The 57,671-nt window shown below is 50.4% G+C and carries 52 protein-coding genes (2 of these 52 running past the window's edge); 26 read left to right on the plus strand and 26 right to left on the minus strand.

The features are described 5' to 3' along the window. On the minus strand, positions 1 to 791 hold the 5' portion of the coding sequence (locus tag BDT_RS09030; RefSeq protein WP_015090932.1) for an HD-GYP domain-containing protein. Its footprint begins 136 nt before the window's first position; 791 of the gene's 927 nt are visible here — the first part of the coding sequence; it begins with the start codon at positions 789 to 791; its stop codon lies off the left edge, out of view. A gap of 68 nt (positions 792 to 859) precedes the next feature. Between BDT_RS09030 and BDT_RS09035 the strand changes: the two genes are divergently transcribed. Next, a complete protein-coding gene (locus tag BDT_RS09035; protein ID WP_235046324.1) occupies positions 860 to 1,342 on the plus strand; it encodes a hypothetical protein in 483 nt (160 codons plus the stop codon). Here the strand turns inward: BDT_RS09035 and queG are convergent. Next, complete coding sequence (queG, locus tag BDT_RS09040; protein WP_235046325.1) at positions 1,339 to 2,373, minus strand: tRNA epoxyqueuosine(34) reductase QueG; 1,035 nt, start codon at positions 2,371 to 2,373, stop codon at positions 1,339 to 1,341. The genes BDT_RS09035 and queG overlap by 4 nt on opposite strands. A gap of 72 nt (positions 2,374 to 2,445) precedes the next feature. On the opposite strand from queG, the gene BDT_RS09045 reads away from it, so the two are divergent. Together BDT_RS09045 and BDT_RS09050 are read left to right on the plus strand one after the other, a co-directional pair. Then, entirely contained in the window at positions 2,446 to 3,639 is a 1,194-nt protein-coding gene (locus BDT_RS09045) for a CCA tRNA nucleotidyltransferase (protein WP_148278947.1), read from the plus strand. After that, complete coding sequence (locus BDT_RS09050; protein ID WP_015090936.1) at positions 3,640 to 4,242, plus strand: RDD family protein; 603 nt, start codon at positions 3,640 to 3,642, stop codon at positions 4,240 to 4,242. A gap of 8 nt (positions 4,243 to 4,250) precedes the next feature. Here the strand turns inward: BDT_RS09050 and BDT_RS09055 are convergent, their stop codons facing one another. The 3 genes from BDT_RS09055 to BDT_RS09065 are packed head-to-tail and all read right to left on the minus strand — an operon-like array spanning position 4,251 to position 6,586. Further along, a complete protein-coding gene (locus BDT_RS09055) occupies positions 4,251 to 5,642 on the minus strand; it encodes an HD-GYP domain-containing protein (protein WP_015090937.1) in 1,392 nt (463 codons plus the stop codon). Continuing rightward, positions 5,639 to 6,139: a chemotaxis protein CheX gene (locus BDT_RS09060; protein ID WP_015090938.1), complete on the minus strand. Its 501-nt coding sequence runs from the start codon at positions 6,137 to 6,139 to the stop codon at positions 5,639 to 5,641. The genes BDT_RS09055 and BDT_RS09060 overlap by 4 nt, the downstream gene beginning before the upstream one ends. Positions 6,140 to 6,160: 21 nt before the next feature. Continuing rightward, on the minus strand, positions 6,161 to 6,586 hold the full coding sequence (locus BDT_RS09065; protein ID WP_041577503.1) for a response regulator: 426 nt from the start codon (positions 6,584 to 6,586) through the stop codon (positions 6,161 to 6,163). Between the two features lie 209 nt (positions 6,587 to 6,795). Between BDT_RS09065 and BDT_RS09070 the strand changes: the two genes are divergently transcribed. From BDT_RS09070 to BDT_RS09080, 3 genes are all read left to right on the plus strand, one after another. Beyond that, complete coding sequence (locus BDT_RS09070) at positions 6,796 to 7,185, plus strand: helix-turn-helix domain-containing protein (protein ID WP_011164286.1); 390 nt, start codon at positions 6,796 to 6,798, stop codon at positions 7,183 to 7,185. 121 nt (positions 7,186 to 7,306) lie between these two features. Beyond that, the gene (locus BDT_RS09075; protein ID WP_015090940.1) at positions 7,307 to 7,738 is read left to right on the plus strand and encodes an acyl-CoA thioesterase; all 432 of its coding nucleotides are present in this window, start codon (positions 7,307 to 7,309) and stop codon (positions 7,736 to 7,738) included. 130 nt (positions 7,739 to 7,868) lie between these two features. Then, positions 7,869 to 9,950 (plus strand): response regulator, encoded by a 2,082-nt coding sequence (locus tag BDT_RS09080; protein WP_235046326.1) that lies wholly within the window; start codon positions 7,869 to 7,871, stop codon positions 9,948 to 9,950. Between the two features lie 2 nt (positions 9,951 to 9,952). On the opposite strand, the gene BDT_RS09085 is transcribed toward BDT_RS09080, so the two are convergent. The 5 genes from BDT_RS09085 to BDT_RS19510 all read right to left on the minus strand — a co-directional run bounded on the left by BDT_RS09085 (position 9,953) and on the right by BDT_RS19510 (position 16,383). Continuing rightward, the gene (locus BDT_RS09085) at positions 9,953 to 10,363 is read right to left on the minus strand and encodes a hypothetical protein (protein WP_041577509.1); all 411 of its coding nucleotides are present in this window, start codon (positions 10,361 to 10,363) and stop codon (positions 9,953 to 9,955) included. Continuing rightward, entirely contained in the window at positions 10,351 to 11,418 is a 1,068-nt protein-coding gene (locus BDT_RS09090; RefSeq protein WP_015090943.1) for a hypothetical protein, read from the minus strand. The genes BDT_RS09085 and BDT_RS09090 overlap by 13 nt, the downstream gene beginning before the upstream one ends. Before the next feature lie 190 nt (positions 11,419 to 11,608). Beyond that, positions 11,609 to 12,874 carry a GTPase HflX gene (gene hflX, locus BDT_RS09095; RefSeq protein ID WP_011164291.1) on the minus strand — a complete coding sequence of 422 codons (1,266 nt, stop codon included), beginning with the start codon at positions 12,872 to 12,874 and terminating at the stop codon, positions 11,609 to 11,611. 61 nt (positions 12,875 to 12,935) lie between these two features. Beyond that, positions 12,936 to 14,054, minus strand: a complete 1,119-nt coding sequence (gene chrA / locus BDT_RS09100) for a chromate efflux transporter (RefSeq protein ID WP_041577511.1) — start codon at positions 14,052 to 14,054, stop codon at positions 12,936 to 12,938. Further along, on the minus strand, positions 14,041 to 16,383 hold the full coding sequence (locus BDT_RS19510) for an NADP-dependent malic enzyme (RefSeq protein WP_015090945.1): 2,343 nt from the start codon (positions 16,381 to 16,383) through the stop codon (positions 14,041 to 14,043). The genes chrA and BDT_RS19510 overlap by 14 nt, the downstream gene beginning before the upstream one ends. Before the next feature lie 376 nt (positions 16,384 to 16,759). Between BDT_RS19510 and BDT_RS09110 the strand changes: the two genes are divergently transcribed. Both BDT_RS09110 and BDT_RS09115 read left to right on the plus strand, forming a co-directional pair. Then, entirely contained in the window at positions 16,760 to 18,103 is a 1,344-nt protein-coding gene (locus BDT_RS09110) for a thiolase family protein (protein WP_015090946.1), read from the plus strand. 148 nt (positions 18,104 to 18,251) lie between these two features. Beyond that, positions 18,252 to 20,405, plus strand: coding sequence for a 3-hydroxyacyl-CoA dehydrogenase NAD-binding domain-containing protein (locus tag BDT_RS09115; protein ID WP_015090947.1), 2,154 nt, complete (start codon positions 18,252 to 18,254; stop codon positions 20,403 to 20,405). 153 nt (positions 20,406 to 20,558) lie between these two features. Here BDT_RS09115 and BDT_RS09120 read toward each other — a convergent pair whose 3' ends face one another. From BDT_RS09120 to BDT_RS09135, 4 genes are all read right to left on the minus strand, one after another. Continuing rightward, complete coding sequence (locus BDT_RS09120) at positions 20,559 to 21,743, minus strand: NAD(P)/FAD-dependent oxidoreductase (RefSeq protein WP_015090948.1); 1,185 nt, start codon at positions 21,741 to 21,743, stop codon at positions 20,559 to 20,561. Between the two features lie 8 nt (positions 21,744 to 21,751). Beyond that, positions 21,752 to 22,303 carry a GNAT family N-acetyltransferase gene (locus tag BDT_RS09125; RefSeq protein ID WP_015090949.1) on the minus strand — a complete coding sequence of 184 codons (552 nt, stop codon included), beginning with the start codon at positions 22,301 to 22,303 and terminating at the stop codon, positions 21,752 to 21,754. Between the two features lie 36 nt (positions 22,304 to 22,339). Further along, positions 22,340 to 22,543, minus strand: a complete 204-nt coding sequence (locus tag BDT_RS09130; protein ID WP_015090950.1) for a CPXCG motif-containing cysteine-rich protein — start codon at positions 22,541 to 22,543, stop codon at positions 22,340 to 22,342. A gap of 72 nt (positions 22,544 to 22,615) precedes the next feature. Further along, positions 22,616 to 23,974 (minus strand): peptide MFS transporter, encoded by a 1,359-nt coding sequence (locus BDT_RS09135; protein WP_015090951.1) that lies wholly within the window; start codon positions 23,972 to 23,974, stop codon positions 22,616 to 22,618. Positions 23,975 to 24,098: 124 nt separating this feature from the next. Between BDT_RS09135 and BDT_RS09140 the strand changes: the two genes are divergently transcribed. The 6 genes from BDT_RS09140 to BDT_RS09165 all read left to right on the plus strand — a co-directional run bounded on the left by BDT_RS09140 (position 24,099) and on the right by BDT_RS09165 (position 30,292). Beyond that, positions 24,099 to 26,789, plus strand: coding sequence for a zinc-dependent metalloprotease (locus BDT_RS09140; protein ID WP_015090952.1), 2,691 nt, complete (start codon positions 24,099 to 24,101; stop codon positions 26,787 to 26,789). A gap of 232 nt (positions 26,790 to 27,021) precedes the next feature. Next, positions 27,022 to 27,696 carry a hypothetical protein gene (locus tag BDT_RS09145; protein WP_148278785.1) on the plus strand — a complete coding sequence of 225 codons (675 nt, stop codon included), beginning with the start codon at positions 27,022 to 27,024 and terminating at the stop codon, positions 27,694 to 27,696. A gap of 45 nt (positions 27,697 to 27,741) precedes the next feature. Further along, the gene (locus tag BDT_RS09150; RefSeq protein ID WP_015090954.1) at positions 27,742 to 28,839 is read left to right on the plus strand and encodes a TIGR04552 family protein; all 1,098 of its coding nucleotides are present in this window, start codon (positions 27,742 to 27,744) and stop codon (positions 28,837 to 28,839) included. Positions 28,840 to 28,841: 2 nt separating this feature from the next. Further along, positions 28,842 to 29,579: a lysophospholipid acyltransferase family protein gene (locus BDT_RS09155; RefSeq protein ID WP_015090955.1), complete on the plus strand. Its 738-nt coding sequence runs from the start codon at positions 28,842 to 28,844 to the stop codon at positions 29,577 to 29,579. A 39-nt stretch (positions 29,580 to 29,618) separates the two neighbouring features. Next, on the plus strand, positions 29,619 to 29,912 hold the full coding sequence (locus BDT_RS09160) for a DUF962 domain-containing protein (protein ID WP_015090956.1): 294 nt from the start codon (positions 29,619 to 29,621) through the stop codon (positions 29,910 to 29,912). Further along, positions 29,909 to 30,292 carry a hypothetical protein gene (locus BDT_RS09165; protein ID WP_015090957.1) on the plus strand — a complete coding sequence of 128 codons (384 nt, stop codon included), beginning with the start codon at positions 29,909 to 29,911 and terminating at the stop codon, positions 30,290 to 30,292. The genes BDT_RS09160 and BDT_RS09165 overlap by 4 nt, the downstream gene beginning before the upstream one ends. 9 nt (positions 30,293 to 30,301) lie before the next feature. Here BDT_RS09165 and BDT_RS09170 read toward each other — a convergent pair whose 3' ends face one another. Further along, on the minus strand, positions 30,302 to 31,678 hold the full coding sequence (locus BDT_RS09170; RefSeq protein ID WP_235046327.1) for an SH3 domain-containing protein: 1,377 nt from the start codon (positions 31,676 to 31,678) through the stop codon (positions 30,302 to 30,304). A gap of 116 nt (positions 31,679 to 31,794) precedes the next feature. Here BDT_RS09170 and BDT_RS09175 point away from each other — a divergent pair, with 116 nt between their 5' ends. From BDT_RS09175 to icmF, 3 genes are read left to right on the plus strand one after another with little or no spacing between them, the layout of a single operon-like run. Beyond that, on the plus strand, positions 31,795 to 32,655 hold the full coding sequence (locus BDT_RS09175) for a 3-hydroxybutyryl-CoA dehydrogenase (protein ID WP_041577516.1): 861 nt from the start codon (positions 31,795 to 31,797) through the stop codon (positions 32,653 to 32,655). 13 nt (positions 32,656 to 32,668) lie between these two features. Beyond that, positions 32,669 to 33,466: an enoyl-CoA hydratase/isomerase family protein gene (locus BDT_RS09180; RefSeq protein WP_015090960.1), complete on the plus strand. Its 798-nt coding sequence runs from the start codon at positions 32,669 to 32,671 to the stop codon at positions 33,464 to 33,466. Positions 33,467 to 33,471: 5 nt separating this feature from the next. Next, the gene (icmF, locus tag BDT_RS09185) at positions 33,472 to 36,711 is read left to right on the plus strand and encodes a fused isobutyryl-CoA mutase/GTPase IcmF (protein ID WP_015090961.1); all 3,240 of its coding nucleotides are present in this window, start codon (positions 33,472 to 33,474) and stop codon (positions 36,709 to 36,711) included. 148 nt (positions 36,712 to 36,859) lie between these two features. On the opposite strand, the gene BDT_RS09190 is transcribed toward icmF, so the two are convergent. The 3 genes from BDT_RS09190 to BDT_RS09200 form a co-directional block, all read right to left on the minus strand. Continuing rightward, a complete protein-coding gene (locus BDT_RS09190; RefSeq protein WP_041577518.1) occupies positions 36,860 to 38,431 on the minus strand; it encodes a HAMP domain-containing sensor histidine kinase in 1,572 nt (523 codons plus the stop codon). A gap of 222 nt (positions 38,432 to 38,653) precedes the next feature. After that, the gene (locus BDT_RS09195) at positions 38,654 to 40,267 is read right to left on the minus strand and encodes a hypothetical protein (protein ID WP_041577520.1); all 1,614 of its coding nucleotides are present in this window, start codon (positions 40,265 to 40,267) and stop codon (positions 38,654 to 38,656) included. A gap of 90 nt (positions 40,268 to 40,357) precedes the next feature. Beyond that, a complete protein-coding gene (locus BDT_RS09200; protein WP_015090964.1) occupies positions 40,358 to 41,902 on the minus strand; it encodes an NAD(P)/FAD-dependent oxidoreductase in 1,545 nt (514 codons plus the stop codon). A gap of 108 nt (positions 41,903 to 42,010) precedes the next feature. Here BDT_RS09200 and asd point away from each other — a divergent pair, with 108 nt between their 5' ends. Next, positions 42,011 to 42,844: an archaetidylserine decarboxylase gene (gene asd, locus BDT_RS09205; protein WP_041577522.1), complete on the plus strand. Its 834-nt coding sequence runs from the start codon at positions 42,011 to 42,013 to the stop codon at positions 42,842 to 42,844. A 26-nt stretch (positions 42,845 to 42,870) separates the two neighbouring features. Continuing rightward, positions 42,871 to 43,653: an alpha/beta fold hydrolase gene (locus BDT_RS09210; RefSeq protein ID WP_015090966.1), complete on the plus strand. Its 783-nt coding sequence runs from the start codon at positions 42,871 to 42,873 to the stop codon at positions 43,651 to 43,653. Here BDT_RS09210 and BDT_RS09215 read toward each other — a convergent pair whose 3' ends face one another. Beyond that, the gene (locus BDT_RS09215; protein WP_235046328.1) at positions 43,654 to 44,583 is read right to left on the minus strand and encodes a hypothetical protein; all 930 of its coding nucleotides are present in this window, start codon (positions 44,581 to 44,583) and stop codon (positions 43,654 to 43,656) included. A 64-nt stretch (positions 44,584 to 44,647) separates the two neighbouring features. Next, the gene (gene queD, locus BDT_RS09220) at positions 44,648 to 45,010 is read right to left on the minus strand and encodes a 6-carboxytetrahydropterin synthase QueD (protein WP_015090968.1); all 363 of its coding nucleotides are present in this window, start codon (positions 45,008 to 45,010) and stop codon (positions 44,648 to 44,650) included. A 29-nt stretch (positions 45,011 to 45,039) separates the two neighbouring features. Here queD and BDT_RS09225 point away from each other — a divergent pair, with 29 nt between their 5' ends. After that, positions 45,040 to 45,534 (plus strand): 6-pyruvoyl trahydropterin synthase family protein, encoded by a 495-nt coding sequence (locus BDT_RS09225; protein ID WP_015090969.1) that lies wholly within the window; start codon positions 45,040 to 45,042, stop codon positions 45,532 to 45,534. Here the strand turns inward: BDT_RS09225 and BDT_RS09230 are convergent. Further along, a complete protein-coding gene (locus tag BDT_RS09230; RefSeq protein WP_015090970.1) occupies positions 45,509 to 46,582 on the minus strand; it encodes a BP74-related protein in 1,074 nt (357 codons plus the stop codon). The genes BDT_RS09225 and BDT_RS09230 overlap by 26 nt on opposite strands. Positions 46,583 to 46,767: 185 nt before the next feature. On the opposite strand from BDT_RS09230, the gene BDT_RS09235 reads away from it, so the two are divergent. Together BDT_RS09235 and feoB are read left to right on the plus strand one after the other, a co-directional pair. Next, positions 46,768 to 46,998 carry a FeoA family protein gene (locus BDT_RS09235; protein ID WP_041577526.1) on the plus strand — a complete coding sequence of 77 codons (231 nt, stop codon included), beginning with the start codon at positions 46,768 to 46,770 and terminating at the stop codon, positions 46,996 to 46,998. Beyond that, positions 46,974 to 48,890: a ferrous iron transporter B gene (feoB, locus tag BDT_RS09240; RefSeq protein ID WP_051026292.1), complete on the plus strand. Its 1,917-nt coding sequence runs from the start codon at positions 46,974 to 46,976 to the stop codon at positions 48,888 to 48,890. Before BDT_RS09235 ends, feoB begins: the two co-directional genes overlap by 25 nt. A 6-nt stretch (positions 48,891 to 48,896) precedes the next feature. Here the strand turns inward: feoB and BDT_RS09245 are convergent, their stop codons facing one another. From BDT_RS09245 to BDT_RS09265, 5 genes are read right to left on the minus strand one after another with little or no spacing between them, the layout of a single operon-like run. After that, entirely contained in the window at positions 48,897 to 50,063 is a 1,167-nt protein-coding gene (locus BDT_RS09245; protein ID WP_015090973.1) for a glycosyltransferase family 4 protein, read from the minus strand. Continuing rightward, complete coding sequence (gene rfbB / locus BDT_RS09250; protein ID WP_015090974.1) at positions 50,051 to 51,037, minus strand: dTDP-glucose 4,6-dehydratase; 987 nt, start codon at positions 51,035 to 51,037, stop codon at positions 50,051 to 50,053. Before rfbB ends, BDT_RS09245 begins: the two co-directional genes overlap by 13 nt. Before the next feature lie 3 nt (positions 51,038 to 51,040). Further along, a complete protein-coding gene (gene rfbA / locus BDT_RS09255; protein ID WP_015090975.1) occupies positions 51,041 to 51,928 on the minus strand; it encodes a glucose-1-phosphate thymidylyltransferase RfbA in 888 nt (295 codons plus the stop codon). Then, entirely contained in the window at positions 51,929 to 53,065 is a 1,137-nt protein-coding gene (gene rffA, locus BDT_RS09260) for a dTDP-4-amino-4,6-dideoxygalactose transaminase (RefSeq protein WP_015090976.1), read from the minus strand. A gap of 41 nt (positions 53,066 to 53,106) precedes the next feature. Continuing rightward, positions 53,107 to 54,759, minus strand: a complete 1,653-nt coding sequence (locus tag BDT_RS09265) for a methyl-accepting chemotaxis protein (protein ID WP_041577528.1) — start codon at positions 54,757 to 54,759, stop codon at positions 53,107 to 53,109. A gap of 191 nt (positions 54,760 to 54,950) precedes the next feature. Here BDT_RS09265 and BDT_RS09270 point away from each other — a divergent pair, with 191 nt between their 5' ends. The 4 genes from BDT_RS09270 to BDT_RS09285 form a co-directional block, all read left to right on the plus strand. After that, the gene (locus tag BDT_RS09270; RefSeq protein ID WP_080602372.1) at positions 54,951 to 55,847 is read left to right on the plus strand and encodes a hypothetical protein; all 897 of its coding nucleotides are present in this window, start codon (positions 54,951 to 54,953) and stop codon (positions 55,845 to 55,847) included. A gap of 112 nt (positions 55,848 to 55,959) precedes the next feature. Further along, on the plus strand, positions 55,960 to 56,694 hold the full coding sequence (locus tag BDT_RS09275) for an efflux RND transporter periplasmic adaptor subunit (RefSeq protein ID WP_015090979.1): 735 nt from the start codon (positions 55,960 to 55,962) through the stop codon (positions 56,692 to 56,694). Further along, positions 56,694 to 57,437 carry an ABC transporter ATP-binding protein gene (locus BDT_RS09280; RefSeq protein ID WP_041577530.1) on the plus strand — a complete coding sequence of 248 codons (744 nt, stop codon included), beginning with the start codon at positions 56,694 to 56,696 and terminating at the stop codon, positions 57,435 to 57,437. Before BDT_RS09275 ends, BDT_RS09280 begins: the two co-directional genes overlap by 1 nt. Continuing rightward, a protein-coding gene (locus BDT_RS09285; RefSeq protein WP_015090981.1) for an ABC transporter ATP-binding protein crosses the window boundary here: on the plus strand, positions 57,434 to 57,671 show its start. Its footprint extends 503 nt past the window's final position; 238 of the gene's 741 nt are visible here — the first part of the coding sequence; it begins with the start codon at positions 57,434 to 57,436; its stop codon lies beyond the right edge, outside the window. Before BDT_RS09280 ends, BDT_RS09285 begins: the two co-directional genes overlap by 4 nt.

Consider the following 57,671-nt stretch of genomic DNA (forward strand, 5'->3'; position numbering starts at 1 on the left):
GCTGATGAAACCAGAACCGCCAAAGGATCCATATCCTTTTCGCGCATTCCTTTCGGGCCCGTGCCGTTGATGGTTTCTTCGTGCTGACCGATGATATTGATGACCGTCTGGTCAAAGTGCTTTTTATCCTGCACTTTTTGCGCGCCTTCAATGGGGTGCTTTTTCCACAATGCCAGATCTTCCGGGCTCATGGTGGCTAGCGGCTGTGACAGGTTCAAAGTGCTGTGGTGGTGACCATAGTCATGCAGCAAAGCGCCCAAAGTCAGAAGCTGCGTTTTCTTCGGATCATTAAGACCCAGTTTCTGCGCCAGTGCAATCGACAGGGTCGCCACAGTCACGCCGTGGTGGGACACCGTCTTGTCCGTGTTCTCGATGTTCATCACCGCCGACATCGCCTGGGCGTTGCTCATGATAAAGTTCACATACTTGCCTGCGGCATCTTTGCAATAGTTGTAGCTTTCAACGTTCTCGGGATTTTCAAAAACCTCTTCCGCGTTGTTTTGTTGCGAACCCTGAATGATGTCGGCGCGGGTTTGGATGTCCTTCCCGGTGGTGTCGTCATAGGCCGTTTCAATATTCTTTTGCAGGTAACTGCGGTAGCTGACCTCTTCGTCGGTAAGGATGTACATTTTGCGCAGTTTTTTGTCCTTAAGGCGCTTCAGGCGTTCCCCCTCAAAGCTGTCGCCGCGACGAAGGTAGAGTATCATCTTGTCGTTGATTTTAACGTAAGCGTTGAAGTCGATCTTTTGATCGCCGCGCAGGGTGCTTACACGTATAGAAACATAATCCATTGCCTCTGTATCCTTCGATTGCTATCTTTGAGTGGATGTCGATTGATAAAGAAATTGTAGAAGATTTTGTGAACGAGTCAAAGTCCTTGATTGAAGAGTTGTTGGACCTTCTCGAAGGTATTGAAGGCGACTTTTCTCAAGTTCGTAAACTTGCGGATTATGGCAATAACGTCGATCGAATTATGGGTGGCGCCAAGAGTCTTGCCCTGATGGCACCACCTGAACATGCATTGCACATGATTTCGGACTATGCGGCTCTGTGTAAAGCTGTCGGTTACAAGGCGTCCCAGATCACTGGCAATGAACAGTTCTTTCATGTTTGTGTGGGTCTTTTGCTGGACGCCACAGAGACTTTGGAAACCCTGCTTGAAAATATCCACAAAGATTCAAGCTTCCTGCGGGAAACGATCCCTCAGGCCTTTATCGAAAGACTTCGCTGGGTTTCAAATCAGTTCAATGAATCCTACAGTGCCAGCGTTGATACCGGTATGGCGCCGTCGAAGATGAATCAGTTTGAAATTGATGACCTGTTGAAAAAACTGGGACTTTAGTTTCCCAGTTTCTCAAGGCTCCACAAAGCCAGTTCCCCTAGCTTTTCATGTTCGCTCAGTGCTTGGATTTCCGGGCGCAGCTCTTTCAAACCCCGGTTGACGGCAACAATCATGGCATTGCGTTTTAAACCGAATGATCCCGCCCGGGCCAGCGGTGTTCCCAGAAAATCCCGACTGATTTTTTTGCCGGAAGCCGACAGAATATAGCGCAGGTCCTCGATAAGCAGAGCTTCTTCCGATTCATTTAAGCTAAGACTTGTTTCGATGGAAAGCTGGCCTTTAAAGGCCTTCTGATTCCACGGGCACACGGTTTGGCACAGATCACAGCCAAAGAACCAATCGCCAATTTGCGAGCGCAGGCTTTCTTCCGGGATCTGGCGGGATTCAATAGTCAGATACGAGATGCATTTGCGTGCATCCATCTTGCGCGGCTCAATCAGCGCGCCGGTCGGGCAGATATCCAGACAGCGGGTGCAGGTGCCGCAGAAATCCGGCAAGGGTGCAAACTCGGTGTGAATTTTCAGGGATGTGTAGATCTCGCCAATGAAAAACAGGCTGCCTTCTTTCGGGTGGATCAGGCAGGTGTTCTTTCCCACCCAGCCAAGGCCGGCTTGTTTGGCAAGGTCCCGCTCCAGCACCGGGCTGCTGTCGGTGAAGGCCAGGAATTCTTCCTCGGGGAAAAGCTTTTGTAAATCTGTGCACAAAGACTTCATGCGATCCTTGAACCAGAAATGATAATCCATGCCTTGCGCATACAGGCTGACGCGGGCTTGTTTCAGCGGGAATTCAGATTTTTTCTCGGGATGGGGAAAGTAAGGCATGGCAAACACCAAAGCGCTCTGGGCCCGGGGCCATTTGCTTTGGGGGTTTTCCTTGATCTGGGCGTGCTCGGCCAGATAGGTCATGTCTCCGTGCAGTCCCTGGTCAATCCATTCCCGGTAGAAATCAAAGCTTAAGGGTTTGCTCAATGGCGCAAAACCGAAGTGGGAAAATCCCAGATCGGTCAAGGTTCCATCGATAAGAGATTTCATCTCCTGTGGCGTCACGCGAACAAACTCTTTCTTTCAGGCCTGTCTTTTTCTACACTCTAGGATGTGAATCAGGTGCAAAGTCTTATCGAATCTCATCCTCACTGGCCGGCTGTGGAGTCAATTTACCACAAGCTGCAGGCTCATGGCTATAAGGCCTTTTTGGCTGGCGGCTGCGTGCGCGACGCCCTGTTGGGCATTACCGCCAATGATTTGGATCTGGCGACGGATGCGACCCCCGAAAATGTTGAATCCCTGTTTAGTAAAACCGTCAATGTCGGCAAAAGTTTCGGGGTTATGCGCGTGATCGTGGAAGGCGCGGATATCGAGGTCGCCACCTTCCGCAATGACGGCACCTACAGTGACGGGCGCCGCCCGGAAAATGTGGTTTTCTCAAGTCCTGAAGAGGATGCCGAGCGCCGGGATTTCACGGTGAATGCTCTTTTTTATGATTTGACCACGCACCAGGTGCTGGATTTTGTCGAGGGCCAGAAAGATCTTAAAGCGCGCATCCTGCGCACCGTAGGGCAGGCCGAGCGTCGTTTTGAAGAGGACAATCTGCGCCTGCTGCGAGCAGCCCGTTTTTCCGCCCAGCTGAATTTTGAACTGGAACCGGCCAGCTTTGCCGCCGTGAAAAAAATGGCCCCTAAAGTGAAGTCTGTCAGTGGTGAACGCATTCGCGATGAAATGACCAAGCTGCTGAAAACAGAACACGCCAGTCGCGGTCTGCAGGTCATGAAAGACTCAGGCCTGATGAATGTGTTGTTCCCGTTTCGTCTGCGCAAAAATGAATGGGTGAAGAACCCGCTGGCCACCGAATCCTGGCAGCGTCTGGCGCTGTTTGTGCGCGGGGCTCAGGGGACGGAGCTTTCCCCGGTTTTGGATATGCTGAAGCTTTCCAGCCGGGATCGCCGGGCGATTGAGGATGCCTGGAAAATCTGGCAGGATCCGCAACTGGTGTTGAAGAACTCTTTGGGAAAACAGCTGCAGATGCTGGCCAAAGAGGGTGTTGTTTTTGCTTTAAGAATCTTACTGTCCGAAGCGGTTGAAAAAGCTGCCATTGAACTTTTGCTGGCGGAATGGAAAAGCTGGCAGGAAATGCTGCCTCGGCCGTTTTTAAACGGCGAGGACCTGAAGGGGCGTCTCAGTGGGCCGGCCATTGGGGTGTGCCTGGACAAGGCCTTTGAACAGCAGCTGGAACGCCAGCTGCAAAGCCGCGATGAAGCGCTGTTGTGGCTGAAAAAATATCTGGAAAGAGAGTCATCTTAAATGGAATCCGCATTTGTTCCCAGCACCTGGAGACGTTTTTTCGCCTATGGCATTGATCAGATTATCAGTCTGCCGTTTTACCTGCCATTTGCCGGGGTGTTTTTAAGACTGATCTTTACTGAAGATGACGTCATCGTGACGTTGTTGCAGCTGTTTTTGCTGTTTTTGATTCCTGCAGTGTATGAATTCGTCTTTCTGGTGATGATGCAGGCCACGCCAGGCAAATGGTTTATGGGGCTTAAAGTGGTTCCGGCCACAAACTATACCGAAAAGCTGCACTGGTCGCAGTGTCTGTTGCGCCCATTGACGGGGCGTTTGAGTTTCTTTTTCTCATGGGGAATTTATGCCCTGGCGTTTTTCCGCTATGATCGCACGCATCTGTGTGATTGGGCGGCGGAAACCCGTGTGGTGCAGGATAAGCCTCGCGCGACTCAAGCACGCATGCGCTGGGTGTTGGGACTGGTATTTGTGTGTCTTTATTCCTATGAAGGACTGGCTTCCGCCAAAATGATTCTGAAGTCCATTGACTGGTCCGAGCGTCAAGCCAACCTGCGTGAGGTGTTTGATCTTCAGGATTATATGGATGTGACGTTCGAAGATTAGATCGCTGATTAAGCGGCCGGTTTCCATTTCTTGAAAATGGTCGTGGTCATCAACAGATCGACGTTGCCGGATCCAGACAGGGCCTCGTCGCGCAGATCCTGAATCGCCTGGGTCGCTGTGCGGGCTTGCTTTCCACCTTCAGTCAAAGCGGTCATTTCATGGAAACGATAAGCAAACCCCAATAGTTTGCCAAACTCAGAAATATCCGCATTAATAAGCTTCTTAGGGAAGCCTGTGCCGGCGCCATTTTCACGGTGCTGGCCGATGGCATCGGAAATCTCCTGCGGCAGCGGTACTTTTTTAGCTTTCACCATGACCACCGAGCGCTCGGGGTACAGCTGATACTGGCTGATCTCTTCCGGGGTGTAGTCATTCACGGGTTTCGAACCCACGGTGACGGGCATCTGGGACAAGCCAATATTGTGCAGAAGGCCTGCGATGGCGGCAGTTTCGCGTTTGTCGGTACTCCAGCCCAGCAATTGGGCGAAATAAGCGGCGTATGCCGACAGACAGATGCAGTCATGGTAAAGGGTTCGCACATTGCCTGAGAAACGGAAGACCTCATCAAAGATCTCCTGCGGGGGAAGATCTTTGGTCAGTTCAAAGTCGGCAACGATGGATTTGCATTTATCAAGGATCACTTTGCCTTCGGAATAGTCCGTGGAAGCACCATTCAGGAACTGCGCCATGATTTCATAGATGACTTTTTTCGAGCGGTGGAATTTTTCTGTCATCGAGATCGGCAGGGGCATGTTGCGCATGCTCATCACCGTGCGGGCGTATTCAAAGAACGGTTTCATCTGGGTCTTTTTGATGTACATCTGCTGTTTTAAGGCATTGAACTTGTCCAGATGCTTTTGGTCGACGATGTCGCCGGATTTACGCATCATCACGGATCTGTGATTGGCGGGCAGGTGGACAAAGACATCAAAGTTGATGTTGGTTCCGGCGTCCATATCGCGCAGATCCACGGGCATTAGCGCTGTGATCGGGATCTGGTCGCCTTCCATTTCAATCGGGGCCAGTTGCAGAACCATGTCGGAAATGAATTCACGGTCGAAATTGATGTGCATGATTTCATTCGCACCGTTTTTCTTCACGACGGAGAAATCCAAAGGGGCGGCGGAGGAATGCAGAACGATGACCGGGCAGTCGGGATAGTTCATTTTGGTGGACTGCACCCATTCATTGGTCAGATTGGTGCCGTCCTGTCCGTCGACAAGGGCTAAAATAGGTTTGAAGTTTTCGGAAGTGCCGTGATCCAGGGCTTCGTCGATGGATTTGAAGTGCTTGAGCTGGTACGGATAGTAACCCTTCAGGATAGAGGTGATGGCTTCCCAGAAGGAGTCACGGGGACTCCCGATGAGAACATCAACCGTCTTTCCTGAAGTGGAACTCATTGCTGCACCGAAATCTCCACATAGAAAGTGGAGCCGTTCGTCAGGTTGAAGGGGATGACGAGTGTGGCACTTTTATCAGCGTGGGTGATCTTGAAATCACCGGAAATCACGGTTGGAATTGCCATCTCGAAGTTGTAACCCAGTTGATTCAGAGTTGTCTTGGCAGAACCGTAAATCATGTTGGTCATTTCACCAACGGCGTCCGACACATCACCATTGATGGAGGTGTGCTTTTCGCCCAGCATGTTCTCAAGAATGTGGAAGATACTGTCTTTGCCATAAGAGATCAGCAAAGTGCCTTTCAAAGGAGGCGCAACCATACCGACCATGCCGGCGATTTCCCCTTTAAGCACGAATTGCGGCTCAATGAAGGGCTTGCCAGGTGTTGCATCGGTCTGAGCGATGGTTTTCAGGGTCTTGATAACGCCTTCGACGAAAGCATTGATCAAGCGCTTGTCAAACAGGGGATTGATAGCTTCTTTTGGTGCTGCAGACATTTATTTCTCCAGATCCAGATCTTAGGAAGCTTTTGCTTGCGCAGAAGGGTTGTGTTTGGCCCAAACGCGTTCCATCTTGCCCTTCAGAGTGGCAGAGTTGAACGGTTTAACCACGTAGTCAGAAACGCCGGCTTTAGCGGCTTCCAGGATGTGCTTTTGCTCGGACTCTGCAGTCACCAGCATGAATGGCACAGACTTAGTGCGGGGATCGGCTTTGCAGGCCTTCAAAAGGTCGATACCCTGCATTCCGGGCATATTCCAGTCCGAAATGACAAAGCCGTAAGGCTGGCCTGCATCATGAGCGGCCTGGATCATCGGCAGGGCCGTTTTACCGTCATCAGCTTCCTCTACGTTGGTGTAGCCAAGCTCATTTAGCACTTTTTTAATGATTTTTCGCATAGTTGCGAAGTCATCAACGACCAAAAACTTCGTATTTGTGGGAAACATAATATCTCCTGAATGTTGGAAACTGTGTAAAATCCTCATGCTTATCGGTCTAGTTTTTTAAAACTAGAGTCCAAAGCTATTGCGAATTTCAGTTTTTGTTGTCAGACTTTATTACAGGTGGTCGAGGCTACTTTTGGACATGAGTCCTGGGTGGCGTTGAAGGTTTAGACGGATTTAAAAACAAAAACAATTAGCGGGAGGGAGCAAGGATGCTCAGAGATGTCCTGATTCAAAAAGGTCTTTCAAATAGAGAGGCAGAAGTTGCTGAACTTGTGTCTAAAGGCTTGTCCAACAAGGAAGTTGCGAACCAGCTTTTTGTAACTGAGAAAACAGTTAAATTTCACCTCACAAACATCTACAAAAAAATGAATGTGAAGTCTCGTGCACAGTTGATCGTATGGTGCTTGCCTCACCTGGGCTTCGTTGAAACTGAAGTTCGCGCTGAGAACAACAACCAAGCAGCTGCTGCAACTGCATTCAATAACAATGCAACACAAACGATCCCAGCTGGATCTGCGACTGTTGCAGGTACTACAACTCTACCAGGTAGCGGTTTGAACCGTGGCGGTAACTCCGATATTGGTATGGGCGGCATCTAATCTTTATTGATTAGATTGGTTCTAAGGCGCAGGATGTGGAGACACAGACCTGCGCTTTGTTTTTTCAGAAAGGGGCTGCATCTTGGCTGCTTCAAAACCCGTCTCATCATCTCAAGTGGTAATGACTCAATTGGTTCTTCCTTCCCATACCAACTCTTTGGGAAGTGTCTTTGGCGGAACGATCATGTCCTGGATCGATATCTGCGCCGCGATCTGCTCACAACGACATTGTAACAAGGAAACCGTCACGGCCAGTATTGACCGTTTGGATTTCGTGGCACCTGTTTACAAGGGCTGGGTGGTAAATCTGAAGGCCAGCGTGAACTACACTTCCAGAACGTCAATGGAAGTCGGGGTTCGTGTGGATGCAGAAAATCCAAAAACCGGAGAGTCCTTCCATACGGCTTCTGCGTATCTGACTTTTGTGGCTTTGGGCTCTATGGGAAAACCAACAGAAGTTCCGGGCTTGGTGCTGGAATCCGACGAAGACAAACGCCGTTTCGAACAGGCGAAAAAACGTCGCGAGATTCGCCTGCAGAATAAAACCAGATAATTTTTGTTTTTCATTTTCTATTATTGCTCATGTTCGTTGTTAGATTACATTTGCTAATCAACAGCGAACTGCCGAGTGCGTCTGCTTAAAAATCTCTTTGAAATGTTCGGGCCCTGGGTTAGAAAATACTGTGGGGTCAGAATATCCGGTTAATCCATTTGGCGAATACGCAAACATCAGTTTCATGGTTAAGGCCACGTTGGGCTTCGATTGGTCCAAAACTGAACTTGGCCCCATTGAAAATTGGGATTCCGGCCTTATCAATTCTTTGCGCATAGTATTTAGTTGTCCCGTGGGGATGTACTGCACTTGGGGACCCGAGCGTCGGGTCTTTTACAACGATGCCTATGCTCCGATTTTAAAACATCGTCATCCGCGGGCATTGGGGTCGCCTCTTCGTGAAGTGTGGCCTGAGGTTTGGGATCAGGTGGATGCCATTGCCAGCACTGTTGAATCCGGCGGTGTCGTCCTTGAGTCTGACGTGCAGTTCGACATCGAAGTCGATGGCAAGCCTCAGGGCAATTACTACACCTACGGAAATTCGCCACTGTTTGATTCCGCAGGAAAAATTTCAGGAATGTTGTGCACAATTCTGGATACGACAGTTTCCGTAACAAGAAATCAAGCAGCCGAAGAAAGTCTGGCCAGATCCAATCAAGAGGTCCGCGCTGAGCGCCGAAAACTGCGTTCTATCCTGGAAAAAGCCCCGATTGCCATGGCGGTTCTGGACGGGCCCGAGCACCGTTTTGCAATGGTGAATGATTCTTACCGGGAACTTTTTCTGGGGGACTGTGATGTGTCCGGGCAAAGAATGAAAGATGTTTTTCCAAAAACGGAAGATATCGGATTGATTGCGCAACTGGATGACATTTATCGAACAGGAAAGGTTTTCGAAGCCAGAAATTTTGAAGTTCGTGATCGCCGGGCCGACGGAGTGGAATTTTCTGTCTTTGTTGATGTGGTCTATCAGCCGATTTATGATTTTAACGACGAAATCGAAGGTCTTGTTCTTGCCGCCAATAACGTCACTGAACAGGTGATGGCAGAGCGTGCTTTGCAGTCAGCCAAAGAGGCCGCTGAAAATGCCAATCAGGCGAAATCAGCGTTTCTGGCCAATATGTCTCATGAAATCCGCACTCCTTTGGGGGTTATTCTGGGCTTCTCGGAAATCATCGGCACACAGGATCTGGATGAAGAGGATCGTAAAAAATACTTCGAAATCATTCATCGCAATGGCATGTCGCTGACTCGAATCATTGATGACATTCTGGATCTTTCCAAAATCGAAGCGGGCAAGTTTGAAATCGAAAACAAACCGGTCCGACTGAAAAAACTTCTTCAGGAAGTTCTGACCATGTTCTTTGATCAGGCTTCGCGAAAAAGTATTTATCTGAATTATGATTTGGCCGAGATCGGCAATCTGGTGATTTTGTCGGATGTCGTTCGCATTCGTCAGGTGCTGGTGAATCTTATCGGGAATGCGATCAAATTCACGCTGAAGGGTTCGGTAAAGGTTTCCTGCCGGGCTGAGCAGGTGAATGGTGTGCGCAAAAGAATAACCTTCAGTATCGAAGACACCGGTATCGGTATGACGACAGAGCAGGCGGATCGTCTGTTCCAGCCGTTCACTCAAGCTGACGCCACCTCAACCCGCCGCTTTGGCGGGACCGGATTGGGACTGGCGCTTTCCCGAAATCTGGCCCGAGCCCTCGGGGGGGATGTCAGAATTGCTCACTGCGAACCTCATAGGGGATGCACGTTTGAGTTTTCCTTTGAGGCCGAGGACGCCAGTCCCGGTGCCGCCACGGTTTTGGAAGGTGTCGAGGTCGAGACTGAAAATCCTTTGGCGGGTGTGCGAGTTCTGGCTGTGGATGATTCGGCGGACAACCGCGAGCTTATCAGTAAAATCCTCAGCAATGCGGGGCTGGATGTGACTGAAGCTGAAAGCGGTGAAGAAGCTTTGAATCAGGCCTTTAAGTCGCGTTATGATCTGGTTCTGATGGACATTCAGATGCCGGGATTGGATGGGTTTAGCACGCTGTCCGGGCTTCGCAAGCAGGGTTTTCAGGGGCCGATTATCGCCCTGACTGCACACGCAATGCGGGAAGATCGTGATCGGGCCTTTGCGGCTGGATTTGCAGATCACCTGACAAAGCCGATCAATTCAAAGCTTTTGCTTCAATCGATTCAGTCGCACCTGCGTTTGGCTTAAAGTTATTTACAAAGAAGTTCAATCCAGCGAAGGGCTTCCTTCGCGTTCGGACTGGTCGGGGCCTCGTCGGGCTGATTGTCGCCAGACAGGACATCCTGCTTTTTTCGAGCACAGTCCTTCTTGGTTTTTTCTTTTAATTTCGCCAGTTCAAATGCGGGTTCTAAAGTATAGAACAGACGCGCGACGTCCTGCTCTTTTTCGTCGCCTTCAGCGGGGTTGGACTTTTCATACTGATCCAAAGTGGCTTCAAATGATTTTTCCAAGGTCTTTAAAACAGAACTTTTTTTCTGAAAAGTGGTTTCCTTCGAGGCTTTTTCAAATGCAGTCTGTGACTCTTTGAAAAAGTCTTCGGTGTTTTTAAGTGTTGCTGCCTGGGCGGTCAGCAGGGTTAGGGCCAATGCTATTTTAAACATGTGTCGCCCTTTTTGTCGGCCGGGGTGTGAGGCACGCCGGGTTTGTATTCATCCAGCAGCTCATTCATTTTTACTTCGGTCTGACGAACATAGGAATTGTTTTTGATGATTTTGGAAACGGCCTCACCCGGAGCTGTCGTGTTGGACAGGCGCAGCTTTCGGATCAATGCTTTGGCTTCGGCAGGGCCTTGCGGTCCATAGGCCACCAGGGTCAGATAGTTCAGCACGTCCTGATTCGCGGCCAGTTTCCCTGCGCGGGAGGCAAGGGCGGGTTTCACAATGCTGTCGCGCACATGCACGTAATATCCGAGGGAATAAATCAGGTTGCGAGCGACACCTTTGCCGGGACTGACCCAGGTGCAATAGTTCTTGGGATTGCCGGGGCGGGGTGGTGGATTCACCAGATCATCTTTCATGATTTCACGGAAGGGTTTGCAGGCCGGGTTCTGGCTCTTCATCAAAGTTTCCAGAATGTTGCGACCATTGCCTTCAATGAATTCTCCGTCTTCTTTCCAGCCCGCCAGTTCTTTCACCGGATTGGAGGTCAGCTGGCCCATGCCGACGCCGCCGTTATAGGCGATGTAAAAGTTAAAGGCGGTTTCGTTGTTGATTTTTTTAAGAATGAAACGGGGGTCGATCGGCATGCGATCGGAAGACATGCAGTTCAGGGCCTGATTCAAAGAATACTCGATAAAGTCCACGGTGGAAGAATTCAGGCAAGGCGCTGATTTTCCGGCGTTTTCAAACTTCTTCGGAGTGTCTTTCAAGCAGCTGTAGCCCTGATTGCCGACCTCGCGTTGCAGGGAAGCTTCGATGCATTCGCGGCGGATGGCTTTGACATTGCTTTGGGCTTTGGTGACCTTGGCGATGTCCTTGGTGGTTTTCTTCAGGGATTTAAAGCGGTCTTCCAGTTCGCAGGCCACGACGTAGCCGGCTTTTTGGGACGCTTCAAAGTTGCTATAGGCAAAAGCCTGAGTCAGCGGATCCGTGGCCTGAACCAGAGACTGATTGACCTCGAGGTTTGAGACCCCTTTTTTGCCGGACTTGTCGTTCACACATTGAGGGCCATCGGCCGCAGCATGGAACGCAACAACGCATGAAAAGGCGACTATAAATAGTTGAATGCAAAGGTGTCTCACCAAAGGCTTATCGGACAGATTGTGGAAGAGATGAGCTTAAAAGACAAAACATCAGGACGATGGTCCTGAGGTTTTCTGAGGTCATTCCATTTTTGTGTTCCGGAAGCTATTTAACAAGATAGTCCTTCCAGCGATTGATCAGGGTCGGAGTCAGCTGCGTATAACAAACGGTGCCTTCGGTGGCGGTTTCTTTGCGCAGGATCTGTGCTTCGCGGCCCAAATCAAAGATCTTGTATTCTTCAGCGCGTGGGAAGTACAGCTGCACATCCTGCTGCATTTCGCTCACAGTCTGGGCCATCAGTTTTTTAAGTTGTTCCATGCCCTGGCCAGTCAGTGCGCTGACGAACACGCGAGGATAAGCCTTCACTCGGAATTGTCGCTCCAAAGGTGCGACATCACACTTGTTAAAGACGTGGATGATCTTTTTATCCTGCCAGTTGAACTCTTTAATCAAAGCTTCAACCACCTCGATTTGTCTTTCCATGTTTGGGGAAGACAGATCCACCACGTGCAAAAGCACGTCGGCTTCAGAAGATTCTTCAAGTGTTGCTTTAAAGGCCTCAATCAATTGAGTGGGCAATTTACGGATGAATCCCACGGTGTCAGTCACGACAGCAGGGGGTGCATCCGGCAGGAAGATCTTGCGGGTTGTAGGATCCAGAGTCGCAAAGACCTGGTTTTTCGTCATCACCTGAGCGCCGGTCAGGCGGTTTAGAATCGAGCTTTTTCCGGAGTTGGTGTAGCCCACCAACGCGAAAGAAGGGATTTCGTGACGACGACGGGATTGTCTGTGCTGCGCACGGTTTTGGCGCACACTTTCAAGTTTTTTCTTAATAAGGGCCACACGCTCACGGATGCGACGACGGTCGTTTTCCAAAGCGGTTTCACCCGGGCCTCGGGTTCCGATACCACCACCCTGACGGGAAAGTGAATCAAGCCAGGCGCCGACGTTCCGGGGCATTTGATCCAGAAGTTGTGCAAGTTCCACTTGAAGTTTTCCTTCAAAGGTCTGCGCACGCTGGGCAAAGATATCCAGAATCAGCTGATTGCGATCGATCACGCGGGCTTTCACGATCTGCTGCAAGTTTCGTTGCTGCACTCCGGAAAGCTGGTGGTCCATCACTACAATCGTGGCTCCGCTGTCGCGAACCATCTCAGCCACTTCCTCAACTTTACCGGTGCCGATCAAGGTCGCCGGGTTCCATTGCGGAAGAACCTGAATGATAGAGCCTACGACTTCGCCGCCAGCGGCAGAAACCAGCTCTTCAAGTTCCAACAGATTTTCTTTGATTTCAGTAAGGGGCTCGGTCTTAAGGCCGACACCAATGACGATCGCTCTATCCTGGTCTTTGACTTGGGCTTGATTATTCAATCAGGAAAACCCTCCCTTAGTCTTAATTTTAGCACGGTCAGGGGTGGGCACAAAGTTAAATTTACAGAAGCAAAGTCAGGATTCCGCCAGCAAGAATCAAGGCCGCGCTGGGCAGGCGTCGGCGCAGCAAAACCAGACTAACCAAAAAGAGTCCCCATGACAGGGGGGTGATTAATGAGTCCCGCCCCAGTTGTACCAGGGTTGAAAACAGCAATCCCACGGAAACCGCCACAACTCCTTGCAGGAATTGTTTCAGAGTTTCGGAATTCTTCATCCATTGATAGGCCGGAATGCTAAGCGCGACAAAGATGAAAGCCGGCAGAAATATCCCGATGGTCGCAATCAGGGCGCCAGTGGGGCCCTGTAACAGATAGCCAATGAAGCTTGCTGTGGTAAAAACGGGGCCGGGGGTGAACTGGCCAACGGCAATGGCGTCCATCAGTTGGGTTTCGGTAAGCCAGCTGCGTTTTTCAATCAATTCACTTTTCAGAAAACTAAGCAGAACATAACCACTGCCGAATAAGACGGAGCCCACTTTGAAAAACACCCAGAAAAGGGCGCCCGCATTCCAAAGGCGGGTGTTGGTTTTTAAAAGAGGCAACGCCAGAATTCCCCCTGCCAGCAGCAAAGGAATTTCTGCCATCCCTGATGAATGCAGCAAGGCTGAGGTCACTACCAGCAACAACAGAAACAGGGCAGACGGGGATCTTAGTGAACGAAGGCTTTCCGCATTGAGCGAACTGACTTTTAAAAGACTCAGCAGAAATCTTGAAGCGGCCTGAAGAATCACCGCCAGCACTACGGCTTTGACTCCCATTAGAAAGCTTTCCATTTGCGGAAGTTTTGCATAATGCACATAAAAGGCGGCAATCAGAGTGACGATCAGGAACGCGGGCAGAATAAAGCAGATACCCGCCACACCCAGGCCTTTCCAGCCGGCACGGCGATAGCCAATGTGAATCGCAAGTTCTGTAGAATTGGGACCGGGGATCAGATTGGACAAAGCCAGAAGTTCCAGAAACTCAGGACCGGTAATCCACCGGCGGCGATGGACAAATTCATCTTCCATCAGTGAAATGTGTGCGGCGGGGCCACCAAAAGAGGTGGCTCCCAGTTTAAGAAAAATCCAGGCAAGCTCCCAAAGGGACCCTTGAAAGCGTTCCGGATTACTTTTTGCCACGGGCTTTCAAAGCATCCTTGATGAACTGTGCTTCTAAAGCCGTGAACACCACGGAATTCACGATGCCATCGACAGTCGTGGTTCTTTGCAGAACGTTGGCAGAACGGCGTATGCCCGTCAGGAATGGCCCGATCACTTCCGCTTTGCCGATTTGTTGAATCAGCTTGTAAGCGATGTTGGAGGATTCCAGATTTGGGAAGACCAGCACGTTTGCGCCACCCTTAAGGCCCGAGAACGGGAACAGGCGTTCCATGATCTCTGGATTCACAGCCGTATCGGCCTGCATGTCACCTTCGATCATCAGATCCGGGCGCAAAGAGCGGGCGATTTCGGCCGCTTTTTTCATCTTGCGAGGAGTGCCGTCGGCACCGCTGAAGTTGGAATAGCTCAGCATCGCCACGCGAGGCTCGATACCGAAGTACTCAACAATCTTTGCTGCTTGCAGGGCGATTTGCGCGCACTGTTCAGCCGTCGGGTTGAAGTTTACGGTCGTGTCAGCCAATACCAGGAATTTATCCTCAAGCAGGACAAAGTTCAGACCCGCAGGAATGCCTTCTTTGTAAGTGCCGATAGTTTGCAGGATCGGTCGAACCGCATCCGCATAGTTGATGGAAGATCCGCTGACCATGCCGTCAGCTTCACCCTGATTTACCATCATCGCCGCGAAGTAATTCGGATCCGCCATCAGGCGCTCGGCTTCACCCAGGTTGATGCCCTTGCGCTGGCGCAGGGAATACAGCTTTTCAACAAAGCTGAAATACTTCGGATGAGAAGACGGGTGGACGATCTGTACATCGTTCAAAAGCGGAATATCCAAAGCTTTGATTTTTTCTTTCACGCGCTCTGGGTAACCCAGCAAAATCGGCTGGCAGATTCTTTCTTCAACCAAAGTTGCCAAAGCTTTCAAAACCTTGGTGCTGGTGCCTTCCGGGAAGACAATGCGGGGTAATTCGCCGCCGTTGGCTTCAGAATTCTGGTGCACGCGGTTGATCGCTGAACGGATGAAGACTTTGGACGGGCCCTGTTGGGCTTCCAGGGATTCACGGTATTGATCCCAGTCTTCGATTGCACGAGTCGCCACGCCGGATTTCATCGCAGCTTTCGCCACTTCCGGTGCCACCCACAGCAACACACGGGTGTCGAATGGTTTCGGGATCAGGTAATCGCGACCGAATTTGAAGCTTTTTCCTCCGTAAGTGGCCGAAACTTTATCCGGCACATCCATACGGGCCAGCTTCGCCAATGCATGAACTGCTGCCAGTTTCATGTCTTCGTTGATTTGGGTGGAGCGTGTATCCAAAGCCCCGCGGAAGATGGACGGGAAGCCCAGAACGTTGTTCACCTGGTTCGGATAGTCAGAGCGACCCGTGGCGATAATAGCATCCGGACGAGCTGCGCGAGCTTTGTCCGGAGTGATTTCCGGCTCTGGGTTGGCCATGGCAAAGATGATAGGGTCTTTAGCCATGTCCTTCAGCATTTCAGGGGTCAAAGCACCCGCCACAGAAAGGCCGACAAAGACATCCGCACCACGCAGGGCTTCAGTCAATGTGCGCGCTTCGGTTTCTGATGCGAAGTATTCTTTGTACTTGTTCATGCCGGCGGTGCGGCCTTTGTAGATAACACCTTGAGAATCGCACATGATGATGTTTTCACGGCGAGCACCCAACGCGATAAAGATCTTCGCGCAAGAGTTTGCAGATGCCCCCGCGCCATTCACGACGATGCGAACTGTTTCCATTTTACGGTTGGTGATAGAGCACGCATTCAATAATGCGGCACCGGACACAATCGCAGTTCCGTGCTGGTCATCGTGGAAGACCGGGATGTTCATTTCTTTTTTCAGGCGTTCTTCGATTTCAAAGCACTCGGGTGCTTTGATGTCTTCAAGGTTGATACCGCCGAAGGTTGGTTCCAGAACGCGAACCGCATTACAGAACACGTCCACATCGGTTGCTGCAACTTCGATGTCAAAAACGTCAATACCGGCAAATTGTTTGAACAAGATGCCTTTACCTTCCATCACCGGCTTGCCTGCTGCAGGGCCGATGTTTCCCAAACCCAGTACCGCAGTACCGTTAGAGATCACCGCCACCAGATTGCCTTTGGCAGTGTAATCGTAAACTTTTGCCGGATCCTTCGCGATGGCTTTACAAGGTGCTGCCACTCCCGGAGAGTACGCCAAAGAAAGATCTTTTTCCGTAGCACATGGCTTGGAAGAAATGACTTCGATTTTGCCCGGTTTGCCTTGCTGGTGGTACAGCAGGGCTTCTTGGTCGAAGTTCGTCGTGCCTGTTTTAGACTCGGGTTTGGTTTCGGTTTTGTTGTCCAAGGATTCTCCTTTGGTGTTGCAGTTTTTGGGCTCCCGAAGCCAGGGATTTTACGACCCATTTCAATGGGTTAGAGGGAGTCCAGTTACAAGTGCCATTACTCTACCGAGGGGGGTGAGGTGGGTCAATGAATGGGGGACTTGGCGCGCTGAGCCTTTGAGGCAAAAAATATTTCTCCGAGCGAAAACTGCTCACTTTTAGAGCAATATTTCTAGTAATTGCGGAAAATCCGCGATCTGTGGGCATTTGCTGTTCCTAGACCAAAATCCTCGAGTGTTCGATACTTCGGGGGGAGATCCAGAACAGCCTTTTACTATTTGGTGGAACTGCCGAAAAGACATATCATTTTAATGGTTTATACAACTAAGGAGACTGTTCATGAAATCACCACGTGATGTTGTTCTTGTAGAAGGTGTTCGCACTCCCTTCGCGAAAGCAGGAACAAAACTTAAAAAAGTACACCCGGCTGAATTGGGTAAAGTCGCTCTGAAACAAGTTATCGCCCAGACAAATCTGGATGTGAACCTTGTTGATGAAGTGATCATCGGGAACACTGGAAATCCTCCGGACTCTGTGAATATCTCGCGCGTGGTGGCATTGAACGCTGGCATTCCTTTGAAAACATCTGCATACACAGTTCACAGAAACTGTGCGTCTGCACTTGAGTCCATCTCCAATGGTTTTGAAAAAATCAAATCCGGCACCATGGATGTGATCCTTGCGGGCGGGACTGAAAACATGTCCCAGATGCCGACGCTGCCGCCGAAAAAGTTCCAGGAAATTTACGAAAAACTTTTCGCTGCGAAAGGACCGAAACAAGCATTGCCGCTGTTGTGGTCTTTGTTCAAAGCAGACGTGAAACAGATCAAAGCTTTGTTGTCCGGTAACATGCGTGATGAATACTTCCCGGTGATTTCCGTGATGATGGGTCTGACAGATCCTTTTGTCGGTATCAACATGGGGCAAACAGCCGAGATCCTGGCAAAAGAGTGGGGTCTGTCCCGTGAAACTCAAGACAGATTCGCTCTGCGCTCGCACCAGTTGGCTTCCAAAGCCATGAAAGAGGGCCGCATGCGTGAAGAGATCGCGCCGGTTTACCTGGCTCCTGAATACAAAGAAGTGATCAGCGATGACATCGGTCCGCGTGATACGCAAACAATGGAAGCCCTGGCGAAGCTGAAGCCGTTCTTTGATAAGGCGACAGGTTCCATCACGGCCGGGAATTCATGCCCGATCACAGATGGCGCGGCGATGGTGCTTATGATGTCCCGTGAAAAAGCCGAAGCCCTGGGTTACAAGCCACTGGCAACAATCCGTTCTTACGGTTTTGCGGGTCTTGAACCAGAGCGCATGGGCTTGGGCCCGGTTTATTCCACTCCGGTGGCGTTGAAGCGTGCGGGTCTTTCCATGAAAGATATCGGCCTGGTTGAATTGAACGAAGCTTTCGCGGCTCAGGTTCTTTCCTGCCAAAAGGCATTTGATTCTGACAAATTCGGTCAGGAAAAATTGGGATTGTCTTCCAAGATTGGTGAAATCCGTGATGATATTCTGAATGTCAACGGCGGAGCCATCGCACTTGGTCACCCAGTGGGCGCAACCGGCACCCGTATCGTTCTGACTTTGGCCAAAGAAATGAAACGCAGAAACACCCAGTTTGGTCTGGCGACTTTGTGTATCGGTGGTGGCCAAGGGGGATCCATGATCCTTGAGAACGAGGGCTAAAAGAAGCTCTCGGTACCGAAGCCCTTGGGACAGAGCCCGGCTCTATCCCAAGGGCTTCGGAGTGCTTCTTTTGCAAAGTTCGCAAGGACTGATGTTTGGTGTTTTAGATTTAGAATGTTTTTAGATTTGCAACTTAGGAGTTTTCAGAATGTCTATTCAGGAAAGTATTAAAATTGTTCCTCAGGGTGAGGTTGCTGTTGTTGAGTTTGATCTGGTGGGGGAGAAAGTTAATAAGTTCTCTACGCCGGTGATGATGCGCCTTAAGGAAGTTGTTGAGGAGTTGAAGAAGTCCTCGTACAAGGCTGTTATTTTTAAATCCAACAAACCCAAGATCTTTATTGCGGGTGCGGATATTGAAGAAATCAAAAGCATGACCAAGGCTGAAGAATTTGAAGCTGCGGTGAAGGGTGGTCAGGAAGTTATCAGTATGGTTGAAGACCTGCCGATGCCGACGATTGCTGCTGTCAATGGGGCTTGTATGGGCGGGGGTTGTGAATTCATCCTGGCTTGTGATTACCGTATTGCTTCTGAGGATTCTTCCACGAAAATTGGTTTGCCGGAAATTCAACTGGGCATCCTGCCTGGTTTTGGTGGTTGTATTCGTCTGCCTCGCGTGATTGGTTTGCAGGCGGCTTTGGATATTATCCTGGCTGGTAAGTCTGTGAATTCCAAAAAGGCTTTGAAACTTGGTCTGGTGGATAAAGTTGTTCACGCGAACCTGCTTGAGTCCTTCTCTTTGAAATGGGCGAAAGAAATCATCGCGGATGGCGCTAAGAAACGTCGTAAAACATTCAAGCCACAAGGGGCTGTGAATGTGATTCTGGAAAGCGCTTTGGGTCGCAGCATTGTCTTTAAGAAAGCCCGTGAGGGTGTGTTGAAGGCGACGAAGGGTCATTATCCAGCACCTTTGCAGGCGTTGGAAGTGATTCAGAAAACTTATGGTATGTCTGATCGCGATGCGGCTTTGCGTGTAGAGCGTGAAGGCTTCTGCAAGCTGGGTGTGACTGATATTTCCAAAAACCTGATCCACGTTTTCTATTTGACCGAGATGGTGAAAAAACAAAACGGTGTGACGGGTGTGGATGTAAAGCCACGCGATGTGAAAGGTCTTGGTGTTTTGGGTGCTGGCACCATGGGTGGCGGTATTGCTTACGTGGCGGCAGACAAGGGCATTCAGGTTCGCATGAAGGACTTGAACACCGATGCGCTGGGTAAGGGTTTGAAGCACGCCAGCGATCTTTGGATGAAACTTGTGAAAAGAAAATCCATCGACAAGTATCAGTTCCAGCAAAAAATGGATCTGGTGTCTGTTTCCACTGATTACGCAGGTTTCAAAAATCTGGATGTTGTCGTTGAAGCCATCGTTGAAGACATGGGTGTTAAGCAAAAAGTTATAGGTGAGTGCGCAGGTCAAATGCGTCCTGACGCCATTATCGCGACCAACACCAGCTCCCTGTCTGTGACTGAAATGGCCAAAGGTCATCCACGTCCGGAGTATTTCGCGGGTATGCACTTCTTCAATCCGGTGAATAAAATGCCATTGATCGAAGTCATCCGTGGTGAAAAGACTTCTGACGAAACAATTGCAACTATTTACGAGCTGTCCAAAAAAATGGGCAAGATGCCAGTGGTGGTAAAAGACGGTCCGGGCTTCCTGGTGAATCGTTTGCTTTTGCCTTACATGGGCGAAGCGGCGTTCTTGCTTCAGGAAGGCATGAGCATCGAATTCGTCGACAAGGTTTACGTGAAAGAATTCGGTATGCCGATGGGTCCATTTGAATTGATGGATGAAGTTGGTTTGGATGTTTGTTTGAAGGTTCTTAAAATCTTCAAAAAAGCCTTCGGCGAGCGTATCGAGCTGGCGGCTTGTATGGAAGCTCTGGGGAATTCCGGTCGCCTGGGTCGTAAGAACGGCAAGGGGTTCTATACATACGGTGAAGACGGTAAGCGTGGCGCTGTGGATCAGACTGTGTATGCAGCTTTGGGTCTGGGTCAGCCGACCAATCCATACGATGGCAAAGAGTGCATCGAGCGTGGTGTCTTTGCGATGATCAATGAGTGCTCTTTGGCGCTGGTTGAAGATCGTATCGTGGAAACTCCGCACGAAGTGGATCTGGCGATGATCATGGGTACGGGCTTCCCGCCGTTCCGTGGTGGTCTGATGAAGTACACCGACAGCATTGGCACTCAGTATGTGGCCGACCAGCTGGCGATGTACGCTTCCAGCCGCAAAGCAGCTCGCCTGAAACCGGCGACTCCGCTAACGAACATGGCAAAATCAAACAGCAAGTTCTACAAATAGTTTTTTAGTATTTTTGTAAGCAACAGCTGTTGGTTTTTTATTCGACAGCTAAGCTGGTTTTCAAAAAAAAAGCCTTCAACAATGTTGGGGGCTTTTTTATTTCTATTCATGATTTCTGCACGCCGCCATCGCTACGGCGGCGGAAAGCGTCAACTATCCCGTGATTTGATCCTGAAATCGAGATAATTGTAAATGCGCCGGAATCTGTTTGCCGGAAAGACTTTCTGCCAGCACGCGGGCAGCGTGGAAGCTTAATCCCATGCCGTGTCCAGAGCATCCCGCCATCACATGCAGACCCTGACGGTTGGGAACTTCGCCAATCATCATTTGTCCATCCGGGGAATAACCCATAATGCCGGACCACTGATAGGCAATGCGCGCGTCTTTGCCGTGTTTAAAGTGACTGCGCACAAAATCAATCAAAGCTTGCTGAATCAGCGGAGTGGTCGCATCGGCCCAGGTGTTTTCGGTTTCAACCGATAGATTTCTAAACCCACCAATCAACAGGTGTCCCGACGGCAGTTGGCGGAAATAACAAAGATGCTTCGTCAGGTAGCACGGTCCTTTTACGAACGCTGGCAGGGGTTCTGTGACCAGAATCTGTCCACGGCCAGCGCGAATAAGGTTTGCGAACTCGGGCGCCACCAGGGGCAAATAGGCATTCAAAGTCAATAGCACTTTCGGTGCGCTGAACAGGCCTCGGTCCGTTTGCAGGACATGGCCTTGAGCTTCGTGAACCACCGAAAACACTTCTGTGCTTTCAAAGATTTCAGCCTTCAAACGAGCACGCAGTTTTTCAAGCAGCTTTACCGGGTGCACATAACCATCCCCCGTGTACTGAATGCCGCCTTCAAAGCCCGTCACCCCATAGTCGCGTTCCATATCTTCCGGGCCCACTTCCAAAACATCTATACCGACGGAGCGCATGATTTGCGCGGCTTTCTGGTATTTTTCCCAGTGCGCGGCGCTCGGTGCGACGGTGCAGGATCCTGTGTGGCGGAAGTCCACAGCATCCAGATCCTTGCCGATGATTTCGTCTAAAAGCAGTCGGCGGTTTTCTTCAGAAAACTTCCAGATCTCGGCGGCTTTTTCCAGGCCGAATTGTTCCTGCAGTTTCATGAAATGTTCCGTCGATCCGCAGGTCACAAAGCCCGCGTTGCGGCCCGAGGCCCCGAAAGCCACGCGATGTTTTTCAAGGATTGCGATCTTCAGGGACGGGTTTTCTTTTTCCAGCCAGTAGGCGGTGGACAGCCCGGCAATGCCGGCGCCGACGATGACGACATCAAATTGTTTTCTTTTTTGCGAAGCGGATTGGTCAAGCCACAGCGAGATACTCATAAAAGTCCTTAAAGATACTTGATCATTTCTTCGGCCGTGCAACGGCAGGGTTTTCCATCGCGGATGCAGGTGTAATCGACATCAATCCAGTAATTCGGGTGCGTCGCCACACTTGTAAAACCGTATTTCGTCAGATAGCGGATGGAAGAATTGTTCGGGGATTCTTTCCAGGCGTGGGTGATCACGGCTTTCGCGCCCAGTTTGCGGAAGCATTCCAAGGCCGCATCAGAAAGTTTCGGCCCCCAGCCGCCACCCTGAACTTCCGGCGCAATGAAAAGACTTTGAAAATAGGCGGCACTTTCCAAGGGCACATTCCAAAGCTCCGGATGCAGTTTTGAGCCTTTGCCTTTGCTCCACGCGCCGGGAGGATAAGCCAGACGGAAGCCTTTGATATGGTTCTGATCATCGATCAAAACAAAGGAACACATCACGCCTTGGGATTGGGATTTATTGAAGCAGTCTTGCAGTTCGCTTTCGGAAAAGTAGCCCATGCCGATCGTCGAATCGGTAAAAGCTTTCACCAGAGGCAGGTCGGTCAGTTCCAGCGGGCGCAGTTTCATGCCCTCATAAACTCATATCCCGAAAACGGGGTCAAGTTATATGGGCATTTCGTCATAGCCATCGCCGCGGCCGACGTTCAGGGAAAAGCGACGGTGTTCCTGATCCCAGTGCGCCTGAATGGCGATAGGGTGGCAGCACACTTCGCAGTCATAGATAAACTCCTGATCGTCGCCGTCCTCATGGTAAAGGGTCATCGCAAATTTTTCCCGGCAATGCGGGCAGATGACTTTATAGTCCATAGGGCCTTCTTTCTGCTTTCATTGTCTGAAATCTGAATGAACAAGCAAAGAAGGCCTGCTAAGAAACAGCGCTTAAGTCTCTTTTCCCAGGGCTTGAGTCAGGAATTTATGGCAGGCAAAGAACATAACTCCGGGGATCAGACTTAAGACTGCCAAGAGCAGCCAGAACTGGTCTTTCCCCATGGTCTCATAGAACATGCCCACGTAACCTGCGACGTAGTTTCCGAAGAAGGCCGCCAGGAACCACACACCCATCATCATCGATACAATTTTGGCCGGGGAAACTTTCGTCACCACCGACAGACCGATCGGTGAAATGTAAAGCTCTGCCATAGTCAGCAGGAAGGTCGAACCCAACAGCCACATCACAGATCCTTGGCCGCCGCCCACGATTTTTGCCGCGAAGTACATGACCACCAAGGCCACCGCACCCAGCACACAACCGAGGGCCATCTTGGTGACCGTGGAAGGAGCCTTGCCATACTTAGCCTGCCATGCCCAGAAACGGTCCAATAGCGGCGCAAACAGAATGATGATAAGAGGGTTGAAGCTTTGATACCACGTGGAAGGAATCTCCCATCCGAAGAAGTTCCAGTCGGTCTGCTGATCCGCCCACAATTGCATGGTGTTACCCTGCTGTTCGTAAACCCCCCAGAAGAAGATCGTGACCATGCACAGGACCGTCAGGGCGATGGTGCGGGTCCATTCTTCGCGGGTCATCGGTTTGTGCGCGACAGCTTCGACTTCCCTGATGGATTTTTTGTGTTCAGTTTCAGGCAGGTGTTTGCCGCCGAAGTGATAGATCGCCAGGGATAAAAGCATGCCCACGCCCGCAGCGCCAAAGCCCCAGTGCCAGCCGACTTTTTGCCCCAGAGTTCCGCAAATCAGTGGCGACATAATCGCCCCCAGATTGATACCCATATAGAAAATCGTGTAAGCCCCGTCGCGGCGGTTGTCACCTTGAGCGTAAAGGCCGCCCACTTGGGTCGAGATGTTGGGTTTAAAGAAGCCGTTCCCCACGATCAGGAAAAGCAAGGCCGGGAAGAACAGGCTTTCCACCGCCATCAGGAAGTGGCCGATGGCCATCAAAAAGCCGCCGACATACACCGAACGGCGCTGGCCGATGAAGCGATCGGCGATAATTCCGCCGAAAAAGGGTGTAAAATAAACAAGGCCCGTGTACAGCCCGTAAATTTGTGAGGACATGGCCTGCACGGACATTTCGCCATAGAAGTATCCCAGGAAGGATTTAAGGGCCGAAAAGCCCCAAATTTCTTTGCCGTGCTGAGCTTCCAGGAACAGGTACTGAGTCATGTAAAGCACCAGAAGCACTCTCATGCCGTAATATGAGAATCTTTCCCACATCTCAGTGAAGAAGAGTGTAAAAAGTCCTCGTGGATGCCCCATGAAGGTGGTGGAATCTGCGGCCATGAAACTCCTGTCAATGTAATGAACATTGCAATTTTCTTTTTTTCAGAACTCTTTTGATCTTGGCAATACTTTGGCATAAATGCACTGAAATTAAATGCATCAGAAATTTCAGAGGGGGCCATTCATGGCGGTTAAAAAGAACATCCTGGTTGTGGGCGCATTGCTTTCTTCGACGCTTCTTTCGGCGTGCACCCAGTTCGAGGCAAAGCCGCTGGATCAAATCATCCAGGCCAAGCAGGCTCCTGCAAACTCTCTGAGTACCTTCAGCAATCCGGCTGACATCCCGGCAAATGCCGCGTGCAAACAGGCTTCCTGTGTCACCATTCAAAAAAGCTCTTTGGGGAAGATCTTCCTGCTGATGGCTTCTGGTATCACTTCCGGAATGACGCCACAGTGGTACGACCTGAAACCTTTGGTGGTGAGCTTTGAAAAATCCGGCAACCGCCTGGCTTTGATCGGCGAAAACTACAACAGCATCTATTCTGAAATCCGCACCGTGAATCTGATCCAGAGCTTCGAAGTGATTTCTGAAGACGCAAATTCCATCACGTTCGACTGGGGACAGGGGCTTAAGAGTTTTGTCCTTCAGCGTTCCTATGACGTGGATGCCCCTCGCGGAAATGTGGATCTGACCGACAGCTCCTTGGCGTCTTTGCCGGTGATTGATTCTTTTGTGACTGGAATCAAGTTTGATGAAAAGAACATCGAGCTGAATCAGTTGTCCAAGATCCGCAGCGACAATATCAAAGTCGGTTCTGACAAGTCCCTGAATCACGAACCGCGTGAAGAAACTCTGAATATGAACATTCAGATTCGCGCCTATGATCTTTCCAAGAACTTCAAGGCCAAAGAATACGACAGCTCCCGCCGGGTGGGTTTCTTCGTTACCAAATACCGTAAGCTTGGCTACAGCAAGGAAATGACGAACCTGATCACCAAGTGGGATATTTCCCCGGAAAAAGGCCCGATCAAGGTGCGTGTTTCAGAAGCGGTTCCAGAAGACTATCTGACAGCTGTGACTGAAGGCGCGCTTTACTGGAATAAAGTTTTTGGCCGTGATGTGATCCAGGTGGTGACGGGTGTTCCTGTGGATGCCAAGCCGGAAGATCGCAGCATCATCGTGCGCTGGATTCCCTGGCTTGATTCCGGTGCGGCCTATGCAATTGGTCAGTCAGATCCTTTGACGGGCGAGCTTTTGCGCGCTCAGGTGTTTATGCCTTCCGTGTTCACCTCTGTGGGCTCTGCCGATCTGGTGAAGCTGAACGGTGATGTGCCGGTGGTGGCTGCAGGTGCGATTGCCTGTGACTTGACCCCGTCATTGCTGGCCCTGAATAAGATTGCCCGTGAAGCGGGGGATTCTCAGCGTCTAAGACTGGCTCAGGACAGTGTGCGTGCCACGGTGGCGCACGAACTGGGGCATGCTTTGGGGATGCGCCATAACTTCGCGGGTTCTTCTTCCGCGAAAGTATCCACTCAGGAAATTTACGAATCAGCCAAGACTTATTTGCGTGATCCAAATCACCAGGGTCTGGAAACATCCACCAGTATCATGGACTATGTCAGCGGTATTGATGACATCCTGATGTCGGGCCGTATCAAGTATGCGGCGCTTTCTTATGACAAGATGGCGATGGACTGGGCTTATTCTGACAACAACACGGCTTTGGATGAAAAAATCAGCCGTTATTGCACGGATGATGATATCGCCGTGGCGAATTCTCAAGGTTTGCAGATCTATGGTTGCGAGCGTTTTGATGCTGGTAACAACCCATTGCTGCGTAAGTATCTGGATGCGGTGGATGAGCGTGATGATCTGGTGAAGGTTCTGTTTGCCTCCATCATTGGTCGTTTGTACCCGGCTGATCAGCCGGGCGTGGTTCGTAATCTGGAAACGGTATTGGCGGACACTGTAAAATGGGGTCGTGCGAATATTGATCTGTCTTTTGTTTCTCAGGTTCTTTTTGACAGTACAAAGGCGGGGCAGCCGGCAGCAAGCTTTGCTTCTTTGACGGCAGTGAAAACCGGCAAGATCATGTATGCACGTCTGGGTCTTGATGAACAGCTGATGAAAGAGCGTGCGGCATCCTTGAAAGAAGTCGGCGGCTATGCGGCGATGCTGAATGGTTTGATGCGCGATAAAAACGGCAACATCAACATGAAATGGCTGGATCAGCAGATTGAAGAGCTGAAAGCGGCCCCGTACCTGGCTGGTGGTAAAACTTTGGGTGGTCGTGAGTATGTTCTGACCGAGGCCCAACAAAGAAAGATCCTGAAGTTCATGGACAGCCTCCGTCCGGTGAATGACAAGATTTTGTTGGCTGGTGGCGCGACCTTGTTGCCGAAATTGAACGAAGCCGTGGAAGATGCCAATGGCGCTAAATCCATCGTGACCTCTTTGCTGGGTCAGAACCTGTTGGATGAAGCGGAAGCAGAGTCCCTGACGGCGTTGTATCTGGATCTGGCGCAGGCAGCGACGGGGACAGTGGTGGTGAAAGTGGGCCCGGGCCTTGCTAAAGAAGTGACCTTGCCCTATTCCTGGTTGAAGGCGGATGAAAAGGCTTACTTCGGGAAGTTATTGTCTTCTCAGGGGCTGCGCTTTGATATGACTTTGCGTGTGGCGAAAGCCCGCTCTGAACAGCTGCAAAAGATCGCGGGCTTGTTATCTGAGATTGATCCATCTTTGGATCCGGTGACTGAGCCGAACCTGACCGCTTTGCCATTGCGTCTTTTGACCGGAGGTTTGGTGGATGCCGCAGCGGCGGCTTGGTTGAAGGCTGAAATTGAAGTTCTGACAGCTTTGAGCAAGATTCAATAGCATCTATATATAGAGCACGTTTTGATGAAAAGGCCGGCTTTGCACCGGCCTTTTTTATTTGTCTCAAAGCGAGACGGGAATCAGTGACTGTCGAAAGTTTTTGCGCCTGCGTCCCTGAAATGGCGCCCTTGGCATCTTCGTATCAGCGCGAAACGAAAAAGGGGTGCCAGATCGATTATAGGTATGGCACGACTGGTCCGCCTCTTGCCTTAGGGATATGCAGGAGGCGATTATGACAAACTCTATCTTTAAAAATAAAATGCTGGGTGTGTTGCTGCTGGCGGTTCTTTCCCTCAGTGCATGTGCCAAGAAGGATAGCAGCTCTGTTCGCGTCGCAGGCCGCACAACCAACACAGGAACAACTTCCGGTGGCGGTGTCAGCCAGGGTGGAACGACAACAAGTGGTACTTGCGGTACTTCCTCTGCCGGTAAAATCTTTGATCAGTATGCTTCCCCTCAATTTGAAACTCAGGTGAAGAACTTTGTTTCTGCTACTTTGGACCCACAATCATTGGGCACGGTGAGCGGCAACATCAATGACAGAACCGGTGTGGATCTTTTTGCAACCTTCAAATTCGACAGCGCGGGCAGCCTGATTCCGGCTGAATCCAACATGTTGATCAAGATCTTCGATTCTTATGCGAATCAGGTTTATCAGGGGCAAGTGATCCAGCCTTACTCTGTGTCTTTCTCTCAGGCTTCTGAGGGCATGATTGATCGCAATACGCGTCAATTCCAGGTTAAATTCAGAGACGGTTATGGTGAAATCATCTTCCAAGGTGCTTACGATAACAGCATCGCCGAAGGCACTGTTTACTACCAGAACTATACAGCGGTTTCCGGTTATCAGCCAGCCAGCGGTACTCTGGGTAACTTCCGCATGTATGCCTGCTCCTTGATCAAATAAGCGCCGCGTCTTGCTTCACCCCCTATCGAGTTTGAAGATAGGGGAATGCCTCAACGTTTCATTTTCGAATCATCTATTTTAGACTCCGTTGTCGGAGGACATTCAGCCATCGATATTCCAAGGCTGAATATTCATTCCCTCGAGGCTGCCAGTTCCTTCTTATTAAGCTATGGCTTTGATATCACCCGCGAAGACGACCTGGAAAGGTTGTGGTACTTCCATCGTCGTGCTTTGGTGTTGATGCTGGAAAAGCTGGGTTTTCAGGACACCGATCTTCCTGAAGTATTCCGTGACCGCAAAAAACTGGGCGACATCCGCCAGCTTCTGATTTTTGCAAGTTCCCAAAATCCGGAAGAACAACAGCTGCAGCGCTGGGCCTGTGCGATCATCCGCTGCATGCACGTCTTTGTGCATGCGGAAAATGACCTGTTCAGTTCATTTTCTGAAGAAATCCAGTCCCAGATCCTGACGCCTTTCCAGAACTGCATCCTGCATGACGGAAACACCCATCGCACCTTTATGAAAAGCCCCACCGACCAGTTGGATCAGGTGGAGCTGATGGGCTTTGAAGTAAAACCCTTCAAAACTTCATCCAGCACCGTGATCAAACTTTTGGCCAAGCCCGATGCGCTGGCAATGAAGATCTTTGACAAGCTGGGGGTTCGCTTTGTGACCCGCAATCTGTTTGATTCCTTCCAGGTCGTGCGCTTCCTGATCAAAGAAGACATCATCAGCTTTCCGCACATCATGCCGGATCAAAGTTCGAACAATCTTTACCCGGTGAATCTGTTCATGAGCGTGTGTGATGATCTGTCCCACCGTCTGGACACCCTGGATGAAAAAAGCATTCAGGAAGCCTTTGACCAGAAACTGGCCGAAGAAGGCGAGAACGTAAAGTTCCTGCGCAAGGAAAACTTCTTCTCGGGTGAAGACTATAAATTTATCAAATTCATTTCCCGTAAGCTGGTTCATATCAAACCTCAGGGGGGCAAAGAGGCCTTTAGCTTCTTCTATCCATTCGAGGTTCAGATCATGGATAAGTCCGCTCACGATCGCATTTTGTCCGGTCCCAGCGAACATCAGGCTTACAAGGAACGTCAACGAACAGCCGCGAGAAAACGCCTGTTCCCGGATCCAGGTTAATTATGTTTTTAAAACTTCTTTCTTATCCTCGTTCTTTGCTGGGTGCGATTCTGCTGCCGATTCACACGGTGTTGTGTTCAGCGGCGATGGTCATCTGCAATATTCTGTTTAACAACCGCAAGCTGGAAGACCACATTGTCGAGTTCTGGACCCGCAACTGCTGCCGCATGTTCAATGTGAAAGTGGAAGTTAAAGGCCTGGAAAACCGTCCTGATGGCGGATTCCTGTACGTCTTTAATCACACCAGTTTCTTCGACATCTTTGCCATGAACGGCTGGTTGGGATCTTTCCGTTTCGGGGCTAAAATTGAACTTTTCAGCATTCCGGTGTTTGGCGCCGGCATGAGACGCGCGGGCATTTTGCCGATTGCAAGAAATCGCCGTGATGAAGTTTTCAAAGTCTATCAGGCCGCCGAAGCCCGCATTAAGGCCGGGGAGCGTTTTGCCCTGGCGCCGGAAGGCACCCGTCAGAAAACTGAAACTTTGGGATCATTCAAATCCGGTCCGTTCATCTTCGCTATCAGCGCCAAGGCACCCATCGTGCCGGTGATCGTGAAGGGGGCGGCAGCGATCATGTCCAAGGGGCAGCTTGTGCCTAACTGGGGCGTGTGGAGTCGCACAATAACGCTCGAGGTCCTTCCTCCGGTCAGCACCGAAGGATACACTATTGAAGATCGTCCTATTCTGCAGGAAAAGGTTCGCAAGATGATGGAGCCGTACTTCGCAGTGGATAACTTCTAACGTCCAATTTCGAATTTCCAATTTCCAAACGGGGGTTTGGTGAAAAGCTTTCAGGAGTTCTGGCCTTTTTATCTGCAAGAGCATTCCAACCCCTTCAATCGTCGTCTGCATTTTGTCGGGACGCTGCTGGTACATCTTCTGATTCTGGCAGCTGTTCTGACTAAGCAATGGAACCTGCTGTGGTGGCTTCCGGTGATTGGCTATGGCTTTGCCTGGGTTGGTCACTTTATCGTCGAGAAAAACCGTCCGGCGACGTTTAAACACCCTTTGTGGTCCCTGTGTGGGGATTTTAAAATGTTCTATCAGATGTGTTCAGGAAAGCTTTGGTCATGAGCAAGTTTCGTCTGGCGCTGGGATCAGCCTCTTGTCGTGATAACAAAAGCAAAGACCCTCAAGTGCAGGAAGTCTGCCGCATCCTTTTGGAAAAGCTGGAGGCCTTGAAATCGTCTGATCCGATTTTCCTAAAAAGCTTCCCATTGGATCACAGTGAAATCATGGAAATCAACGGACGTGAAGTACTGATGACCGTCTTTCATGATCGTCTGCCGCAGGAAGAATCCCTTCTGGTGATTCAGGCGTATTATTCAACGTGGAAGTTTCCAAATTTCATTTCTATGGGCGGGGTCGGAAAAGTCTTTGCTGAAGGCTTTTTGCTGGATAAAACCGGCGAAGTGAAAGAGGCCCCTGAATCCCTTTTGTGGGATTATCGCTAGGGGCTTGTCTTAGTTGCGGACCACATTCCAGGTCGTGCCTTCCAGTGAGCTTCGCAGTTTCACGCGCGAGCTTCCGGTGTCGACAGAAATCTGAATCTGGGAATTAGGCAGAGCTTCAATCTGCGTCAGACGCAGGATTTTTGGATTGCGGTGATAGGCGGATTCAATGGCTTGGGCCAGTTTGTCCCAGCGGATAAAGGGCTCAAAACTTTTTCCCTGGTTTGTGGACTTGAAAGATCCCACAAACCACACACCACTTGGATGAATGCTCACAGGATAATTCTGTTTTCCAAACTGGGGAATGGCGGTCCAAGTCAGGCCATCATCCGTGCGATAGATTCCTTCTGAAGACACCAGGCCGCGGACCGAGGTTTTGCTTTCAAAAGCGATGGAATAGATTTCGCGCTTAAGAAGCGTGTCGGTCAGAATTTGTTTTGATGGCTCCACAACGGGGTTTTGCGGCAGCAGCAAATCTGTTTTCTTCCACCAGACTTCACCATGACCGTCCACGCGGCTGACACCCCAGATAACGGCTTCAGGTTTTTGAATCTCCACACGGGCGCGCAAAGGCGGGCCGTAGCTTGTGGAATCAGGTCGGATCACAATCGCACGCAACGGGCTGGTCACGTAACCCAGCACCTCGGACATGTCGACGTTTTCGCCTTTTTTAGTCAGGATCTTGTTGTTGTTTCTAAACGCCACGGTCAGCCAGTTTTTTTTTGGATGATAAGCCAAAGTTGCAAAGTCAGCGCGGTTCACAAAGTGCGTGATGTCCACGAAGCCCACTTTGCCGTTGTATTGAATTTTCAAAAAGCTCGCAGTTACTTCCAGCGGAATCACGCGTTTCAGGCGTGGCAATGTGGTCAGAACTTTTCCGAAACTGGAAGGTTCGGTGCGCACATAAGTGTCGATCAGATTCATGTACACACCGGGATCATCATGGCGGGTGGTCAGCAGATGCAAAGGCAGCCAGCCTTGCGTGTTAGAGTTTTTCTCTTTCACTCGTGCCCAGTAATCATCACATTCCAAAAGTTCCAGTTGGTGACCGCCAGGAACGGATTTCACCAAAGAGGAATCACTGCGGTTTAGGCTGAGCAACGTGACCGGGGTGCGGGTTTCCACGAAACGAGCCACCTGAATGTCGCGAATCAGGCGATCCCCCGAAAGGGAATAGCTCTTACGGTCCCAGGACACGGTAAAGGAAGCTTCCATTTCGGTGCGACGAAGAGAGTTTTCAAGGGATGTTCGACTCACCTGGCCAGAGGGAAAAGCGCTGGTTTTACTGCGATAGAACGACATGGCCTTAGAGGCATCCGTGGCTAAAGCCGCAAAAGTGCTGGGAGAGCTGAAAATGAACGACAACGAGAGAAAAAAGGCTGACCGCATATGCTTATTTTGAGGCTTTAGGCTCAGTGCTCTCAAGGCCAGAAGTTTTGACCTCTGGCCTAAAGTAAAGTATCTAATTCAGGCTGTTTTAAATACAAATTAACGCGGAGTGATAAATGAATATCAAAACGATCGGCGTCGTAGGCGCAGGACAGATGGGCAATGGTATCGCACAAGTGGCGGCAAACTTTGGTTTTAACGTCATCATGATGGACGTAAACGGGGCTGCTCTTGAAAAAGGGATCGCAACCATCTCTGGAAGCTGCGATCGTCTTATCAAAAAAGGCACTATGGCAGAGGCCGACAAGGCCACTTTGCTTGGTCGTATCAAGACCGTTCAGGAAACTGCAGGCTTGAAAGATTGCGATATCGTGATTGAAGCCGCGACTGAAAACATCGACCTGAAACTCAAGATCTTCAAGGATCTGGACGCGACCGTAAAACCGGAAGCATTGTTGGTGTCCAATACATCTTCCATCTCCATCACTAAAATTGCGGGTGTGACCAAGCGTCCAACAAAAGTCGCTGGTATGCATTTCATGAATCCTGTTCCGTTGATGAAATTGGTGGAAGGTATCCGTGGTCTTCAGACTTCGGATGAAACTTTCGCGACTGTTAAGGCTTTGGCAGAAAAAATGGACAAAGTGTTCGTTGAGTCCGTGAAAGACATGCCAGGCTTCATCGTGAACCGTGTTCTTATGCCGATGATCAACGAAGCGGTTTACACTCTTCACGAAGGCATTGCTTCCGTGGATGCTATCGACAACGCGATGAAATTGGGAACAAACCAGCCAATGGGTCCTTTGACTCTGGCGGATTTCATTGGTTTGGACACCTGCCTAGCGATCATGAACGTACTGCATGATGGTCTGGGTGATTCCAAGTATCGTCCGTGTCCGCTGCTGGTGAAATACGTTGAAGCAGGCTGGTTGGGTCGTAAAACAGGTCGTGGTTTCTACGACTACAGCGCGAAGTAATTGAGGTCTGATAATGGCAAGCAATTATAAAACAATTCTTCTTGAACAAAAAACACACGGGGTCTGGGTTCTGACGATCCATCGTCCGGAATCTTTGAACGCTCTGAATTCCACCGTTCTGAACGAAATGGGCGAAGCCCTTCGTCAGATCGGTGAAATGGACTATTCCGATGCGCGCGCTTTGATCATCACAGGTTCTGGTGAAAAAGCTTTCGTGGCGGGTGCTGACATCAAAGAAATCCATGACCTGGATGAAGAAAAGGCGCTGGTCTTTGCTCAGCGTGGTCAGAGCATCTTCCATGAGCTGACACTTTTGAAAATACCAGTGATCGCTGCGGTGAACGGTTTTGCTCTGGGGGGCGGCTGTGAACTGGCTTTGGGTTGTGATTTCATCTATGCCGCGGAAAATGCAAAATTCGGTCTGCCGGAAGTTTCTTTGGGATTGATCCCGGGCTTCGGTGGGACGGTTCGCATGGCGCGTGCAGTGGGTTCCCGTCGTGCGCGTGAGCTGACTTACACTGGTGGCATGCTGACTGCCGCGGAAGCTCATGCAGCAGGTCTGGTGAACAAAGTCGTGCCTCAGGCAGAACTGATGAACACTGTGATGAAAACTGTAGACGCTATTTTGGCCAAAGCTCCGATTGCCGTGGGTTCTGCGAAGTTCTCCATCAATCAGGCCTGGGACATGGATGTTGAAGAAGCTCAGAAAAACGAAGCAAGAATCTTTGCAGAGTTGTTCTCTTCTGAAGACGTTAAAGAAGGCACTGGTGCCTTCATCGAGAAACGCAAAGCTGAATTTAAAGGTCGATAAGACATATGGCATACACACCGAAGAATCCGATCCGAATTGTCACTGCAGCCGCTCTATTTGACGGGCATGACGCCAGCATCAATATCATGCGCCGTATCCTTCAGGATATGGGTGCTGAAGTCATTCACCTGGGGCACAACCGCTCGGTGAGTGACGTGGTGAAGGCCGTGTTGCAGGAAGGCGCCCAGGGCGTCTGCATCAGCTCCTATCAAGGGGGCCACATGGAGTACTTCAAGTACATGAAGGATCTTCTGGATGAAGCTGGTGCCGGTTACGTGAAAATCTACGGCGGCGGCGGCGGTGTGATTGTCTTTGACGAGAAAAAAGAACTTGAGGCCTATGGTATCGCCCAGATCTTCCACCCGGAAGACGGTCGTCGCATGGGTCTTGAGGGCATGATCGAAATGATCATCAAGGGTTGTGATTTCGACCTGCTGGAAAAGCAAAAAGAATTCAAAACCAAAAAGAACATCTTTAACGGCGACACCGTTCCTTCGGTGGAACTGGGTGTGGCTTTGACCGCCATTGAAAACGGTCACAAGGATTTCTCTTTGAACGCCTTTGGCCTTGAGTCCTTCAAGGCCGGTAAAGAACCTCTGGTTCTGGGTATCACCGGTACTGGTGGTGCGGGTAAGTCCTCTTTGATTGATGAAATGGTGCAAAGATACCTGAATGCGTATCCGGACAAGAAAATCGCCGTGGTGTGCGTGGATCCATCCAAGCGCAAAACCGGTGGCTCCCTGCTGGGGGACCGTATTCGTATGAACTCTTTGTCCCGCAACCGTGTGTACATGCGCTCTGTGGCGTCCCGTGGTTCAGGCCGCGAGATTGCTTCTTCTTTGCCGGATATTTTGAAATTCATCCGTCAGCTGGACTTTGATTTTGTTATCGCTGAAACCTCGGGTATCGGTCAGGGTAATATGGCGATCACTGAAGTCAGTGACATGTCCATGTACGTGATGACATCTGATTTCGGTGCGCAATCCCAGCTGGAAAAAATCGACATGATCGATTTCGCGGATCTGGTGGCGGTGAATAAAGCCGACCGTCGCGGGGCGCTGGATGCTCTTCGTGATGTGACCAAGCAATACAAACGCTCGCGCAAGATCTTTGATGAAAAGGTCGAGGTGCCGGTCTTCCTGACTCAGGCCTCCCAGTTCAATGATGGGGGAGTGAACAAGCTCTTCTTCCGTTTGGCTGACATTCTTGAAAGCAAGCAGGCGGGTCGCTGGGTTGTAAATGCCCAGTACAAGAACAACATCCTGTCCGCGGAAGAGCATGTGATCATTCCGGCAGATCGTCAGAACTATTTGGCGGAAATCACTTCGACAATTCATAAATACAAAAAACGCACAGAAACTCTGGCGGAAAAAGCATCCCAATTGGGTGGCTTGCAAAAAGTCGCGCCTTTGTTGAATGCAGATCCTGCGACTGTGAAAAAAGTGGAAGCAGACCTGAGCTCTGACTTTACTGCGGAAGAACTGGATCAACTGAAAAATTTCGATGGTCTGATCAAGACCTATTCCGGCGATGAGCTGGTGTTCAAAGTCCGTGACAAAGAACTTCGCCAGCCCATGGTGCGTGAATCCCTGTCCGGCACTAAAATTCGCCGTGTGGTGGTTCCTAAGTTCAAAGACTGGGGCGATCGCTTCCGTTATTTGAAACTTGAAAACGTGCCGGGTGAATTCCCGTTCACGGCCGGTGTGTTCCAGCTAAAACGCGCCGATGAAGATCCTAAGCGTATGTTCGCGGGCGAAGGAACTCCAGAGCGCACGAACCGTCGTTTCCATTACCTGACAAAAGGCGAAACAGCACACCGTCTTTCCACGGCGTTTGATTCCGTGACCTTGTACGGGCAGGATCCAGATCAGCGTCCGGATATCTTCGGTAAAGTTGGGGAGTCCGGCGTTAGCATCTGTACTTTGAACGACATGAAAAAGCTGTATGCGGGCTTTGATCTGATCAATCCAAATACATCTGTATCTATGACTATCAACGGTCCGGCGCCAATGATTCTGGCGTTCTATTTCAACACGGCGATTGATCAGCAGGTTGAAAAGAAAGAAAAAGAACTGGGTCGTAAGCTGACTGAAAGCGAGTGGACAGATCTGGCGATCTGGACCCTGCAGCAGGTTCGTGGAACGGTTCAAGCTGACATCCTGAAAGAAGACCAGGGTCAGAACACGTGCATCTTCTCTATTAATTTTGCGTTGAAGATGATGGGTGACATTCAAGAGTACTTCGTTCGCAGCAAAATCCGTAACTTCTATTCTGTCAGTATTTCCGGGTACCACATTGCGGAAGCGGGTGCGAACCCGATCTCTCAATTGGCCTTCACGCTGTCCAATGGTTTCACGTTTGTTGAATACTATCTGGCGCGCGGTTTGAAAGTGGACGACTTTGCTCCGAATCTGTCCTTCTTCTTCTCTAACGGTCTGGATCCGGAATATTCCGTGTTGGGCCGTGTAGCTCGTCGTATCTGGGCAGTGGCGATGCGTGACCTTTACAAAGGTAATGATCGCTCTCAGAAGTTGAAGTACCACATTCAGACTTCCGGTCGTTCTCTGCATGCGCAGGAAATTGACTTCAATGACATCCGTACGACTTTGCAGGCTTTGATTGCTCTTTATGACAACTGCAACAGCTTGCACACGAACGCGTACGATGAAGCAATCACCACACCGACGGAAGAATCTGTTCGCCGTGCGATGGCGATTCAGCTGATCATCAACCGTGAATTCGGCATGACCATGAATGAAAACCCAATGCAGGGTTCTTTCTTCATCGACGAGCTGACCGATCTGGTTGAAGAGGCGGTCTTGAATGAGTTCAAAAAAATCAACGAGCGTGGCGGTGTCTTGGGTGCAATGGAAACGCAGTATCAGCGTTCCAAAATCCAGGAAGAGTCTCTGTACTATGAGCGCCTCAAACATGACGGCACTTTGCCAATTATTGGTGTGAACACCTTCATCGATCCAAAAACGATGGCGGCAGACTACGTTCCGCCAAAGATTGAACTGGCCCGTGCATCCTACGAAGAGAAAAACGCTCAGTTGGACAACGTTCACAAGTATCAGGGCGATCACGCTTCTGAAGGTGCCAAGTCGTTGCAAAACCTGAAGGACACCGTTCTGAACGGCGGCAACATCTTCGGCGCTCTGATGACAGCCGCAAGATACTGCAGTCTATATCAAATGACTCAGGCGTTATACGAAGTCGGCGGCCAATACCGCCGTAATCTGTAGTCGGCGGCTGAAAAAGGTCGATCTGACTTCGTTGTCGGTGGACCTTCTCGCTACGACGTGCTTGGAGCACGCCTGCGCTGCGAGGGTCCGCCTCCGCCTCGCATCTGGACCTTTTTGAGCCACCTTGAAAGGGTGGCTTTATTTTTTTTTATTTGGAAGTGGGCAGGGTGATCTTGAGAATGGCGCCTTTGATTTGACCGTCATTGGTGCGGTTTTCGATGTTCAGAACACCGTTGTGAAGATCGGTGATGGCTTTCATGATCACAGAACCCAGTCCCAAAGAGAAATGACCGTTCTTGGTGATCTTTCTTCCGCGGAATTCGCGGCGCTGACCGAAGCTTTTCAGTGCTTCCGCATCCAGTCCTTGGCCATTGTCAGAAATCTCGATAGTCAGGGAATCAGAACCTTCGTGGACGCGCACGTCCACCGTGGAATCCGCATAGCGTTCCGCGTTTTCAAGTCCATTGCGAATCAGGCGTTGAATCAGATGGCTGTCGCCTAAAACTGCAGGCACGGTGCCGCCGTCAAGGCTCCATTTGATTTTCGTGTCGCTGTGCTGGCGATGACGGACTTCCTGGGTCAGCAGGTTCATCACGTCAATGCGTTCGGTGCTGGCCTTGAAGTGCGGTTCATCCAAAGACGCAATAGTCATCAGTTGCTCAATCAGATCCTTGAAATAATCAATTTCGCGAATCAGGACATCAAACAGTTCGCCGCGTTTTTCGGCTGACAGTTTGTCGTGATGGATCTGCAGGGTCTCAAAAGAGGTCTTAAGACTTGTAAGCGGTGTGCGCAGGTCATGACCCATTTCCTGCAGCAACTGCTTGCGGGTTCTTTCGGTGGCGTGGATACGGCCCACCAGTTTTTCGATTTCTTCGGCCATGCGGTTGAAGTCCAGCATCAGGCCGCCAAATTCATCCAGACGGTGAATTTCAAAGCGCGCTTTAAGATCACCCTCTTCCAGTCGGCGCAGGACCGAGCGGGCTTCCAGGGATTTCTTGCGCATATAGAAAAAGATCGCGGCAATGGCCAGAATTAAAGCAATCACAATCATCGCCGCCGTCAGTACAGCCTGGGTGATGATCAGATTTCCCAGCATCGGGCGGACCGGTTCTTTGATCACCAGATAAAGTTCGGCCTCAGTGTCCAATCTGATTACGATTGTTGGATTGCCAATGCGGAAGAAGTTCTCTGTTGTCAGGATCTCTTTACTGACTTTTGGATGTGGAAGTGTCTTCCAGTCTTGCACCAGCTTTGGCAGGTTCTTGAAAATCAGAACGTCGCCTTGGGAATTCACAACCCAGGATTCCATATCCATGTGTGGAGGTCGGTGTCCAGGACCGCGCGGGCCACCAGGACCACCAGGTCCACCGGGGCCTTTGAACGGCGGGCGCGGACGGTCTTCGCCGCGCGGAGGTGGTGGCATCATTCCACTCATCGGTGGCGGAGGTCCCATCATCGCTCCGTTCGGAGGCGGCGGCATCGGAGGTCGGAAGTCTTTGTCCATGCGGAGCAGGTCTTTTTGCTGAGAAACCTGATCCAGTGGAACTTTGTGAAGTTTTTGTTCGATGGAGGAAGCATAGAATCTTAGGAAATCATCACGGAATCTTGCGCCCTGAATATTCATGAAACGGTTCATGAACAAAAGCGAAATCAGGCTTAGGATTACTGCAACTGTAACGCCGAAAATTGAAGCTTTGATTAATGCACTTTTGTTCATGGCTGAGACACCTTCATGAAGAGTATCGGATGAAAAGTCATTCCACTCATCATAAATTTAAAGCCACAATTGTTGAGTGTTTGTGGAATGCCCCGAACTTCCCCTGAAGAGAGGCCTTAACCAGAGTCTTTGTCTTGTTTTGAGATGAAAAGGTCCAGTGTTAAAAATAAAAACGGCCCCGTTCCCATAGGTGGAGGAACGGGGCCGTAACCTTCAGGACCGTTAGAAGGTTTTATTCACGATAAATTGAACTTTTTGAGAACCCAGGTACTGAGCGCTGTCACGACGAACCACAAGGTCCATGTAAAGCTTCGTGCCTGCTGCCGGATTCACCGGGATGGCTTTCAGGGCAATGCTCAGTTCGCCGTTAGCCAAAGTGATGGCTTCACGGGTGAAGTTCTTTTCAGCCAGCCATTCGATTTTGCCGTTGGAAAGTTTTTTCCACACAACCAGTTTGTATTGGGACTGGATTTCTTCCATCGCAGCCGTCTGATCGCGGATGATCACCATGCGCTCAGCGCCAGCACCATCAATGCGAACCAGTTGAACCATGGCAGAATTTTTCAAAGTCTGAACCTCATCCCGATCCAGCTCTTTTTTCTCGTAGCTGGAAGTTTGGTCAAAGCTCAATGCACCTGAAACCACGTTGGCGCCGTGGCGTTCAACATGCAATTGCACGGTGTATTTGCCCTCGCGAGCCAGACCCGGAGTGGCGATTGCAAATGCTTTCGCTTCTGTGGACTGCAGACGGTGTTCGAACAAAACGGCCTGGCTTTGCTGATCGCGAACTTCCAAAGTATACACGGAAGTCACGCGAGGAGCGGCCACGGTTTCAGTGAACAGAATCTGTCCCTGACCTTTGGTGAATTGCAATTTCAAACCTTGCACAGTGCTTGTGCCGGCATTGGTTTCATTCCACTTTGGGGACGTTTTCAGAACGAAGACTTTTTCGCGACCATCCTGACGAACTTCAGCAATTTCATAAGCAAAGATGGCAGAGTTCACTTTAATCTGAACCTCGGGAGCCGCCTCAGTGCCGCGCAGAACAACTTGAACGGTTTCTTTTTCTCCAGCCAATAGTGCCGCTTCCTGAGGGAAGATCACAGCCACGGGTTGAGTGTACTGATGATCAAACACATCACGGTAACGAGTCACGCAGCAACGAACTTCGTCACGGTATTTAGTGACAGTGCGGGTGCGGGCTTCAGAACGGTACTTGGTCACAGTGCGAGTGCGCTGTTCTTGACGGTAGTGAGTTTCGTCGCGCCACTTGGTCACAGCACGGGTCTTACGAACGCGCTCGTATCCGCATTCACGGTCTGTGTATGGAACTTGACGGCAGGAAGGAACATCACGGCAAACGCGTGGGCCTTCAGTGCATTCGTTGCGGGTTTTGCAGATGCGCTCACCGTGGGCGTTGGTGCCACACTCAGTGATCGGTTGGCAGGTGCGGCCACCTGGTTCACAAAGTCTTTGGTTGGAGCATTCCTGGCGGTATTTTGTGACGTTTTTGCACTGGTATTCAGAGTCCCAGTATTCCTCATAGTCGGTATAGGAAACACGCTCCGTGTAAGGAACCTGTTCGTAGTACGTTTCAGTCGTTTGATAAGGAACGTCTACATAATAGGTTTCTTCAGCCTGATACGGAACTTGCTCAGTATAGTTGTCCTGATAAGGCTCCTGGCGATAAACGTTTTTAGAAAGTTCACCGCGAACAGTCAGGGCAGTGTCAGATGTGCGGGTCAGTAGATCTTGAGTCTTTTCTTGCGGAGCCGCAAACGCGGAAACTCCGATCATCAGAGTCACAATGACTCCAATTAGTGGTTTAAATTGCATTTTCCCTCCTCCAATTTGGACAATCGAAGGAGTTTGCAATCATCAAGCCAACCCAAAAGGTGCCTGGTTGTTTTTTCTGGCAACGACGCGTTATAGTTGTGCGATGATTTTTTCGGCGATGCGGATGCCGTCGCAGGCTGCCGAGGTGATTCCTCCGGCGTAACCAGCGCCTTCACCTGCAGGGTAAAGACCCTTGTGTGATACGCTCTCCAAAGTTTCATCGTCGCGGGTCACACGAACCGGGCAACTGGTGCGGGATTCGATGCCGTACACTTGAGCCTCTTCAGTTAAGAAGCCTTTCATGCTGCCTTGGAATTTTTCAAAGCCTTCACGCAGACGAGTCACCATGTTCTTTGGCAGCAGCTCATCCAGGCGAATGTTCAATGCTCCCGAGGGGGAAGAACCCGGGCGCAAAGCGCGGGGACCTGTCTTGGAATTGGTCCCTTGCAGGAAGTCCAACAGGTTCTGAGCAGGAAGCTCACGTGTTCCACCAGCGGCAACAACGGAGTTAAAGGCTCGGGTTTCAAGTTCACGGCGCATCTTCATGCCCCCGAACACGTCATCTCCAAAGTTCTTATCGTGATCAATACTGATAACAATCGCGGCATTTGCGTAAGGCGAGTTGCGATTGTAGTTACTCATCCCGTTGCAGACGATGCCATCGGCTTCAGTGCCGGAAGAAAGTACGTAACCACCCGGGCACATACAGAAGGAATAAACTCCGATGCCGGTTTTGTTGTCGTGATGAGCCAGTTTATAGTTGGCGGCACCCAGTTTAGGATGTTCCGAGAACTGGCGGTATTGAATCTTATTGATGGAGGCTTGGGAGTGCTCCACACGAAGCCCCATGGCGAAGGACTTGCCATCCAGTTTCACGCCAAGGTCACGCAGGTGATTGATCATGTCTTCGGCCGAATGGCCCGTTGCCATCACCACATGCGGGGATCTGAATTCAGTGCCGTGTTCGGTGCGCACACCAACAACTTGGGAGCCTTCGGTCAGGACCTCAGTCACTTGAGTGTTAAAATGAATTTCGCAACCATTGGCGCGCAGGAATTCACGCAGTTTTGGAATGACTCGGCGGATACGGTCAGAGCCCACATGGGGATTTGACAACCACTGGATTTCTTCCGGAGCGCCGAATTGCACAAGGCGGTTCATCACATAAGGAATGTGCGGGGACTTGATACGGGTGATCAGCTTGCCGTCAGAATAAAGACCCGCACCGCCTTCACCGAAGCAGACGTTATTGCGCGGATCAAGCTTTCCATAACGCCAGTATTGATTGATCCCTTTGATGCGCTCGCCGCTGTCAGAGCCACGCTCAAACAGCACACAAGGAACGCCTCTTTCTACAAATCGCAGCGCCGCAAATAGACCTGCGGGACCTGTGCCGACGATCAGGGGCTTTTCTTTGGGATTTTTGATTTTCTCCAGCTTGAATTCTGGCAGCTCCAAAGTTTCGCCTTTTTCGGCGACCTCAACGGTATAAACGAAATGCGGGGAGTGGGAACGGCGGGCATCCACGGATTGGCGCAGAATGCGATAAGGACCATGTTCAGGGACAAGCCACTGCAATTTTTCTTCAAGGTCGTTATCAATAGGGATTTCAAGATTCTGAATAATCTTGGACATTCTGCCTCCGGGACCTTTTTAGGGTCCAAATTAGGGTCTGATTTCAATACACTGTACTAGAAAGTCCTTTAGGTGACAAAGGGGTCTATTGCAGATATAAAGATTTCTATGTCAGCAATTACCAGAATTCTACCAAAACGTCGTCTTAGCCGCTGGGTCGGTCACTTTATGCACTGGAAGGGGCCTTCTTTGTGGGCACGCCTGTCTATCCGGGGCTTTGCGTGGCTTTATAACATCGATCTGGCCGAGGCTGAAAAATCCTATGACCAGTATCCTTCCATTGGCGAGTTCTTCGTTCGCCGCCTGAAAGCAGGCATTCGTCCGGTGGGCACGGGCTGGGCGGTTCATCCGGCAGACAGTAAAATCACTCAGGCTGCGGCTATTGATAATGGCACCCTGATTCAAGCCAAGGGTCTGACTTACAAGCTGAAGGACTTCACGCAAGATCCGGACTGCGATAAGAAATGGGCTGGCGGCTTCTTTATGACCTACTATCTTTGCCCGACAGACTATCACCGCGTGCATTCCCCGGTGGACGGCAACATCACGGATGTGCGCTATATGCCAGGCGAACTGTGGCCGGTAAATGAGTGGAGCACCACGAACGTTCCGGATTTGTTTTCGGTGAACGAGCGTGTTCTGGTGGAGATTGAAACAGATCTGGGCCCGGTGGGTGTGGTCTTTGTGGGTGCTACCAACGTCGGTCACATTGTGCTGAGCTTTGATGAAAGAATCCGCGGCAATCAAAAAGGCCCTCATATCTTTGAGCATAAACACTACAGCCCTGAGATCCCGGTTCACAAAGGATCCGAGCTGGGCATGTTCCGCATGGGTTCCACCGTGGTGATGTTGTATCCTCCAAGCTTCCGTCAGAAGTTTGAAGGTCACATGAACCTGGGGCCTTCTGTGCGTGTGAATGCGGATCTGATCAAAAATCCATAAAACTCTCAAAATTATCAAGGATGGTAATGATGAAAAAGTTAAACGTTTTGATTTCTTTGGCAGCCCTGGCGGTTTCAGCGGGCTGCTCGCACACTCCGAAAAAAGCGGAAGTGGTTGAAGTGACTCCAACGCTTGTTCTGATTCATGGCTCGCACTTTGATGGCAGCAGCTGGGATCAGGTTAAGGCTCAGTTGGGGGATAAGTACAAAGTTCTGACCCCGGATCTGCTGGGTCGCGACCCAAAACAATCAGCGACACTGATGGAAATGGCTCAGGATGTTTGTGCAAAGATCCCGGAAAAATCCGTGGTTGTCGGGCACAGCTTCGGTGGGGCCGTGATCAACCAGATGGTGGGTGTGTGTCCCGAGAAAATCATGCGCATTATCTATTTGGCGGCTTTGGTTCCATTGAAAGGCGAAAAACCGTTTGATTCTTTGGAAAAGTCTGACGGAAAAGTCTATGCGAAGGCTGTGACCTTCGGTAAAGAGCGCATCACTCCTAAAAAGCCAAAGCAGTTCTTTAAAAACATGGATTCCACTCTGGATCAAAAGAATCTGCCTCAAGTGAAGCTGTATTCTGAGTCCTTCGCGGCGGGCGCAAATCCGGTGACATATGACGAAGTGATTTTTGCAAAGATTCCTAAATTCTATATCTTTACGACTCAGGATAAAATCGTCAGCCTGGCTTCTCAGAAAAAATACGTAAAACGCACTGACATGGCAAAGACCGGCGAAATCGCCAGCGGCCATCTGCCGGCCCTTTCCAAGCCGGCTGAAGTGGCGCAGGCCATCTTGCAGTCCTTCCAGTAATCACGGGCATTTTTGAAAATTGCGACAAGTTTTAGAGGAGGTGTTTTGCACCTCCTCTTTTGTTAGAAGCCTTCGACGATTGTCGAAATGATATTGCACGGTGTTTTCAAACACCTCGCGTGACCAGGGCAAAAGGGGTTTGGTCGGGGAGGCGTGACCCCGAACATCCCATTCACGATAAGCGCCACCCACCCAGTGAAACATTTTTTCCGGATCCCAGAACCTCAGAACAATATGTTCTTCCTGAGGTGAAGCCCAGGGGCGGTCTTTTCCGCGCAAGTATCCCAGAAAGCTGATGCGGGCCCGGTCGTATTTTACGCTTAATAGTTCTAAAGGCATGTGCAGGGTTCGCTGCCAGGCTTTGCGCAGGTCTGCTGATTCCAGCCCCAGAATGCGCAGGAAGCTCACGGCAAAGGCCGAACATCCGGCGCCTTGTCCCAGCAAAGGATCGGACCTTAATCCGCCGTAAATGTTAATTAAACCCGTAGATTGATAAAGATCCACATAACGGCGCAGGCGTGCGCATTGGTCTGAATTCAGAAGCAATCGAAGCTGTCGGACATAACCTTTTTCCGTCAACGGCTTTAGCCAAGTCAGGATCTCTTGTTCTGAATAGCTGCGCCCGGTTTGATTAATCAGCATCGTGTCCAGCGAAACGCCTTTCACCATAAAGTCCCACAGATAAGCGCCATTGGATTTAATTGAAGTCATGCCTCGATAGACAGGCTTTTCCCGGCCACATTGCAGACGGATGTTCACATGGGAAATCGGGTGAGGATAGTCTTTGCCGCTGACTTTGGCGCTGAGATTCCTGGTCATACTGCGCACCAGGCGTCCCGGGCTTTGCCAGTTTAAAGGTTCCGGCGCGCGGTAAATTAGCAGATCCAGATGATCTGCGAAGCTTGGAAATGGAAAAAGGAATAAAATCAAAATCAGAAATCCCGGCATAGGCCCCAGTATTTCATGGGGCGATTTCACCGGGACAGAGGGGTGCTTAAATTACAGGGTAAGAGCACTCGGTGGCTGGAGTTTCCGCCACTGTGACTTTCACCAGCGTCGGCAGAACCGGGCGGGCCTTGTCATACAGCCATTTTGCCAAAAGTTCGGAAGTCGGGTTTTCAAGGCCCGGAACTTCGTTCAAAACGCGATGATCAATCTGGTCCAAGAAAGGCTTCATCACGGCCTGGATGTCGTTGTAATCGATCACCCAGCCAATTTTGGGATCGAGGTCGCCCACCAGAGTCAGAATCAACTTAAAGCTGTGCCCATGCATACGAGAGCACGGATGGCTTGCCGGAAGGTGAGGCAGGAATCGCGCCGATTCAATTTGAAAATGCTGTTTCAGTTCGAATTTCATGCTAATACTATAGTCATTCCGAGGTGAGTATGTCCACGACCACATTGCATTTGGCAAAACAAAATTTCAAGTTCTCTGCCGCGCACTTTCTGATCTTTGATGAAACACACGCAGAGCGCCTGCATGGTCATAACTACCAGGTCAAAGTCGACATCAAAACGCCTTCCGAAGAAGAACTGCATTCTGACGGTTACTTCATTGATTTCAATGTGTTTAAAAAATACATCAAAGCCCGCCTGGATCAGTGGGACGAAATGGTGCTGTTGCCAGAAAATCAAAAAGACATGAAATTCAAAAAAAACGGCAATTCGCTGGAAGTGACTTTCCGTGATCGTTTTTATGTGTTCCCGGTCAAAGAGGTGTCTTTACTGCCGGTGACCAACACCAGCGTGGAGCAACTGTCCCGCCTGCTGGCTGAAGAATTCCATGCGGAGTTCAAACAGTATGGTGTGAAAAGTGTGCGCGTCTATGTCGCAGAAACCGCAGGGCAGGGTGCCTCTACGGTGGTGCCGTCCAGGGCTTAAGTTTGCCGCTGGAAACTTCGCTGGCGGTCAGCTCGCGCACCACACGGTAGCGCCAGAAACAAATACGTCCGCCTTCATTCAGCTTCTGTTCCAGACGTTCTTCGGTCAATTCAGGACTGCCATCACAATCGATATGTGCAAAGTCTGCAAAGGCGTCCACGCGGTTCACCGACCATGAATAAGGGGCCTTGTCGCGGGAAAGAAACGCTCGGTTGAATCCGCCATTTCCCAGTTCAATTCCCGCCACCACAATTTTTTCCAAATTCGGATTGCGAATCTGTTCGCGAGCCGTGGCGATGGTTTCAGGTTTGTCCAAAGCAATCACAAACGCTTCATCCGCTTGGGGGTCTTTGGTTGAAACCAGGAAGTAAGTTTTTGCGGTATCCACCGGCAACATCACAGGTTTCAGCGCCACCGAAGGGCTTACTTGTTCGCCCGAGCCATTGTCGTAACTAAGCACTGAGTGCAGTCGTTCTGCGCCCCGAACTTCAATACGGGCTACGGATTGGTCCAAGCTCCATTTGAACGCTGATGTATCATAATACTTCTCAAGCTTAAGTTCTTTTTCGCCAATCACGGCGCCCAGGCGGTTGAAGGCTTTCAGGCGAACAGTGTTGGGTTTCAAGTAAAGGTTCAATAAATGAAGTTTCACACTTTGTACCGAAGAGGGCAGCCAGTGCGTGATTTCTGGGGATGTCGTATCAGTTAAAGGAGTACTGAAAGAATCCGCGCAAGAGCTGGTGACGTGAAGGACATTTTTGTCCCAGGCTTTGACGGAAAAGGCCTGAGCTTCCGGCAAGAAGCTGGTGCCGCGAATTTTGATCTGAGCTTTGGCTTCCAGGTCGTGGTGTCGTTCGTCGATTTCGGCGCCGTAGCGCACTTGGGTCCACACACGCTGAGGTTCGTTGGTGTTGTTGGTGACAAACAAGGTCAGGTGCTCCGGGGCGCACAGCGACGGGCTGTAAAACACCTGCGAGGCTTCCGCCGTGAAGGAAGTCATAAGGATCAAGCTGCCAATACCGATTGAAGTCTTAATACCAAAATCCATATAGATTTCGGATCGGTAGGCTGGTTTTGAACTTAACCAAAGGTCCTAAAAACCAGACTTAAGGCGGAATAAAGTGAGGCTATTTTGGACTTATTTTCAATTGGCTTTCAATGATAAAGGGGGTGGTCAAAGGACTTCCCTTTAGTTCCTAGACCCCGTAACTAAGCATATCGTCAGGGGAAAACATGAATTTACACGACATGACAATCAAGTCAGGCCAGTCCGTCGAAATCACCGGTTTTGCTGGTGAGGACATTTTGCGTGAACGTCTGCACGAAATGGGTTTAAGAGTCGGCTCTATCATCACTATTTTGGGGAAAGCTCCGTTTGGAGGTCCCTTGCTGATTCGTTTCAACACCAGTTTCCTGGCTTTGAGAAAAGAGGAGGCGGCATGCGCTCTGGTGACGCTGAAGTAACTTTGGCTAATAAATGTGTGGCTCTGGTTGGGGCTCCAAATTCTGGTAAAACAACTCTTTATAACTGGCTGACGGGTTCTCGTTTTAAAACCGTGAACTATCCGGGCGCCACGGTCGAGTTTTCCTTGGGGCATCTGGCTTCTCACTTGGGTGAAGGTCTGCAGGCCATGGACACTCCGGGCACTTACAGTCTGCACCCGAAGAGTGCTGACGAATGGGTGACTCTTCGTTCTATCTATGAAAATCCGAAGGTCGATAAAATCGACGGCATCATCGTGGTGGTGGACGGCACTCAGCTGTCCCGTCACTTGCAACTTGTGATGCAGATGAAGGAAACCGGATTCCCGATGATGGTGGTTGTGACCATGTCGGATCTTTTGCGTCGTGAAGGTGTCGAGCTGGATTTGACTTATCTTGAAAAAACCTTCGGCTGTCCGGTATTGACCTTTGATGGTTTGCTGGCTGGCGGATTGCTTGAGATCGTGTCGGCAGCCGGGAAGCTGGGGTCTTCCCAGAAACCATCCCGTCCTGTGCCATGGGGCTTTGCTCAGCAGGAAGAAAAACTGAAAGAGTGCGAGCGCATTGCGCAGGAAGCTCTTCAGCATAAAACTGATCATGCGCAGGAACGTTTGAATCGTATCGTGGCCTCGACGGAAAAGATCGATCGCGTGTTGTTGCATCCGTGGTTTGGTATTTTGTTCTTTATTCTGATCATGGGCGGATTGTTTGCCAGTGTGTTCTGGCTGGCAACACCTTTCATGGACTTGATCGACGGCTGGTTCACGGGCTTTGCAGAAACAGTGGCAGCCTGGGGGCCGGGCACTTTGTGGGCGGATTTCCTGGCTAACGGTGTGGTCACAAGCTTTGCGGCGTTCATGGTCTTTGTTCCGCAGATCTTTATTTTGTTTGTGGCTATCGGATTGCTTGAAAGCACTGGCTATCTTGCCCGTGCGGCGACGTTGATTGATCGTCCGTTCTCGGCTTTGGGTATGAGCGGTCGTTCGTTTGTTCCGTTGCTGTCAGGCTTTGCCTGTGCGGTGCCGGCGATCATCGCCACTCGCAATATCCCGTCCACCAAGGATCGTCTGATCACGGCCTTTGTGGTGCCTTTGATGAGCTGCTCGGCACGTTTGCCGGTCTATGCTCTGTGTATTGCGTTCTTGTTCCATGGTGAATCGGCACTTTATGCCGGTCTTGCGATGGCGGCGCTTTATCTGGGTTCTATCGTGGTTGGGGCATTTGCTGCAGGTATCATCAGCAAATTCATTCCGCGCACGGAGCCGTCCTTCTTTATGATGGAGCTTCCGATTTATCGCCGTCCTAAGCTGCGCGTGATTTTACGTCAGGCGTGGACTCGTACTTTATCTTACGTGAAACGTGCCGGTCCGATCATCTTCACTTTCGCGGTGATCATCTGGGTGGGAACGACCTTCCCGAATTATCAGACCGAAGACGCGCATCAGAAGCTGGAAGAAAGCTATGTGGGTCGCGCGGGTAAGTTCATTGAGCCCGTTGTGCAACCGATGGGTGTGGACTGGCGTGTGGGTGTGGGCTTGATTTCAGCCTTTGCCGCACGTGAGGTGTTTGTGTCCTCTATGGCGGTGACCTTCAATATCACGGACACTGATGAGGATTCCCAGCAGCAGGCGTTGTTGACTCAGATGAGCACAGCCACGAACTCGGCCGGTGAAAAGATCTTCACGGTCAGCTCGGTTATTGGTCTTATGATCTTCTTCCTGATTGCCCTTCAATGCATGTCCACCGTGGGTGTCCAGATTCGTGAATCCGGTTCCTGGAAATTTGCGATGATGCAATTGGTGGTCTTTAACGTCGCGGCCTACGTTTTGGTCGTTGTCGTGGTTCAGTCTTTGAGATTCCTGGGCGTACCTTAAGCTTTTTTAAAGCGCGCCCTTCATCAAATCTTTGTACAATTTAAGTGTCTGTTCTTGGGTGCTTTGCCAGCGATGCTGGTTCAGTGTCCAAGCGCGGGCCTTTTGGCCCTGTTCGCGGGCCATATCTGGGTTCCGAATATAGAACCTCAGGGCCTCGGACAAACTCTTGGGGTCTTTCGGCTGAACCAGATAGCCGCGTTCGTTCTTTCCGACCTGTTCGGTCGTTCCGCCAGCGTCAGTGCCAATCACAGGCTTTTCCATCAGCATGGCATCAAGCACACTCAACGAATAGGTTTCGTTGTAAGAGGCCAGAATAAACACGTCCAAAGCATCAATGTACGGGATGTAGTCGCGCTGGAATGGAATGCGATGCAAATGCCCTTTCAGGCGAGGTTCTTGCTGCTTTTGTTCAATCCAGTTTTTTAGCTCCAAGGACTGCGCTTCATAGGTGACTTGACCGTTGCTGTCGCGGCTTTCAATTGTCGGGTCACCCACAATCACCATGTGAATTTTTTGAACTTCGTCGTCCGTCAGGTGATCCAAAGCTTCGACCAGTTCACGCACGCCTTTACCGGCATCCAGGCGGCACAAAGTTCCGAACGCCAATTCGGAAGGTTTCAGGCCCAGCTTTTCACGCAAGGCCAGGCGGGCTTCGGGGTTGGAATTAAACTCTTCAGTTTTTCGTCCATAGCGCATCAGAGTCAGTTTGGATGGATCAATCGGGAAATTCTTGCTGGCTTCGCTCAGTACAAATTCAGACGATGAACACAAGGCATCGACTTTGGAAAACATCCAGCGATGGAATAAATCATTTTTCGCCGGGGCGTTCATGTACAGATTGTAGACGTGCTTGGGGGTGGATGAATTCCAGCGCGCCAGCACGCAAGCCCACATATCCAGACGGGTGTGGGACTGCAGGTGAGTGATCCCGTGTTCGCGCACAATCCTGCGAATCAAACGGGCTTCCTGCAGTTTCGAGATTTTTTTTTCGGGAAAGGTGATGACTTCCACCGGGGTCTTTTTCAGTTCTTCGGCCACACGCGAGTGGGCCGAGCACAGCACGCGCTGATTCAGGCCGGTTTCAGCCAGCTTCTGAATCAGTTCCGTGGTGTATATTTCAAGCCCGCCCCAGCTGAGGGACTGGATGCAGTGAAGAACCTTTATTTCGCCCATAGGGATTTGAAGTGCTCAATGGTCTTGCCAAGGCCTTCTTCTTCAAAACGCACCGTTGGCTGCCAGTTCAGTTCTTTTTGTGCTTTGGAGTAATTGATCGCATAGCGGAAATCATGTCCCTTACGGTCCGTCACAAAGCTTAGCAGGGATTCCGGTTTGCCCAGATGTTTTAGAATCATCTTGGCAACATCCAGGTTCTGGCGTTCCGAGTTTCCACCCAGATTATAGACTTCACCAGCTTTGCCTTTAGTGAAGGCCAGCCACACACCTTCATTGTGATCATCCACATAGATCCAGTCGCGAATATTCATGCCGGTGCCATAGATCGGCAATTTTTCATTGGCCAAAGCGCGTTTGATCATCAGCGGGATGAATTTTTCTTCGACCTGGTAAGGGCCATAGTTGTTGGAACAACGGGTGATCACCACTGGCATTTTATAAGTTTCAAAGAACGCACGGCACATCAGGTCCGCACTGGCTTTGGAGGCGCTGTACGGGCTGTTCGGCGTGATCGGGGTTTCTTCAGTGAAGGCCGGATCTTCCATTTGCAAAGTGCCGTAAACTTCGTCTGTGGAAACTTGCAGGTATTTGAAAGACGGATTCTTTTCAAAAAGATTCAAGCTTTCTTTCAGCAGATTCAAAGTGCCCAGAACATTCGTCTCAACGAAGATGTTCGGATTTTCAATAGAACGGTCCACGTGGGATTCGGCTGCGAAATTCAAAACACCGCTGAAGTTGTATTTTTGGAACAGGTCATGAACCAGCTTCGTGTCGCGGATATCGCCTTTAACAAAAGTCAGGTGTTTGTGTGCATCCAGTTCGGCTTGAATATTTTCCAGACGGCCGGCATAAGTCAAAGCATCCAGGATGACAAAGTCATACTGAGCCTTGATGCTGTCTCGGCAGGTGATGGTCTTGATAAAGTTGGATCCGATAAAGCCGGCACAACCGGTCAGTAGAACTGTCTGTTTCATAAACTAGATTTCCTCAGAGATGATTTTTTCAAGGTAGCTGCGGTAAGAACATTTCGGCAAATCAGCCGTGATCTTCTGCAGTTGTTCCAGAGTGATGAATTTCATACGGTAAGCGCATTCTTCCAGGCAGGCCACTTTCATGCCCTGGCGTTCTTCGATGGCGCCGATAAAAGACGCTGCATCCAGCAGTGAACGCGGAGTGCCCGTGTCCAGCCACGCCAGACCACGATACATCATTTCCACACCCAGAGTGTCTTCGTTGTGATAACTCAGGATCAGGTCCACGATTTCGGTTTCACCACGCGGGGAGGGTTTCAGGGATTTCGCACGTTTGGCCACAGTTTTGTCAAACAGGTACAGACCCGGAATGGCGAACTGGGATTTTGGAACTTTTGGTTTTTCTTCGATGGATTTGACTTTTTTGGTGTTCTTGTCGAATTCAACCACGCCGTAAGCAGACGGATCCGCCACATAGTAAGCAAACACACGTCCATTCAGGCCACCGGCTTTTTCTTTTTGGGCCTTGATCGCCTCGCGGAAGAAAGTCAGATCGCCATAGAACAAATTATCACCCAGCATCAGACAGACATCGTCATCACCAATGAAATCTTCACCCAGCACAAAGGCTTCAGGCAGTCCATTTGGCTTTTCCTGAACTACGTAAGAAAGGTTGATGCCGAATTGAGAACCATCACCCAAAAGTTTTTTAAACAGGGGCTGGTCGTCAGGTGATGTGATGATCAGAATGTCTTTGATCCCACCCAGCATTAAAATACTCAGCGGATAATAAATCATCGGCTTGTCATAGATGGACTGAAGCTGCTTGGTCATGACCCGGGTCATTGGGTAAAGGCGAGAACCGGCACCTCCGGCAAGAATAATACCCTTCATTTATTTCCCCTTAAAAAATTTATTAACTTCGTCCAGGACGAACTGCGCATCCGCCGCTGTCATATCCGCCCACAAAGGCAGGCGCAGCAAGCGGGCCGAGTGATCATCAGTGACAGCCATGCTGCCGCTGACTTTTCCATATTTCAAACCCGCAGGCGCGGAATGCAAAGGCACGTAATGGAACGTGGACTGGATTCCGGCATCTTTCAGGTAGGACCAGAGCTCAATGCGGGTCTGCATGGTCGGCAGCAGGAAATAGAAAATATGCGCGTTGGCTTTGGCATCTGCCGGAACAGTCATGCGCTGAACTTTGCCAGCGGCTTCAAGGTCTGCCATGCCGTCATAGTACTGTTTCCAGATGGCCATACGGCGAGCGGTGATTTTTTCACCCTCTTCCAGTTGGGACATCAGGAACGCAGCGGATAGCTCAGAAAGCAGATAGGAAGATCCCTTGTCCTGCCAGGTGTATTTGTCCACTTGGCCATTCAGGAACTGCTGACGGTTGGTCCCTTTATCGCGCACGATTTCAGCGCGAGCCACCAGGCGGGGGTCATTGATGGTCAGTGCACCACCTTCGCCGCAGACGATGTTCTTGGTTTCATGGAAACTGAAGGCCGCCATGTGGCCCCAGGCTCCCAGTGCTTTGCCTTTATAGGAAGCAAAGATACCCTGAGCGGCGTCTTCCACCACCCAGATGTTGTTCTTGTTCGCAAGCTCCATGATTTTGTCCATTTCGCAGCCCACGCCCGCATAGTGCACTGGCATGATCACACGCGTGCGTGCGGTGATGGCTTTGGCAATGGCATCAACATCGATGTTCATGGTCTTGGGATCCACATCCACGAAAACCGGGATGGCACCATAAAGGGCCACGACGTTGGCGGTGGAGGTGAAGGTGAAAGATGGCAGAATAACTTCATCACCCGGGCCGATGTCAGCCAAAACCATGGCCATTTCAAGGGCGGAAGTACAAGACGGGGTGATGACGGTCATCAGGGTGGGAAGATTCTTGTTGAACCATTCCGTGCATTTTTTGTTGAACTGACCTTCTCCGCTGAGTTTTTTATTGGAGATGGCTTGAGAAATGTACTTCTCTTCGTTCGAGCTTTTAGGCGGTAAATTGAATGGAATTTTCATGCTCCCCCATAGTAGCGCAAGGGGTATGGGGGAGCAAAGAATTAAAAGCCGTCGGTTGTGCCGACTTTGCCACGTGGTTCGTCGTCATCAAAGGGGATGACCGAGTTGCTCTGTGACTTTTTCTCCACGCGTGGGGTCGGACTGGCTGGGCGGGTTGTTTTCTTCGCAAATGGAATGACTTTTTTGTCAGCAGACGGGCGAACGGGTACAGCCGCAGCTGGTGCTGGTTCGTGTTGTCCAGACCCTTGGATGACCTCGTTCAGACTGACAACCATGCTTTGCATCTGCTGGGCCTGGGCGCTGATTTCTTCGGAGGAAGCCGCAATTTCTTCAGAAGATGCCGCATTCGCCTGAGAACCCTGATCCAATTGGTTCATGGCTTTGCTGATTTGCTGGATACCGGTGGTTTGCTCAGAGCTTGCCGCTGCAATTTCGTTGTTCAGATCTGCGACCTTTTTCACGGAGGTCACGATGGTCTGCAGAACTTCGCCAGAACGGTCGGCGATTTGTGAGCCACGGTCTACTTTTTCAACGCTGTCTTTGATCAAAACATTGATGTCTTTTGCTGCAACTGCGGAGCGTTGCGCCAGCGCGCGCACGGCCTCTGCCACGACCGCAAAGCCTTTGCCTTGTTCGCCGGCACGAGCGGCCTCGACTGCCGCATTCAGAGCCAGAAGGTTGGTCTGGAAGGCGATATCGTCAATAACGCTGATGATTTCCTCAATCTTTTTAGAAGAATGGGAAATATCGTTCATGGAAGAAATCAGCAAAGTGATTTCGTTCTGACCCTGTTCCGCAGAATCTTTGGATGACTGAGACAGGGAGGCTGCTTGTTTCGCGTTGTCCGAATTCATCTTTACCATGGAAGACATTTCTTCCAGTGACGCGACAGTTTCTTCCAGAGAAGCGGCAGCTTCGGTAGAGGACTGTGAAAGCGTCTGACCTGCGGCGGTCAGCTGAGTGATCGCGCCGGAGACCTGAGTGCCAGCCTCGGAAAGACCGGTGGCAATAGAGCTCACGGTGTTGGAAACACGATAAGCGATCCACATTAAAATACCGAACACCAGGGTCGCGCACAGGGCTGAGATCAGCATTAGTAGTTGCGTCTGAAATTTACGTTCGTCTTGTTGTACCTTGTCATTGGCAGCAGAAATTTCACGGTAAAGCTTCATGTTGGCGGCGATAGCATCCTGATAAGCGATGGCCATCACATGCCATTCACCACCGTTCATTGCGGTGTGAACTTGTTTGTTGGCGACAGCATTATTTTGATCAAGCAGATAGATCATCTGTTCTGTTAACTTATAGAAGGAGTCCTGGATGGATTTTGGTTTTGCCCAGTTTTTGGCTTCGTCTTCAGTGAACTTGGTGCTGGCGTAAACCTCTTCGAACTTTTTGAATTCGTCAAAGGCACTGCGGGCGCGCTTGATAAAGCCTTCGCGGGATTTTTGGTCTTCATCGTTGGCCAGGGCGGCCCAGATGAAATAGCCAATACGAGCCCGCTGCATGCCCAGCTGACCCAGAGCGTCCATGTTCGGAACGACCTCGGTGTAAGCGCCTGTCAGCATGGATCCAAGACTGTCCATAGAACGCCAAGAAATGGTAGTGAGGACAGCGAATGCGATCACTGGCAAGATTGCAGAAAACAACAAACGCCCGCGCAAACCGCGGAACCAAGACGAGGACGAACTCATGGATGACTCCTTAAATATGGAAAAACTTTGATATGTTTCTGTTCGTCAAATGGATTGCAGTTCTTTAATCAAAAGAACTTGTTGTAATACTCGACTAAGGTGCAGTGCTTCATAACTTATTTAAATGTTTGAGTTTGTCCGCATCATGTTGATACGCTTTTTGAACGTCTAGACTCAAGGAGGGGAAAGTCATGACAAAATCGACACTACGTCGTGCGTTGGCCGTTGTTGCATTGGTTGCAACTGTAGGCTTTACACACCAAACAGCTACATCTGAATCTGTGACACTGTGCTCCGGATTCGTTCCTGAGAACAATTTGTACATCCCAGCTGGTGTTTTCACCGTGGGTGGTATCACTGAACAACAATTCAACATGGTTTTGGACCGTCTTGAAAGATTGTTCGCTAAAGACGTTGAAGCGATGGGGGATCGCTTGAAAATCAACCGTCTTTGGAATGATGGTACTGTAAATGCTTCCGCACAAAGATCCGGTAACACACAAGTGTTGAACATGTACGGTGGTTTGGCTCGTCACGCGGCGACGAACATCGAAGGTTTCGCATTGGTTGCGTGCCACGAGTTCGGTCACCACAACGGTGGCGCTCCAAAAATGCAAAGCTGGTTCGGTGGCGCTTGGGCGACCAACGAAGGTGGCTCTGATTACTACGCTTCTTTGAAATGTCTTCGCCGTTTCTTTGCTGAAGACGACAACGCAGCTATCCTGAAAGATCTTGATTTGGATCCAAATGCTGAAGCAGCTTGTACTGCTCAGTTCCCGGACGAACAAGATCGTCTGATCTGCCTAAGAACTTCTTTGGCTGGTCAATCTGTAGCAAACCTGTTCCAGGCTTTGCGTAAAGAAACTTCCGCTCCAACATTCGGTACTCCGGATAAGAACGTGGTTTCCCGCACTGACGACAGACACCCAGCGACTCAGTGCCGTTTGGACACTTATTTCGCAGGTATGTTGTGTGTGGCTAAAGAAAGCGAAAAACTAAGCAATTCCGACTACAAGTCTGGTTCTTGCTACGCACCTCGCGACACAGCGGGTGTTCGTCCTCGTTGCTGGTTTGCTCCAACCAACTAGGAATTACGAGATTTTCGTAAATGAAAAGCCGGGTGACCCCCGGCTTTTTTTATTTCCGCAATCCACCCGGGTCGGCATTGACCCGGATCGCGAGGCTGTCTAGGCTTTTTCTATGTCTAAGAAAAAGCTGATTCCTCTTGTAGCAGTTCTTCTTATTTTGCTTCTGGCATATCTGGCCAAGACCTTCCTGTTTCGATCTGAATTTTCCTATGCAGGCACTGTCGAAGTGACCAAGGTGGATATCCCTGCCAGGGTGTCTTCGGTCATTTCTGAATTTCCGGTCAAAGAAGGACAGATCGTTGAAAAAGGTCAGTCCCTGGTCAAACTTGACTGCGAAGAGATCCGCTTGGGTTATGATCTGGCAAACAAGAACTATGACCGTGCGGTGAAGCTTTATCGCGGCGGCAGTATCGCTCAGGAAAGTTACGATCAGATCAAAAACCGCAAGGATGAAATTGAAACCCGCTTTAAGTGGTGCGAGGTTTCAGCTCCGATCAAAGGCACGGTGCTGACCACCTACTTCGAACCCGGGGAAATGGTTTTGCCCGGGGCGAAGCTTTTGACCCTGGGGGATCTTTCCGAGGTTTATGCCTATTTCTATCTGCCCCATGATCAGATATCGCCCCTGAAGATGGATCAGAAAGTTTCAGCTCGTCTGCCTGAAATGGACGATAAAAATTTTTCGGGTGTGATTGCCTATATCAATCCGGAAGCCGAGTTCACGCCTAAAAATGTACAGACCCGGGATGAACGAACAAGACTGGTTTACGCTGTGAAGATCCGCTTTGAAAACCCCGAGGGCATTCTGAAGCCAGGAATGACTCTGGAATGGGTGGCGGAGGACTGATGCCAGGAACAGTCGCCATCGCCGTCGAAAGCTTAACTAAAAAAATGCGTACGACGGAGGCCCTCAAAGGTCTGACGATGAGCTTTTCCCCGGGGGTCATCCACGGGGTGATTGGGCCCGAGGGTGCCGGTAAAACCACCTTCCTGCGCCATTTGATGGGGCTTTTAAAGGCTGACAGCGGCAAGATCGTGTTTTTGCGCGAAGGTCAGCCGGTTCTTTTTTCGGATTTGCGTGAAAATATCGCCTATATGCCTCAGACCCAAAGTCTTTACCCGGAGCTGAGCATTCATGAACACCTTGAATTCTTTCGCACCCTTTTTCAGGTTCCGGATCAGCTGTATCACTCGCGCCGGGAAAAACTTCTGCGCATGGCAAGACTTGAAGAATTCACAGACCGTCTGGCTTCGCAATTGTCCGGAGGAATGTATAAAAAGCTGGGTTTGATCTGTTCATTGCTGTCTTCGCCCAAGGTGCTGCTGCTGGACGAACCCACCAACGGGGTGGATCCCTTGAGTCGCCGGGATTTCTGGGAACTTCTGCATGAACTGATTCAGGAAGAAGACATTCTGATTCTGGTTACGACCTCGTACATGGATGAAGCCTTGAAGTGCGATGAAGTGCATCTGCTTTTTGATGGAAAGTCTTTATTGGAAGGAACTCCCGATCAGATTTTAAAAGATCGTCAATGCAGCACCTTTGATGAGGTGTTCTTGCAGTACGACGCCATCGAGGAAGCGCCATGAATTCAGTCGAGGTGCAGAATTTGTCCGTTAAATTCGGGGACTATTACGCCGTGAAGGACATAAGCTTTTCGGTTCAGAAGGGCGAGATCTTTGGTTTTCTGGGGGCCAACGGCGCGGGGAAGACGACGACGATTCGTGTGCTTTGCGGACTGTTACTGCCATCGCATGGCGAAACCCGGGTTTGTGGTCTGGATGTGCAACAGCAGGCCTTTGAAGTGAAAAAGAAGGTCGGGT

Origin of the sequence: Bdellovibrio bacteriovorus str. Tiberius (assembly GCF_000317895.1) — a bacterium.
GTDB lineage: Bacteria > Bdellovibrionota > Bdellovibrionia > Bdellovibrionales > Bdellovibrionaceae > Bdellovibrio > Bdellovibrio bacteriovorus_F.

Bases quoted from the DNA above. Each gene is read 5' to 3' on its own strand.
- queG (WP_235046325.1), bottom strand. From the start codon at position 2,373: ATGAAATCTCTTATCGATGGAACCTTGACCGATCTGGGATTTTCCCAC.
- BDT_RS09050 (WP_015090936.1), top strand. From the start codon at position 3,640: ATGGAATCCGCATTTGTTCCCAGCACCTGGAGACGTTTTTTCGCCTAT.
- BDT_RS09055 (WP_015090937.1), bottom strand. From the start codon at position 5,642: ATGAGTTCCACTTCAGGAAAGACGGTTGATGTTCTCATCGGGAGTCCC.
- BDT_RS09060 (WP_015090938.1), bottom strand. From the start codon at position 6,139: ATGTCTGCAGCACCAAAAGAAGCTATCAATCCCCTGTTTGACAAGCGC.
- BDT_RS09065 (WP_041577503.1), bottom strand. From the start codon at position 6,586: ATGTTTCCCACAAATACGAAGTTTTTGGTCGTTGATGACTTCGCAACT.
- BDT_RS09070 (WP_011164286.1), top strand. From the start codon at position 6,796: ATGCTCAGAGATGTCCTGATTCAAAAAGGTCTTTCAAATAGAGAGGCA.
- BDT_RS09075 (WP_015090940.1), top strand. From the start codon at position 7,307: ATGACTCAATTGGTTCTTCCTTCCCATACCAACTCTTTGGGAAGTGTC.
- BDT_RS09085 (WP_041577509.1), bottom strand. From the start codon at position 10,363: ATGTTTAAAATAGCATTGGCCCTAACCCTGCTGACCGCCCAGGCAGCA.
- BDT_RS09110 (WP_015090946.1), top strand. From the start codon at position 16,760: ATGAAATCACCACGTGATGTTGTTCTTGTAGAAGGTGTTCGCACTCCC.
- BDT_RS09115 (WP_015090947.1), top strand. From the start codon at position 18,252: ATGTCTATTCAGGAAAGTATTAAAATTGTTCCTCAGGGTGAGGTTGCT.
- BDT_RS09120 (WP_015090948.1), bottom strand. From the start codon at position 21,743: ATGAGTATCTCGCTGTGGCTTGACCAATCCGCTTCGCAAAAAAGAAAA.
- BDT_RS09125 (WP_015090949.1), bottom strand. From the start codon at position 22,303: ATGAAACTGCGCCCGCTGGAACTGACCGACCTGCCTCTGGTGAAAGCT.
- BDT_RS09130 (WP_015090950.1), bottom strand. From the start codon at position 22,543: ATGGACTATAAAGTCATCTGCCCGCATTGCCGGGAAAAATTTGCGATG.
- BDT_RS09135 (WP_015090951.1), bottom strand. From the start codon at position 23,974: ATGGCCGCAGATTCCACCACCTTCATGGGGCATCCACGAGGACTTTTT.
- BDT_RS09140 (WP_015090952.1), top strand. From the start codon at position 24,099: ATGGCGGTTAAAAAGAACATCCTGGTTGTGGGCGCATTGCTTTCTTCG.
- BDT_RS09145 (WP_148278785.1), top strand. From the start codon at position 27,022: ATGACAAACTCTATCTTTAAAAATAAAATGCTGGGTGTGTTGCTGCTG.
- BDT_RS09150 (WP_015090954.1), top strand. From the start codon at position 27,742: ATGCCTCAACGTTTCATTTTCGAATCATCTATTTTAGACTCCGTTGTC.
- BDT_RS09155 (WP_015090955.1), top strand. From the start codon at position 28,842: ATGTTTTTAAAACTTCTTTCTTATCCTCGTTCTTTGCTGGGTGCGATT.
- BDT_RS09165 (WP_015090957.1), top strand. From the start codon at position 29,909: ATGAGCAAGTTTCGTCTGGCGCTGGGATCAGCCTCTTGTCGTGATAAC.
- BDT_RS09170 (WP_235046327.1), bottom strand. From the start codon at position 31,678: ATGCGGTCAGCCTTTTTTCTCTCGTTGTCGTTCATTTTCAGCTCTCCC.
- BDT_RS09175 (WP_041577516.1), top strand. From the start codon at position 31,795: ATGAATATCAAAACGATCGGCGTCGTAGGCGCAGGACAGATGGGCAAT.
- BDT_RS09180 (WP_015090960.1), top strand. From the start codon at position 32,669: ATGGCAAGCAATTATAAAACAATTCTTCTTGAACAAAAAACACACGGG.
- icmF (WP_015090961.1), top strand. From the start codon at position 33,472: ATGGCATACACACCGAAGAATCCGATCCGAATTGTCACTGCAGCCGCT.
- BDT_RS09190 (WP_041577518.1), bottom strand. From the start codon at position 38,431: ATGAACAAAAGTGCATTAATCAAAGCTTCAATTTTCGGCGTTACAGTT.
- BDT_RS09195 (WP_041577520.1), bottom strand. From the start codon at position 40,267: ATGCAATTTAAACCACTAATTGGAGTCATTGTGACTCTGATGATCGGA.
- BDT_RS09200 (WP_015090964.1), bottom strand. From the start codon at position 41,902: ATGTCCAAGATTATTCAGAATCTTGAAATCCCTATTGATAACGACCTT.
- asd (WP_041577522.1), top strand. From the start codon at position 42,011: ATGTCAGCAATTACCAGAATTCTACCAAAACGTCGTCTTAGCCGCTGG.
- BDT_RS09210 (WP_015090966.1), top strand. From the start codon at position 42,871: ATGATGAAAAAGTTAAACGTTTTGATTTCTTTGGCAGCCCTGGCGGTT.
- queD (WP_015090968.1), bottom strand. From the start codon at position 45,010: ATGAAATTCGAACTGAAACAGCATTTTCAAATTGAATCGGCGCGATTC.
- BDT_RS09225 (WP_015090969.1), top strand. From the start codon at position 45,040: ATGTCCACGACCACATTGCATTTGGCAAAACAAAATTTCAAGTTCTCT.
- BDT_RS09230 (WP_015090970.1), bottom strand. From the start codon at position 46,582: ATGGATTTTGGTATTAAGACTTCAATCGGTATTGGCAGCTTGATCCTT.
- BDT_RS09235 (WP_041577526.1), top strand. From the start codon at position 46,768: ATGAATTTACACGACATGACAATCAAGTCAGGCCAGTCCGTCGAAATC.
- feoB (WP_051026292.1), top strand. From the start codon at position 46,974: ATGCGCTCTGGTGACGCTGAAGTAACTTTGGCTAATAAATGTGTGGCT.
- BDT_RS09245 (WP_015090973.1), bottom strand. From the start codon at position 50,063: ATGGGCGAAATAAAGGTTCTTCACTGCATCCAGTCCCTCAGCTGGGGC.
- rfbB (WP_015090974.1), bottom strand. From the start codon at position 51,037: ATGAAACAGACAGTTCTACTGACCGGTTGTGCCGGCTTTATCGGATCC.
- rfbA (WP_015090975.1), bottom strand. From the start codon at position 51,928: ATGAAGGGTATTATTCTTGCCGGAGGTGCCGGTTCTCGCCTTTACCCA.
- rffA (WP_015090976.1), bottom strand. From the start codon at position 53,065: ATGAAAATTCCATTCAATTTACCGCCTAAAAGCTCGAACGAAGAGAAG.
- BDT_RS09265 (WP_041577528.1), bottom strand. From the start codon at position 54,759: ATGAGTTCGTCCTCGTCTTGGTTCCGCGGTTTGCGCGGGCGTTTGTTG.
- BDT_RS09270 (WP_080602372.1), top strand. From the start codon at position 54,951: ATGACAAAATCGACACTACGTCGTGCGTTGGCCGTTGTTGCATTGGTT.
- BDT_RS09275 (WP_015090979.1), top strand. From the start codon at position 55,960: ATGTCTAAGAAAAAGCTGATTCCTCTTGTAGCAGTTCTTCTTATTTTG.
- BDT_RS09280 (WP_041577530.1), top strand. From the start codon at position 56,694: ATGCCAGGAACAGTCGCCATCGCCGTCGAAAGCTTAACTAAAAAAATG.